Below are 57,671 nucleotides of genomic sequence, written 5' to 3' on the forward strand. Positions count from 1 at the left end.
AGTTGCTGTGGGATCAGGTCGAAAGAATCGGAAACTACTCAGACCTGAGCGCATCGCGGACAGACTGGATCCGAAGCTCGCGGAAGTCTCAAGCAGCGGCCGCCGCATGTCTCGACACCAGACGACCGACGCCCGATATTGACGACGCTCGTCCCATTTTCCGAGTCTCTCGTGCCGTCGGAAATGGCGCGCGGAGGTGGTGTGCCGGATTCCGTCGACTTGAGCCGACTCGCCGACGGCGAAGTGACGCCTTTGGCATAACGACGCGCGGCGGTATTTGTCGTCAACCACCCGGACTTGCGGCATTCCGACCCGCCTATTCCGCCGTCAGAAACTGTCAAGTTACCCGGGCATATCCCAATATAAGAGAACACAGCAATTGCGCGATTGTGGCATCGAGCATCGCCGGCCCATCGTGATTTTCTGCAAACATCGGAACGGCCGCATTGAGGGTAAAGCGGGACACATCCCTGTTTCCCTCTTTCAGAATAACGCTGCCATCCAGCTTAAGTATCGCGGTGAACTCGCGCGACCCGACCTTCTGCGAGATCTGCATACCGGTGTTGTCCTCCGACCAATACCCATCCTTGCCATAGTGTTGATGAAGCATCACTTCATGCGCGCGGTCCGGCGGAATGGATTCGTCTCGTGGAGGGCTATTTTTGATTTCTGCACGGGTGAGTGTTGTAGAAACGGCGGATCCAATCCAATCGACGAGTTCAATCCATTTCGTCGCTAACAGCACTTCCTTGCCACCAGGCCACCAACTCCGGGTATCGACAGTCAGGTAGCGGATAACCCACACTGCATCGTCGAAGATGAAGCCCGAGACGTGACCGATGTTGCCGTCGACAGCCTCAATGTGATACCCCGTCACTGCTTTCGTGCTGCGTAGATGAACGTCGGCGGGTGGATCATAGCCTTCCCAATCGAGTCGCGCGCGTGCTTCCGCTGCAACGGCAGTTTCAGAGTCTCTGACGCCGAAGTCCGGACGCCCGTCCGCCCCCCACAGAGATGCCCCCGCCCAATATCTCGGATACCCGTAGTAGTTCAGATATTGACTTTCGTGCTGCCGTGACACAGGGATGTTCGTGTCGATATCCGGACTGTCCTTGATCTGCTGACGGGTGAGATCAACGTGCACGACGCCCGAACCTGGTTCCCAGTGCTTGATCGAATACGGCGAAATCAGTACCTTTCGTTCATTGATCCAGCTTCCCGTCCCGACCACGAGATAACGTACACCCCACGCCTCGTCGTCGAAATATGCCTGCTCGACTGTTCCGATATCGCCATCAAGCGCAGCAACCGTACATCCATAGATACTCTCAATACTTCTCAACATTTTCGGTGCTCCTTATTGGGAGGGCGAATGACCGTTTGGGGGGGGTGAAAATATCCTCTGAATACCGCAGGTTAATCCGGGGACATGATCCAGATCGAACAGCGGAAGATCACCATTTCATCCTTGCCATTTCCAGTTGCATATCTCCGGCATGTCCAGTCCGTGTCTATCGATGTAATGCTTATGCTCGATAAGCTTGTCTTGCATCTGCTGTTTCAGGTACGCACCTTTCGACCCCAGACCAGACACGCGATCGATCACATCCTGCACCAGATGAAATCGGTCCAGGTCATTCTGCACGCGCATGTCGAAGGCCGTCGTGATGGTGCCCTCCTCCTTGTATCCGCGGACGTGCAGGTTGCGGTTGGTCCTGCGATATGTCAGCCGGTGCACCAGCCAGGGGTACCCATGAAAGCCAAATATGATGTGCCTGTCTTTCGTAAACAGCGAGTCGTAGTCCTGATCGCTCAAACCGTGCGGGTGCTCAGTACAAGACTGAAGCTTCATCAGATCGACCACGTTGACAACGCGAATCTTGAGCTCGGGCAGATGCTCACGAAGTATGGAAACGGCGGCGAGAATTTCCAGCGTAGGTGTGTCGCCGCAGCAGGCCATTACAACATCTGGCTCGACGTCCTGATCGTTGCTCGCCCATTGCCAGATGCCCACGCCTTCCGTGCAATGCACGACGGCCGCCTCCATCGTGAGCCATTGAGGCAGCGCATGTTTGCCGGCCACCACCACATTGACATAGTTGCGACTGCGCAGACAGTGATCGACCACAGACAACAGGCAGTTCGCGTCAGGCGGCAGATAAACGCGAACGATGTCAGCCTTCTTGTTGATTACATGATCGATAAACCCGGGGTCCTGGTGCGTGAAACCATTGTGGTCCTGCTGCCAGACATGCGAGGCGAGTAGATAGTTTAGCGAGGCGATCGGGCGACGCCATGGCAGTTCCCGGGTGACTTTCAACCATTTAGCGTGCTGGCTGAACATCGAGTCGATAATACGGATGAACGCTTCATAGCTGTTGAATAGTCCATGTCTTCCGGTTAGCAGGTAGCCTTCCAGCCATCCTTCGCATTGATGCTCGCTGAGCATCGAGTCCAGCACGCCACCGGAAGGCGCGAGAAATTCGTCACTGCTCAGCTGACGCGCGTCCCACTGTCGTTTGGTTACCTCAAAGACAGAGCCAAGCAGGTTCGACAGTGTTTCATCGGGCCCCACCACGCGGAAGTTGCGTTGGTCCTCATTCAGACTTGCCACGTCACGCAGAAATTTTCCGAGCACTAGCGTATCTTGTGCGTTGACGGCACCGGGCGCAGGAATGCCGACGGCATGCACACGAAAATCCGGCATTCTTAAGTCACGTAATAGCAGGCCACCGTTGGCATGCGGGTTTGAACCCATTCGCCGGTCCCCTTTCGGCGCGAGTTCAGCCACTTCTGGTATGAGTCGGCCACCTTCGTCGAACAGTTCCTCGGGCTTATAGCTTTTCATCCAGCTTTCGAGCAACTCGACATGACCAGGATGCTCCGAATCCACCAGTAGCGGAACCTGGTGCGACCGGAAAGTGCCTTCGATCTGCAATCCGTCAATGACCTTGGGTCCGGTCCACCCCTTCGGGGACCTGAGAACGATCATCGGCCAGCTCGGACGTGCGACGTCGTTCGTTTCCCGCGCATGCCTCTGGATTGCCTCAATGTTACTGACGACCTTTTCCAGGGTCGTGGCCATGAGCTCGTGCATCTTCTCCGGCTCGTCTCCCTCAACGAAGTAAGGCGTCCATCCACAGCCACGAAAGAACTGGTCCAGTTCCTCATGTCCAATGCGAGCTAGCACGGTCGGATTGCTTATCTTGTAGCCATTGAGGTGCAAGATCGGCAGAACCACACCGTCGGTGATCGGATCGAGCAGTTTGTTGGATTGCCACGCCGTCGCTAGCGGTCCCGTCTCCGCCTCGCCGTCGCCGACTATACAAGCGGCAATCAGCCCGGGATTGTCGAACACGGCTCCAAATGCATGGCTTAACGAATAGCCAAGTTCGCCACCTTCGTGAATCGATCCTGGGGTCGTCGGCGCGACATGACTGGAAATGCCGCCGGGCCATGAAAATTGTGTGAACAGCTTCTTGAGGCCAGCCTCGTCCTGGGTGATCTCTGGATAAACTTCACTCCACGTTCCTTCAAGGTAGACATTGCCGACGAGTGCCGCACCTCCGTGCCCAGGCCCCGCGACGTAGAACATGTTCAGATCGTATTTCTTGATGATGCGATTCAGATGCACATAGATAAAGTTCTGGCCCGGAACGGTCCCCCAATGGCCAACCACCAGCGGCTTGACGTGCGACAGGTTGAGCGGTTCCCGAAGCAATGGATTGTCATAAAGATAGATCTGACCGACCGACAGATAATTGGCAGCGCGCCAGTAACAATCCAAGCCTCTGATCTGTTCAGGCGTCAACGTCTGTGCTTTCATGATTGCGGCTTCCGGTGTTGGTAGCGAGCGGCGATCGATCTCCGCCCTTGAAACTTTCAGCCCGAACCACGAAGCGTTGCAGCGGACGTTTTGGTCACGGCGAGCTCACGGTTTCTACTGCCTTATATCTTGGCCATCTCTGACTTCATTGCGTTGTATTCGGCCAGCTCTATGTCTCCGCGGGCGTACCTCTCATTGAGAATATCGAGGGCCTGCTTACGTGGCTGCTGCCCATAGTTTCTGTGAGCGCGATAGGTATAGCCCCAATTCCCGAAGCTTGAAAAAATCAGCATGAACACGGCGAACCACAAAAACCATCCCCAGCCAAAATACCAGTCGTTCCAGTAATAATGTGACATTTGTATCTCCTTCGTATTCAGCAAACTGCAAGGCAACGGTGTGAAGGGGAGTTCCCTGGTCACCGGGGCACAACATATGAGAAACTTCAATCGGCTCTGCTGCGCGAGGACTTTCCGCTCTCGTGCAAATGGCTGGCAGATCGACAGATCAAACCATGGTGGCAGAAACATCCACACTTGAATGATCCGCTTTTCCAAGGGCGAGTTCTGTCCACTACCGGACAGTCCGTGATGAAGGGAAACCCATAGCGACGAATTTCCTTCGGGAGAAGACAGGGTAGACGGACCTGGCGGAGAAACCGCTGTGATGCAGTATTCGACTCATGACAGGCACTTTCGCCCAGGCGCGAAAATCACTGGCAAGGCATCCAATCTGACGTAACTTCATAGCATTAATCGGCGATGCCACCTTCATGCAATGAGTCTGTGTACCGGGCTGCCGGATGTCACTGCACACTAACGTACAGACCAAACGCGCCTTACGTGAGACAGTATCCTCGTCCCGTTGGTTTGCCTCGACGCTATAAAAAGCGAACGTTTCGACAGACCGCCGCCTGCGATCCGAAAGACGACATACCGCCGGTCGGGTGTGTCTCCGCCTTGGTTCGGTTGACGCGATTCATGGAGGCGCTCCTTACGATACTTTTCTAACCGAAGCAAGGAGGTTTGCACCATGAACAGCATAAAAGAATCGGCACTCGCTCGCCGCCCGACACTGGCTATGTCAGTGACAGCTTGCGCGTGCGTGGTCTTCTCTGGTTCGCTACTCGCCGCACAGCTGTCAGATGCCAGCGCCGCACCAATCCAGAAAAGCGCAAGCACCTCGAGGCCGGACATGAAGCCGGCGCAAAAATGTTTGAACGATCTGCGCGCTTTCGACAGCCAGATGAGAAAGAACGGTTATTGGCTACGCGGGGGCGGTTACGGCTTCGGCTATGGCGATGGGTCACCGATGTACGGCTACGGCACCGGCGAACCGGACACGTTGCCACCAAGCCGCGGCAGCACTCCAAACGGTCTTCCGCCCGACGGTTCCTACCGGTCAGCTCGCCCCGCTTACGAAGTACGAACGCTGATGACATCGGCCAACATACTCGCCCGACGTGGCGAGCAACAGGATTGCGAGTCGTTACTGACGGCGAGCCGCGCGATCTACAAAGGTTACTCGGCAGATATGGGCCACGCTGATCGTTCGGCGGGTGGCACGCCGGATTGGAGGATTCGCCAGATCGCAAGTGCCCAACCCGTCGCAGGTGATGGCAACTCTTTCCGGTCCGCCGAATTGATTGGCACCAGCGTGGTCAACCTGCAGAGTGAGGATCTTGGAAGCATCAACGACATTGTCCTGAGTCCGCAGACAGGCAAGATTGCGTATCTTGTAGTAGGTCGAGGCGGTATGTTTGGAATTGACGAAAAAAATGTTCCCGTGCCATGGGCTGATTTCAAGGCAACCGAGGGGGTCACCATGCTGGTGCTCGATACGACCAAAGGCAAGATGGACGCGGCTCCCGAGGTCAAGAAAAACGTATTCGCAGCGCACGGGAATTTCCAGCAGCAGAGTCAGAAAATAGATAAATATTGGAGCGCCCAGTTATCCAATTGAAGCCTAAAGAATCGCGAATGTTAACGGGCGACCGTCTCAGGCACATCGGCTGGCGGATTCTGACGCGGTGCCTCGCGATCTTCCGGGTCAATTGAGATGCGGAGGGTTTCCGAAGAGTTGAGCCGAAACTCTCTATCGCTGACGACGAGTTTCATTGGCTGCCCCCCTTCCAGAGTGACCTCCAGACTTGCCATGGCCCGTGTAATCCCGAGGTGGAGACGTCGGCCGCGCCACTGCACCCTGAACACAAGCCTTTTCCAACCTGGCGGAAGTCTGGGGTCCAGACTGAGGTGATCGGCGTTAAACGATAGGCCGGCAAAACCGTATACGGCCATGAGCCATATCCCACCCAAACCCGCTATGTGCACGCCACCATCGATGGCAGCCTCGCTATCGTCAAGGTCGATTGCCGCCGTCCCACTGAAAAAATCCATTGCGACCTCGCTTTGTCCAAGCCGGGCGGCGACGATTCCATGCATGGCACGGCTCAACGAACTCCCGTGACCACAGCGTTTGGCATAGTAGTCGAAGTTCTTCGCGTCCGAGTCGCCGTTGAACTCGTCCGGAAGAAGCGCCAGCAGCGCCACGACGTCTGCCTGCTTGATCACTTGCGACTTTTGGGTGCGCTCGCGGCCGAGCACCACATCCATAGGGACTGAACGCCCCACATAGTTGCCGAGATCGATGTCTTCGAGCGCAAAAAAACCTGCAAATTGTTCGAAAAGTCCGGTCGATGAATCAAAGCCCGTCACCACCATGTCGGCAATGATGCGCCATTGCTTCAGCTCGCCCTCATCCAACCCGATACGACCCGAGAGATTTTCCCAAGTTTGGGGCCAGCGCTCGCGCAATAACGCGCTGGTGTCTAGCGCGCGTCGAATGTTCCAGCGTGCCATGACATTGGTAAATGCGTTATCGTCAATCGACTCATGATATTCGTCGGGACCGATCACACACCGGATATGCCAGTGACCGTCAGCGTCTGCCTTTGCGCGGCTTGACCAGAAACGCGCGGTCTCGAAGAGGATCTCCGCGCCGGCCTCGCGAAGAAAAATCTCGTCGCCAGTCGCCAGCCAGTACTGCCAGACCGCGTAGGCGACGTCTGCGCTGATGTGCTGCTCCTCCTTGCCACACCGCACGTCGACAACTTTACGATCCGGGCCGATAACCTTCGATGGGGATACCTCGGCGCCCGTGTCAGCGGATTCCCATGCGTAAAGCGCTCCTTTGCAACCCATTCCGGTGGCCTTTGACCGCGCGCCGTCAAGCGTGCGAAAGCGGTACATCAGCAGCGCCCGGGCCGCTTCCGGCCAGGTCAGAATGTAGAACGGAAGCAGATAGATCTCCGTGTCCCAGAACACGTGTCCCCGATAGTCGTCGCCGGTCAACGCGCGTGCGGCAATCGAGACACGCTCGTCGGCGGGGTTTGCCGCTCCGTTCAGGTGGTAGATCGCGAACCGCACCGCCTGCTGTGCGGCGGGATCTCCCTCTATCTCGACATCGCTGGCGTCCCAACGGGCCGCCCATGCCTCCTCATGAGCCGCCATGACACCAGACCAACCCAGCTTACGTGCGACGCCAAGCGCAGCTTGCGCTTCCTGGCTCGAGTCGACGCTTTCCATATCGCCCCGCGTGATGGAGACCAGACGCTCCAGCGAACCGATCTGTCCTCGTTGGGATTTCCAGGTCCAAGACCATGCGAACGGTGCAGAACAGGTAGCGGGAACATCCCGCCCCTCGAACTGCAGCGTCAACCCCGCAGCAATCGCAAGATGCTTGCCGGTAGAGATCGCGTGCCATATGCCCAACCCGGATTCGATCCGTTCAGACTTGAGCCCGATATTCAGGCTCTCGAAAGACGCGTTGAGTGTGACCTCGATCCCTGCCTGCTCGATCTCCAACTCGAGGAGTTGCAGGCCGATTGAGCGTTGGCCGAGCGAGACGATGTGCGCACTGCGCAGCCGCACGCCTACGCCTGCCGAGTTCGAAAGACGGTCCTCGGTAATTAGCGTACCCCGCCTCATGTCGAGAATTCGTCGCTGCGAATCCCCGTCGCCGGGTCGGTGCACGAGCGGCTCGCTATCCAGCAATATATGCACCTGAAGCCAGTCGGGGGTAGCGACAAGCCCTGGTATTGCCTGTTCGTCATCCGGCGTATCAAACAGCCCCGCAACCAGCGTACGCGACGTGTCTACCCAGCGACCGCCGCGATGAATTGCCCGCGCACCTCGCACGCCCAGAAAGCCGTTGCTGATGGCAAAACGCGCTCCCCGGCTCGTTTCGCGCAGTGGATCGTAGCCGCCCTCCTCCATGATCCAGTCGCGATTGCTGGTTGGCGTCAGTGTCTGGTCCATACTCTGCGGGGTTGTCATGGCGCTTTCCGGCGGAGCCGGCCCTTAGACGATTGATCGATAACGACTTCATCGCGAGTGGTCACGATAAGCGTGGCACCGACAGCGGATAGAAGACCAGCGTCAGCAAGGCGTGCCACGACAAGCGCCGCCATACCCCCAGCGCGGGCAGCTTCGATACCAGTTGGCGCGTCTTCCATCACGAAACAGCTCCTCGGCGTTTCCAACAGCTCTTTTGCTGCGAGCAGCAAAATTTCGGGGTTCGGCTCTCCCTGCGGCAAATCGCGACAGCAGACTTTAGCCCCGAACGCATCAAATAAAGAGTGCCCCACGTCTCGGCGAATCTTCCGCATCATGGCGTTGGCATCCTTCAACGAGGACGCCGCCGTAACAGGCCATCCGAGCGCCCTTCCCGCTACGACCAACCGGATCGCATCAGGGAAGGCGGTCATCGCGCCCGCTTCAATCACTTGCTCGGCGCGCCGCTGCTTTGCCTGCGCATGGACGGACGCGAAGTGTTCGGCATTGGGCACTCCCAATGCCCACAGGGCCGGCCAATGCGCCGCTCAAGCGCGGCCTACCCGCCACCTGCGATTGGTACATCCTGGTGTTAAAACGCGCCTTCTCGCGAGGGTCGTCAAGGGCTTCGCGCCATGCGCGCTCGTGAGACGAAGCCAGCAGCAGTCCGTCAACGTCGAAAATGACTGGGGAGAGCTCTCGTGTCACCTCTGCGTTAGGCGTTAGAGACTCGTTTATATGCATGATTGAGAACCTTTGTGGACGGAGGTCGAGGAAGCGAATTCTTCCAGCACGGATTCAATCGTCGTCCACAAGACGGACTTCACCATATAGGTAGGCAGACTACTGGCGCACAGACAGTAACGATAGGGTCGGAAACTACTCAGACCGAGGGCAGGCAATCAACGTTGATCGATTCATCGTAACGTTGGCGTAGAACCCGTTCGTTGCCCAGCATCCTCATCGGCGAAACACGCGTTCCATCGGAGCTTCATCTTGAATAGTACGGTCATCTGAGAAAAGACGGCGCTCTTCTCTTAAGGCGGAGCTTGCCCGCTAGCGTACAGACCGATTGTTTGCTATGTAGGACACTCAGGCGGAGTGAAAATAACCATCATTCAAGTCCGAAGGCCGACCAACACGGAGGACAGGCTATCTGCGCAACGTCCAGCATCGAGAATTGAATTCCGGCGAGCGGACGTGTCGCCATACATAGTGGGTTTGCCTGGAGAGTTATCGATGAGAATCGCACAAATAGCGCCACTGCACGAGGCAGTGCCTCCTCTGCTTTACGGCGGTACCGAACGCGTGGTTTCTTACCTCACCGATGCACTTGTTGACCTGGGGCATGAGGTGACGCTGTTCGCTACCGGAGACTCTCGCACGAAGGCCACCCTTGAGGCAGTCTGGCCACGAGCATTGCGCCTCGACTCGACGATACTCGACGCAATGGCGCCGCATGTGGTTCTGTTGGAAAGGGTAAGGCAGGTCGCCGACGAGTTCGATGTACTCCACAGCCACCTCGGCTATCTGCCGTTCTCGCTGTTTTCCGAGATCGACGTCCCATTCCTGACGACGCTTCATGGACGCCTCGATCTCCCGGAACTACAACCCGTATTCAAGGCATTCCCGGCAGCGCCAGTCATCTCCATCTCCGACTCCCAACGCCTGCCCCTACCGCAGGCGAACTGGCTCAACACGATCTATCACGGCCTGCCGGAGGATTTGCTGAGGCCGACCAACTTGACAAAGCCTGCATACCTCGCCTTTCTGGGACGTGTCTCCCCCGAAAAGGGCATCGATGCAGCCATCACAATCGCGGTAGAGAGCAGGATGCCGTTAAAGATTGCAGCCAAGGTGGACAAGGTTGACTACGACTACTTCAAGGCAAAAATCGAACCGTTCCTTTCCCTACCCGATATCGAATTCATCGGTGAAATCGCCGAGGATCAGAAAGCAGAGTTTCTGTCCGGTGCCAAAGCACTGCTGTTTCCAATCGACTGGCCCGAACCGTTCGGCCTGGTGATGATTGAGGCGATGGCGTGCGGCACACCGGTGATTGCATTTAATCGTGGCTCCGTGTCAGAAGTCATCGATCATGGCCTGACTGGTTACATCTGCGAAGATATCAACGGTGCGATTTGCGCACTGAAGCGCCTCGACGAACTGTCGCGCGCTGAAATCCGCGCGCAGTTCGAATGCCGATTCAGCGCCAAGGTGATGGCGCAGCACTATGTTGAGGCCTACGCAGCCCTGTCTCAGCGTTCCATGGCCCCCGCCGTACGACGTGCCGCGGCTACCGGTTGAGTTCATGAATCGCGTAAGCTCACCGCTACGATACGGCCCTGGAACCGAGACTTCCTCCGCTCAATCAGTCCACATCTCAGCCCTCCGAATCGGCAACTGTCTATGTGCGCCAGACCGCCCTCGTCCGGTCCAGCTGCTGCGCTGAATGTAGAGGATCGTGGTCCAATGAGGCTTAATGTCCCAAACCAGGCAGCCTGAAAGCACAGACCCTTCGAGCGAAGCAACAGCACAACGAGTTCCTCTCACGTGCGCTACGCGCCGTTGAAATGATTTTTCCCCATGCTGAACACGCAGACCAAGGTTGTTTGGACAGAATCGCAGTCCGGCCACACAATGACCCGGCGACGCCGAAAAATTTGCCTCGATCCTGACAGATTGACCTCTCGACCCAACTCCACTCATCTGGCCTCGGCGCTGCGGGTTGCGTGTCAGCGCTTCACGGCGCGTGGGAAGTCCACAATGTCGGTGCTTGGCGCTGCCATGCGTAAGCTCGTACATGTGTCCTTCGGCGCCTTGAAAACTCGACAGCGTTACCAGGCGAACTACCTCGCGAGCGCTTCAGCGCGAATACAACATCTCTACGAGATCCGGGGTGGTTCGGAGGTTCCAGATCCATTCACGCATCGCCTCATGATCGAAGTTCTATGCGGCGGTCTTTAACGGCGTAACTAATGGTGCTGACGGAAGTTCATGCCCGGAGATCGCCAGCGCGAGGGCAGGATTGAGACTATCCACCATGGAGCTTGGCAGGAGGATCGTCGCACCGCGCTCTTTGGTTGTCTCGTAAATAATGTTCATTGCGCGCAGTTGCAACGCTCCCGGCTGACTTTCATATACTCGCGCAGCTTCGACGAAATTTGAAGCGATGGCGGCTTCCGCCGAGCCGAGGATCACACGAGCCTGCTTTTCGCGCTCGGCCTGCGCCTGGCGCGACATCGCGTCCTGTAAAGCTTCCGGGATAGCGACGTCACGAATCTCGACTGAGCCGACTGCGATGCCCCACTCCGCCGTCTACCCGCCGATCTCGTCACGCAGGTGTGCATCCGCCGCAGTCCGATCCGAAAGTAAAGTCGAAAGCATCGATGATCCGATCAACTCGCGCAACGTCGTCTGCGCTACGCGATCAATCGCCTGGCGGTAGTCCGTAATGGAGAGCGCCGCTTTCTGCGCGTCGCATACGTGCCAGAAGATTATCGCGTCGACATTGACCGGCACTGTATCCTCCGTCAGCGCCTGTTCCGCGTTAAACGCAGTTGTTTGGATGCGTTCGTCTATAACTGCAACTACCGTGTCCAGAATGGGAATAATCATGAAGAATCCCGCCCCTTTTACGCTCTGCAGCTTACCGACACATAAGATCACGAATTTTTGCCAGACATTAGCAACTTTCACCGACATGGTGATGAAAATCGCGACTAGAAATGGAGAGATCGCCATATATACATTCATGAATGCCGCCGCTGCAATAGCCGCCACCATGAACAAAGTGGACAAAAGTAAGGTAATCGGATTCATGGCGAGTGTACCTCTGAAAAAGGAGGTCGTTGACGCGGAAAATCCGGTTTGATCGTCTCGTGCACGGCTATTATTTAGACTTGGAAAAGGGGAGCTTCCGAGTCAAAGACTAGTGTGCACGCAGCGGCGTTGAAGGTCGGTATGCTGCCGTACTGGCGCCACAGCACAACCACTTCGGGGTCCCATTACGGAGGGAAACGTCTCAATCACGTTCAGCTAAGGGGCAACCTCGCCGAGGTGAGCTAGCAGCGCTTCAGTATCATCCTCTGACCAATACTTATCCTTTCCGTAAAATCCGTGCAGCGCTTTTTCATAGCTTCGGGCGAGCGGAGCCGCCTCGTCATAAGCGGGACTGCTCCTTATCGCTTCGCACGTGAGTTCTGTTGTGACAGTGGAGTCGAACCAGTTGGTCTGGCGAATCCATTGGGTTGAAAGTAAAACCTTACTGCCACCCGGCCACCAGTTCCGCGTATCAACGCTGAGGTACCGGATTACCCACGCAGTATCGTCAAAAATGAAACCGCAAACATGACCAATATTGCCGTCCACGGCCCTGACACGACAACCGCTCACTGCAGCAGTACTGCGCAGGTGAATATCGGCCGGTCGATCTGGATCTGACCTCCCGTCCGCACGCCCCTCCGGGTCAAAGCGCGGCGCGTCGGTCGACCCCGGGAACGCGGGATAGGCACCAGGCCCCCACAAGTTCGCACTGCCCCAGTACCTCGGATAGCCGTAGTAAAGGAGGTGGCTTGTTTCATACTGACGAGACACCGGCTTATCTGTATCGATATCCGGGCTGTCCCTCACCTGTTGCCGTGTAAGATCAACGTTCACGGCACCCGAGTCCAGGTCCGACTTTTTGATCGAATACGGTGAAATCAGCACCTTTCGTTCGCCGATCCAGTTTCCGACATCAACAACCAGATATCGTATCCCCCAAACCTCGTCATCAAAATACGCCTGTTCGACGGTTCCGATGTCTCCATCAAGTGCCGCGACCGCGTATCCGTGAAGACTGTCAATGCTTCGCAGCATTCGGTTGCTCCTATGAACAGGTTGAGTCCCCGTCGCCTTGTATGCCTGCGCGCCTAGGAAGGTATCGCGTCATTAGACCAGTATCCGTCTTTCCCATAATGCTTATAGAGGCTTGCTTCATAGCTACGATCCAGCGGAGAATCGCCATCGTAAGTTGGGCTACCTTTGATCGCCTCACACGTGAGTCTGGTAGAAACGGTAGAGCCGATCCAGTCGATCTGTTCAATCCATTGCGCTGCGAGCAGCACCTGCTTGCTACCGGGCCACCAGTTTTTCGTATCAACGATCAGATAACGAATCGCCCAGGCTACGTCGTCGAAGATGAAGCCGCAGACATGGCCGATGCGGCCGTCACCGGCCTCGATGTGATAGCCCATGACGGCCTTCGAGCTTCGAAGATGAACGTCTGCAGATGCGCTGTCAGCTTCCTGCTCGTGCCGGATACGCACCGCCGACTCCATCCCGATGCTCGATACCATCGACCCGTATCCGGGATAAGCCCCAACGCCCCAAAGATATGCGCCGCCCCAATAGGTCGGATATCCGTAGTAACCGAGGTATTCAGTCTCATGCTGACGCGATACCGGCTTATCCGTGTCGATATCGGGACTGTCCTTTATCTGTTGTCGTGTCAGGTCGACCGCGATCGCGCTCGAACCCGTTTCCGGATGCTTAAATGAATACGGCGAAATCAGTACCTTTCGCTTATTCATCCAGCCTCCGGTTTCCACCACAAGATAACGTACTCCCCATGCCTCGTCATCGAAATAGACCTGGTCGATGCTGCCAATCTCCCCGTCCCGGGCTGCAACGGGGTTTCCGTAGAGGCTTTCCAAAGTTCGCAACATCCTGACTTCTCCTTCATCCGTTCACGTGTCCCACTGCCGACCGTTGGCTTGCTAAAGTGACTTCAACCGGGTCACCTTCGTGTCGTCGAGTGACACGCCCGCCATCAGCCCGTCGTTCGTCAAGACAAATGCATCCGCCTGACTACTGGCGGTGCTCGTGTCGACTTCGCCATTTGCGCCAATCTTCAGTACTGCAACAGATGCGTCGCCTTCGGCAGACCAGCCCTGGCTATTCCGAAACCGGTTGAGAGCGTCATCTGTCATGAAAATGAAAACGATCGCCATCGATTGCGCACCGATCTGCCAGCCTATCGAAGCCGTTGCCGTACTGTAGTAGCCGACCGTGCGCCCACCCATGCGTAGTGCGCCCTCGCCGTACTGCCCGCCAACGCCTATGCCAGCGTCAATGACTGACGGGAACACAAGCACACCACGGGCCTCGGAGACCAGTTCGCGTGATCCGTTGGCGGAAGTGAAGAGGCGGGTCAACGTCGAGTCAACCCCAGCGTTGATCGTTTGACGACTGTCGGTCTGTCCGCCAGTCGTGTCGGACATGCCCGTCGTCGTGCACCCTGAAACCGCGAGTGCAATGGTCAGGATTGACCCGGACGTACTGAATATGAAATTCCGTCGTAGCATCACTGGCTCCTGAATAGGTCCACCGTACGTTAAAGCTACGCCATGACCTGAAGGGATGCGGTACGACAGCGTACAAACTTTCAATTCAATCGAAAGGTGTTCGTGCCGTTGCGCTCAGTGCTTCACTTTTCAAGCCGCTTTCGTATCGCTAGCAGTTCATGCCGTCGCTCCTCGCTGACTTCTGGATAAGACATCTTGAGTCCTTCGAACGTATTCAGAACGATCTGCGAGACTATCAGTCGAGCGTTTTCCTTATCATCCGCCGGCACGATATACCAAGGCGAGTCAGTCGTACTTGTTGCGCTGATGCATTCCTCAAACGCTGTCGTATAGCGCGACCAGAACTTCCGCTCTTCAATATCGGCGAGGCTGAATTTCCAGTTCTTGTCGGGGTCCTCAAGGCGCGCCAGAAAGCGCTTTCTCTGCTCCTCCTTCGAAAGATGGAGGAAGAACTTGACGATGCGGGTGCCGTTGCTATGGAAGTGTCGCTCCATATCGACGATCGAACGATAGCGACCCTGCCAAACCTTCTTCTCGTCAAGCAACGCGTCAGGCAGCCCTTCGCTACGAAGAATCTCCGGGTGAACGCGCACAATCAGCACTTCCTCGTAGTAGGACCGATTAAAGATACCAATCCTTCCCCGCTCCGGCATATCGCGAGTGGTACGCCAGAGAAAGTCGTGCTCCAGTTCGGTAGGAGTGGGATGCTTGAAGCTGAACACCTGGCAACCCTGCGGATTGACTCCTGACATAACATGCCGGATGGCACCATCTTTTCCCGCAGCATCCACTGCCTGAAAGATCAGCAGTAGTGCATAGCGATTTGAGGCGTAATGAAGTTGCTGCAACCCACTCAACTTCTCTACATGGTCATGCAGCATCTGCTTATAGTCTTTTTTCGACTTGTACACCGGGGCAACGGTCGTGGGAAATTTGGCAAGGTCGATGTGGCTCCCCTCCAGTGCGCAAAAATTCTGTGAGTTGATTTTCATCTTCATGCCTTTGGGAATAGTTAATTCTTTACTGGATAAACCGTTTCATGCTGGGGAGCAGCGTTTGCGACAAAAAAACCCAATAGTGATTGAGGTCATCCCTTTATGCGCCCGAAGTGGTCGACCCCCTGGATCCATAGTGTGGCGCGCGGTGTTCACGATCGGTTTGCATCGACTCATTCCTGAGGTTTTTCTTTCTGGAGCTTTCGCTCCGCTGCATCCCAGTCCTGAACAGCCTGAACGTCCTCCCTCCCTAGCTCCTCGTACAGTTGATGAACACGTTTGACGAGTTGCTGAGTCGGGTCGGACGGTGTTTCACCTTTACCTTCTGGTCCGGATGTAACGTTGCCCTCGGGCTGGGGCGTGGCCTCTGCTTCGGGATGGGCTGTGCCCTTTGCCACAGGCTGAGGCGCGGCCTTCGCTTCGGGCCGGGGTGTGGCCCCCGCTGCGGGCTGGGGTGTGGCCTTTGCTTCGGGCTCGGGTGTGGCCTTTGCCTCGGGATGGGCTGTGCCCTTTGCCTCAGTCTGAAGCGCGGCCTTCGCTTCGGGCTGCGGCGAGCCCGTGGCATCAGGCTGAGGTTTCGTATCCGTTTCAGATTGCGTTTCGGCTTTGATGCCACCCGTGTGCCCACCTTTGACGGAATCAAGTATGCGGTAGGCGAGCAACTTCAAGGGATCGGTCACGAGGAAACATGCAATAGCATAGCCCCAGACAAAAGCCGCCCACCGCCAGCCGATCGGCGTCATGAATAATCCGTAGACCGCAATCAGGGTCGCCACCAATTGGGTACCCAGGACAGCAAAGAGAAGGACTTTCGCGGGACGTATCGACCAGAACGGCCCACGCGTACGGGTCAGAAAAATCGTCAGGTGCCCCGCAACAGACAGCTTCAGGTACATCAACGTCTGGATATGCGGGCGATCGAGATGAAATACGCGTTCGCCAAGGTAAAACAGGCCGAATGCAGCGCCGACACCGAAGATCCCCAACACCGTGGCGATCCCCAGCACGAGCCGCATGTTCCATGCCTCAGGCTGGTCCTTGTAGTGAACGTTATCGTAGGCAATGGACAGAATGGCGCCGTCATTGAGCAATGCCAGCATCACGATCATCACTGCGGTCAACGGGTAAAAGTTAAAGACCAGAATTGAAAGCGTCATGAACATCAACACCCGCAGGGTTTCGGCGATGCGGTACATCGCGTAGCTGTTCATCCGCTGGAAGATCTTCCGGCTCTCCTTGATCGCGTCGATGATGACAGAGAGACCAGGCGTGGTCAGTACAATGGCGGCCGCAGCACGCGCCGCGTCCGTTGCGCCCGAAACGGCAATACCACAATCGGCTTTCTTCAGCGCCGGCGCGTCATTCACGCCGTCGCCAGTCATACCAACGATGTGGCCGCGTTTTTGGAGGGCATTGATAATCCGGAACTTGTGCTCAGGAAACACTTGAGCGAAACCATCGGCCTTCTCGATGGATTCCGACACTGCCGCCGTCTCCTGATCCTTCGCGTCGCCGAGGCTTCGCGCATCGAGGATATTCGCGCCCATACCGAGCTTCCTGGCAGTTTCCTGGGCAATGGCCAACGCGTCGCCGGTGACCATCTTGACCTTCACGCCCATCTGTTGCGCGGTCGCGATGGTTGACGCGGCATCGGGCCGTGGCGGATCGAACAGAGGCAATACACCGATGAATTGCCATTTCCCGTCTGCTTCGGCCCGCGCCACGCCTAATGCGCGAAAACCACGCGCTGCGAATTCGTTGACAGCCTTGTCAACGGCGGCCTTTACTTCTCCGGCATTGGCCGACAACGCAAGGATCACCTGCGACGCACCCTTGCTCACCTTGAACGTCTGCCCGTCCGGACCCGTGACGGCGGCCTCGGTGCGCTTATGGACCGGATCGAATGGCTGGAAGTGGTCGATCTGATAGCCCTTCAGGGCCTCTCTATCTTTCAGTCCGCCGAGTACAGCAAGGTCGATGGTGTCGTTATTGTCGGCGCGCGATGCCAGCGCGCCAGCAACGATGATCTGATCGGCAGGAATATTGTCGACACCGAACGGGTCACCCAAGGTCAACTTGTTCTGGGTCAGCGTGCCGGTCTTGTCGGCGCACAGCACGTCGACGCCCGCCAATTCCTCGATCGCCACCAGCCGGGTCACGATCGCCTTTTTCTTCGCGAGCAGGCGTGCGCCGACTGCCATGGTCACGGACAACACCGTCGGCATCGCCACCGGAATCGCGGCAACCGTCAGAACAAGGGCGAATTGCAAGGTGGTAAGGATCGGGTCGCCACGGAAGATAGCGACCGCGACAATCCCCGCCACCAATACCACTGCCAGGATGATCAGGTAATTGCCAATTTTCAGCACGGCACGTTGAAAGTGGCTGACCGTGTCTGCCCCCTGAACCAGCTCTGCCGTTTTACCGAAGTAGGTTTTCGCACCCGTGGCATAGACGAGCGCATCGATTTCACCTTGGCGAACGATCGAACCGGAAAACACCGCCTCGCCGGATTTACGCGTCGCGGGCAGCGACTCTCCCGTCAAGGCAGACTGATCGACCTCCACCGCGTCGCCGTCGAGCAGGCGCGCATCCGCCGGTACAATGTCCCCCATACGCACGCGAATGACATCGCCTGGCACCAGATCGCGCGCCGCCGGTGTAGTCCATTTTCCGTCGCGCTTCACCCGGGCCTTGATTGCCAGGGTGGCCTTTAGGGCTGCAATGGCGTTCCCCGCCTGGTGCTCTTCCCAGAACCCCACGACCGCGTTGGCCAGAAGCAGAACGAGAATGATGCCAAAGTCAGGCCAGTGCCGAGCTGCCGCGGAAAGAATCACCGCCACTTCGATCATCCACGGAATGGGCCCCCAGAAATAGCTGAGGAATTTGAGCAGAGGATTGGTCTTTTTTTGTTCAAGCTCGTTAGATCCGTATTGGGTCAGGCGTTTCTCGGCTTCGGTTTGACTGAGGCCATCCGGCGACCATCCCAATTTCTTCTCGACCTCCGGCATCGGAAGGGTCTGCAACGCGTCCACACGCGGTTTCATTCCCGGTTTTGCATCCGGAGACTTGGGCTTCCCGGCGAGGACTTCCATGGCGTGTACTCCCCTCTGTCCTTACGATGCCTCGTATGTCATGGTTAGCTGCTACCGCTGCGATTCTGTGATCCATTACCAAAACGAGCGCGAACTCTGCATGCTTTTGATGGTTATAGCGATGGTATGACAAGACACCCTTCACACCCGACGGAACTTCCGCTGCTCGGGTAGCAGATAGTGGGTCGCGCCGGACCAGCGAACTTCGGCCCGTGAAAAGAACGTGTCCCTGAGTCGCAAGCCGGATTGACGCATGTCAAATCGGCTGACAGTCGTTACTCGAATCATAGAGTCGCCCACCCGGATGCAACAGGTTCGGAAACTACTCAGCCCGGTCTTCGCGCGACAACCGGGAGTATTGCGACAGGCATCTTTCGATTTGCCAACTCAAAGCGGGTCATGCTATGCAACCGTCATAGAAGCGCGATCGCTATGGCTAGAGCCATCAGATCCTGTGCTTCTTCGATAATGCTTCGCCGCGATGGCTTACCTCTGGAGGTGTTCGAAGCCGGACATGGGACCGGATATTTCACTTCGCATCTTTCCAAGCACGGTTTGTAGCATGTGCTGTTGCGCCGGGCAGTTCGCTTCCCTAACTTTTCTCATTTAAATGCGTGGGATATCAGATCGTCTAGTGTTCCGAATATCTGACAGTCCACCCGGTACGAGGCTTGTTGCATCGTGTTCAGTCTTTCCGCCGCTGTGTGTCGCACCGGTATCGGTGATATCCAAGACGAACGACGCAAGTCCCCCCAATCACGACACCCGCGAGGGCGAGCCACAGCAGGCACAAGTAGCCTACCAGTTGGCGAAACTCACTGATTCGATCCTGCATGACGGACGCCATATAGGAAGGTAGATCATCGGCAGCGTCCGGGAACGTGGTTCGGTAAAGATAAAAGGACCGGCAGACTTCGTTTTCAGGCTGCCTGCTGAGAAGTAGCGCGCCAGCTCGCATCGCGCGAACTTCGGCGCACTCCGGTGCCGCCATGCCGGCCATGATTGATCCCTCAATAGGATGATCATAGGTCGAACCAGCCCATGTCATGCCGATTGCAATCAATATGCTCAGAACTGCTGCCTGAACTAACGTGACCCACCATCGGTGTGGATTTCGTCCTCTCGCGGAGTGCATCTCTGCCGCTCCTTTCCCTTATCGTGAAGCAGTCGCCCGGTATCGGGAAAGATTCGACATGCCGGCGCGCAGTCGCGTCACGTCAACGCTTCGTTAAAAATGCTGCCGTGCACAGGCCCGGATGCGCTCCATATGCTGCGCCGCCACAGCCTCCGTCAAGAACGGAACAATCTCGTCGAAATGTAGATGCTCGATCAATTCGAAGCCGGCTGAGCGGAAGATATGAGTTTCCTGCAACACCTCCATGGCGTTCCAGTTGCCGCTCTTCACTAGCAGCGGTAGTGGCGCACCGGAGCAGGTGACCATCAGCGCCTTTTTCCCCCCGAGCAGGCCGCGCACGATACCTTGACTGGATTCGTAAGCAAAACCGCGAGCAAAGACCCGGTCGACATAACCCTTCATCATCGCCGGCATCGACATCCACCAGAGCAGATAGAACATGGTCAGGACATCCGCGGCACGAATCTCGTCCTGCGCCTTTGCCACATCGGCACCGACCGGGTGCCCTGCGCTAACCGGCATCCACTCATGTGCAATCAATACAGGGTTAAATCGCATTCGATACAGATCACATGTCCGTTGCGTATGTCCGAGTTTTTCCAGCTCATCCGTGTAGGCGCGGGCGAGTCTCATCGTAAAGCTGTTTTCTACGGGGTGAGCCACAATGACGAGTTGTTCCACAAATTCTCCTCGCGATTTAACGTACGCAATCCTGATTGATATCCCAGTACGACATCACTGTCCTCGCATGTCGGTTTGGCGCACAAAATAGCTGCTGTCGTACACTCAGTTGTGCAACATGCTCCGCGGGAAGCTTTTTATAGTCGTGTTTCGGCACGTAGACGGGCGCCACCGTCGTTGGCCATTAGGGAGTTTGATCTGGTCGCCCTGATGCACCCGAAAGTCCTCCGATCTGGCTTTCATTCTGGTCCTCTTCATGCTCAGCGCTGCATAAGCGCACTTAGGTAATCCCGAGTCTCGCGAATACCGAAATCTTCAACGCATCCAATAGCACTGTAAGCCGCTTTCTGCGCGGCGCACACTTTCCCGATCGCTTCGTCGATGCGCTGCGCGCTCGGTCCGATACTTCCTTCTCCGATAGTCTGCGCGTCGTCGCCACTTTCGATCGGATGGATCGACCAGTCATGCGCAGTTCGATGACCCAGATGCGCACACACTCAGTTTGGCGCGCCAGTCAAAGAAATTCGGTACGGCAGCGGTCAGTCTCGACCAACCAATGATCGGCCGACGAAATCTTCTGGTCGCTATCTGAGGCCCCAGGCGTGTGCGGCTCGTCGCCCGCCGGCATCGTCGGATATAGAGCCGTATCCGCCATTTGTACGGTGTCGTACCGCATCTCCAATCGCACTCACGTATCGTAATGACAGCACCGTCTGACAGGTTGGAAGGGACGCGCAGCACCGGACCAGGCAGGTCGATGCGCTCGTACTGACCCGCAGCGGGTTGATGGCCGGCGCGTCTTTCGATTGCATCAAGGTCAGTTGGCTTGATCCCCTATCGTCTAGCAGGTCGGTGAAATACCTCACATACCGGTCATCCGGAACACAGGCGTAAACGTTGAACTGATGTCATCAATGAAAGCGAGATGGAACGAATGCGCGGACCAGACGGTTTTACCGAGTCGATGTTCACAGTGTTGAAGCTGGATGACTTCGTGCCGAAGGACCATCCGTTGCGTCCGATTCGCAGCTGGCTTAATGACACACTCAAGCGCATGGACGATGTGTTCGCGCGGATGTACGAGGCTGACGCCATGTTGTAGGAAATCTGTTCCACCATCATGCGCTCGCTACGAATTGAGTACAGAACCTGCAGCAAAAGAGCTCTCACCAGTTTCTCCGGCGCGATGCTCGGCCGACCGCCTTTCGCTAGACAGCTGTATAGCGCGTGACGTTTCCCCGCTCGCCCGCTTCTATGTTGGAGGAAATCATGTTGCGGAGCATAAAGGATCTACATGGCTGCACGGTCAGCGCGATCGACGGCGATATTGGAACGGTCGATCAGGTCTACTTTGATGACGAGGCGTGGGCCGTGCGATATCTGGTGGTCAAGACCGGTCATTGGCTCAACGAGCGCCGTGTCCTGATATCCCCCTATTCGATCAAGCACACAGACCCGGGGTCCAACGTCGTTCATCTGAACCTCACCCAGCGAGCAGTGAGAGACAGTCCAGGCATCGACACGCACAAGCCCGTTTCGCGTCAAAATGAGGTTGAATGTTTGCGTCACTACAACTACCCCGCTTATTGGGGCGGCCCGAACCTGTGGGGAATGGGTCCCTATCCCAGGTTCGATCCGGCTGACGTTGTCCCCGATCTCGCGCCGGTCCCTCCCCAGAGTGAACCGCAAGCGGTACGCTCACCTGACGACGTGCATTTGCGCAGCACGGGCGAGGTGATGGGCTATCGGCTTGACGCCGTTGATGGCGGCATTGGCCATGTTTCCGGGTTTATCTATGACGATGAAGCCTGGGCGATTCGATACCTTTGCATCGATACACGCCGCTTGTGGCAGGGCGGGAAAGAGATATTACTCGCGGCACACTGGATTGCGGGAGTCGACTGGCTGGCAAAGGCCGTCACCACAGAACTTACCCGAGACTCCATCCGTCGCAGCCCCGTCTACGACGACTCAGTTCCGATTCATCGGAGCTACGAGGTTGCGCTTCACGAATTTTATGGAAAGCAGGGGTACTGGTCGGAAGCTGGACCGGCATCGTTGAGCGAATATGTCCAGAGTACAGCCACTTAAGGTAATGCGCATGTTGCCTTTTAGGGAAACGGCGGACGCTGCGACTGTGACGTTAGACGGTCGTTAATAGGCGGATAGCGGCAGCTCGGGGCGGGAGTCTGAATCGATATGTTCGGTTTTCTGGAAATTAGCCTCCTTTCGATCGCAGGCGTGCTTCTGCTGCTTCGTGTGCTTCCGTACGGTCGACTGTACCGTCCATTTTTCGCCGGCGGCGGTGTCCTCTTGCTGATAACCGCGCTCTTTCCGCGGACGGATAACCCGATCGGCCAATTTCTCTTCGGGACAACTGGGAGTGGCCTTCGCCTGCCACGCGAGATGTTCGGGATCGTGTGGTGGATTCTGGGTGCTTGGCTGTGCAAAAGCCTGCTTGATCTGGTGCTCACCCGGACGTTTTTCCCCGATAACGACGAACCTCACGCGCGGCGCCTGTTCGCCGATCTGGCATCGGGGCTCATCTATGTTCTTGCATTCGTCGGCATCATCGGCGTCGTGTTCAAAGAACCGCTCTCAACCTTTCTGGCGACCTCTGGGGTCGCGGCAATTGTGCTCGGTCTTGCGCTCCAAAACACCTTGGGCGATGTACTCTCCGGTCTCGCGATCAACATCGAACGCCCATTTGGAGCGGGTGACTGGATTACCCTGACCGATCACACCTCTGGCCAGGTCATGCAGGTCAATTGGCGCGCTACCCGGATCAGGACATGGGCCCATGACATTGTCGTCATTCCGAATAGCGTCATTTCGAAGTCGATCATAACGAACCACAGTCGCCCGAAAGGCCCCCATCGCTGCATTATTCGTCTAAGAGTCGATATCGCAGTGGCACCGTCGCGCGTGATCGAAGCGTTGAAAGCCGCGGCCGCCGGCAGCCCGGACGTCGCTCATGGCACCATTCCCCAGGCCTACGCATGCGCATTCTCGGACTCCCTCGTGTGGTACGAGTTAGCTTTTGCGCTCGACAGTTTTGCACTGACACCCGAGGCGAAATCGGGAATGCTAGGACGCATAGCAGACACATTCCGGAATCTCGGCATCCACATCGGCACGCCGGCGACAGATGTCCGGATCATTCAACGGCGCGATCTTGCCGTCACAACTCGTGCGCCACACATCGCAACCCTGCCGAGACCGAACGAAAACAGATGAAGGCAATTGCCGAACATAAGGGAATCGGGAAACGGAGTCGCCATCGAACGGGCAAAAGTGGCTGGCTGCGCGCCGCGGTCCTGGGGGCCAATGACGGCATCCTGTCGACGTCGAGCCTGGTTCTCGGTGTAGCGGCCGCGCATGGTAGTCATCGCAGCGTATTGATCGCCGGAGTTGCGAGTGTTGTCGCCGGTGCGATGTCGATGGCTGCGGGGGAGTATGTGTCGGTGCACTCGCAGAAGGATAGCGAGCAGGCGGACCTGGCAATTGAACGGACGGAGCTTAGAACGGACAATTCAGGCGAGCACGCTGAACTCGCGGCGATCTATGTCGGGCGCGGACTTGATCTGCCGCTCGCCAAACAGGTCGCGGACAAATTGATGGCCCACGACGCTCTTGGCGCGCACGCCCGGGACGAACTCGGCCTAACGTCGGCTCTGAAAGCTCGCCCGATCCAGGCAGCGCTTGCCTCGGCAGGCAGCTTCGCCGTCGGGGCCGCCATGCCCCTGCTAGTCACCGCCCTGGCACCAGAACCTCGGATAGCAGGTTTTGTCTCTGGGGCGTCTCTGTTTTTCCTGGCGTTTTTGGGTGGCCTTGCGGCGCGAGTCGGCGGTGCCGGCGTGATTGCCGGCGCCATCCGGGTCACGTTCTGGGGCGCGTTAGCAATGGCGATCACGGCGGGCGTCGGCAACCTGTTTGGACGACTGATGTGAGCCGCGCGGCCATCACGTTAGCCTACCGGGGGCCTGAGTCTTTCAAGATGCAGCAGGCGCGGGGTGGTTCGTTGCGACCGCAGGGCTTACCGCTTGATGCATGTCCAGACGAGTCGCATCCGAACTCTGGAGTACGGCGCGCGCTCGAGCCATTTCATCTGCGGGTCCATGACCCACGACGAGAAAGCCGTCGGCTTTCACCGCTGCTTCGTATTTGATAACGCTATCCTTCGGAATGCCATAGTCAAATAAGGCTGCGCCAAGTGCAGAGAGCCCGCCAACAACAACTGCGCCTTCCACGACACCCTCGATCGCAGCAATGACCAGCGCGGCGAGATGCCCTACTACGACCACTGGCCCAATTACCGGAATCGCGAAAAAAACACCGCCAAAAAGGAGACCACAGAGCGCCCCCCAGAACGCTCCGTATTTTCCCCACATCTTCATGCGATCGCCGATATTGTAGAAACCAATGATTTTTTCTTCCGTGTGGTAGCCCTTGCCGATCACACTAAAGTTCTTCATGTTGAATCCACCGTCGATAAGCTTGCTTACGGCGACATTAGCCTTCTGGTGATCATCGAAGGTCGCGATTACAACATCGTATGAGTTCATGGTGGTTCCCTTCATTGGTGAGTGAGAAAAAGGTGCCGGCGTCTGCTCTAAGGTCGGTCGTGAGACTCATCCGGCATGACAAGCACGGCAGCCCCCGAAAGGCGCCCTGCCCGCAGGTCATCGAGCGCCCTGTTTGCATCCTTCATTGGATAGCGTGTCACCTCGATCTCGAGCTTGATCTCGCTGGCGAGGCGCATAAATGCCGCTCCATCTTCTCTCGTGAGATTGGCGACTGAGCAAATCCGGCGCTCGTCCCACAGGAGGTCGTAAGAGAAAGCCGGGATCTCGCTCATATGTATTCCGCCGCAAACGACAATTCCGCCTTTGACGAGCGCTTTAAGCGCAATCGGAACCAGAGCGCCCACCGGGGCGAAGATTAGCGCGGCGTCAAGCTCTTCTGGCGGTGCTTCATCGCTACTCCCGGCCCACCGTGCGCCAGATCGAAGCGCAAGCCGTTGTGCCGCGATATCGCCGGGCCGAGTGAAAGCGTAGATCGCGCGCCCCTGATGGCGAGCCACCTGCGCGACGATGTGCGCGGCCGCGCCAAACCCGTAGATACCGATACGCCTGGCGTCGCCGGCCAATTCCAGCGTACGGTAGCCGATGACGCCGGCACACAGAAGCGGCGCCGCCTCTGCATCCGCATACGCAGGGGGTAAATGCAAACAATAGCGGCTATCGGCGACGGTCCGTTCTGCATAACCGCCGTTGATCGTATAGCCCGTGAAACCAGGGTTATCGCACAGGTTTTCCCGATGTGCGAGGCAGTAGTAGCAATGGCCGCACGTATGTCCAAGCCATGGGACGCCAACCCTATCTCCCGGCTTGAAATCGCGCACCTCAGAGCCTATCGCGGCCACTACGCCTACTATTTCATGGCCCGGAATCAGAGGGAGTTTCGGTGAAGTCAAATCGCGATCCACCACGTGCAAATCGGTGCGGCACACGCCGCAGGCGTGAATGTCAATCAGCAAGTCGTCATCGCCCACAACAGGCTCGGCAACCTGCGTTTCACGCAAGACCGGTGATATACCGTCAAACATCATTGCGAGCATCTCACCTCCGCCTCTAACGTCTGCACAGGTTTGCCATCGAAAGTGACTGGGTTGTACCGATGCGGCAACAAGCGCCCTTGCAGCGTCGCGGGAGCGCGCAGTAACGGCACATTCGCCACTTGTCTCACTGGTCCACGTCGTCCCCCGCACCGCCTTCATTCACCCACATTTCGATACGATCACGCTGATCTGAAGCAACGCCGTACTCATCCGCCAACGCAGAATCTGGGTCGCCGAGCGTTACCGCGTAAGCGGAAGACGCATCTTGCCGTCGCGAGGCGCGCATAGGCTGAGTCTGCCAGGTCGTATTCATTTTGGGTGGATGTCGGATTCAACAACCGTGAGTTGCCGATCGCTCTCCCGCGAAGTGTGTGTAGGCATGTAGGCGGTATCAGCTTCACGAAAATTCGTCACGCTTCCGACGATGTGGTGTATCGACCGGCCGAACTTGGCCAACGTACCGGATACGGCAAATGCATGCTCGCTCAACGCTTTAACACACTGCGCGCGGATGCTCTCGGTCAGGGCTTTTCGAGTGGGATACATCAACGACTCTCCGAGTTTCGAGAAATAGAACTGCAGATTCTGGCGCCAGCGTCGCAACTGACGGCGGGAAGACCTGGATATGCCGTTCCGAGAAAGCACCGGCTCCTTACGTCTAGGCTAGTCCTTCTGGCTCGCCTGGGACAGGTTCGGAAACTACTCAAGGGTCGGAGCCGCAACACTGAGCCAACTGAACCCGCTGAGATTGCCGTTATGGGAACCCGTCGCACCTCGAAAAAAAATTTGCCGGATGTCCGTCGCCGTACCGACTGCACAGTAATTGCAAGCCATGCTGACCCAATGAGATAAGTGCACCACACCCCACCGAAGTCTTACGAAGACCATGTATCGATGGGTTTCAAGACATTGGCCTTTTAAAACGCATAGCGCCCTTAGGCTTGGCGAACTGAGAAAAGCCTAAGTGCGTGATGACGTCATGCCGCCAACCTAGTGAGGTACACCATGAAACAATTCAAATACCCCCTGAGCGCCGCCCTCCTGGCAATGGCCATCATGAGTGGGTCGCTTTGGGCTCAGGGCGCGCCACAGACGATAAGTGTCAAGCGAGTGGACGTGGTTCAACTTGCGACCGGATATCGTGCCTCGAAAATCAGCGGTTCTTCCGTGTATAACGGCAACAAAGACATAATCGGGACCATCGACGATCTGATCATCGGTCCAACGGATCCCTTACCCTATCTTGTGCTGTCGGTCGGGGGCTTTTTGGGCATGGGAACCCATCTGGTCGCCGTGCCGTTCAGTAGCATTCAGATTGTCGACAAACAGATACGCCTGCCCGGCGCAACTAGAGATTCACTGAAGGCATTGCCCGAATTCAAGTACACGCCGGACTAGTGAAGAAATCGCAGCTGCGTTCGAGGTATGAGCGAGAGCCTCGGAAACTCCCCCGACATTGTTTCTGCAGCTAACACGAGCGGCCCTTGAATATGGCCAAATTGGCTCCGTTGAGCGTATCAGGTTCAAATGAAGTCCGGGGCAATCATGTTGTCTGCATTTAGGCCAGTATGGAATACGCCAGGAACCTGATCGCGTGCCGCAATTGCGACATGTTGATCCGCAAACGAAGGTTGATCGGCCGCGGCGAAATTGCATTCTGTCCGCGGTGTAGTTCGACGCTCTACAGCAACATGTCGCGGCGGATCAACCTGGCAAGCGCGGTAGCGCTGGCCGCTCTGATCACCTTCCTGATTGCCCAGGCCTATCCGATCCTCGAACTAGTGGCCGATGGCACCACGTCGCAGACCACCCTGATCGGCGCGATCGTGGTCTTATGGCGCGAGAACATGCAGTTCGTCGCGGCATTGGTGTTTTGCTCGACCGTTCTGTTTCCGCTGACCGAGCTTCTCGCTTTGCTCTATGTTCTGATACCCGTCAGCACTGGCTATATCCCCCCGGGATTCAACAAGGTGCTGAGGTTGATCCAGTTGGTGCGGCCGTGGGAAATGATTGAAGTCTTCATGCTCGCAGTGCTGGTTACGATGGTGAAGATGCAGAGTCTCGCACGTGTGATTCCGGAAACCGCTTTGTTTGCATTCGTCGCGCTGACGCTGATGCTCGCGGCTCTCGTGAAGCTGGATTTGTTCGCCTTATGGGATTTTGCGGACGGTCTGCCCGCAGGCAAACCCGCGAAGTACCCCGCAGGTGACTCCGGGGAAGCAACGCAACCCGTGCCAGCAATGGCGGCGGCCTCACGATCGCCCAAGGCCAGCCCTACACTTACCTATGTCACCGCGCTACAGATGGGTCTGATTGCATGCAATGCGTGCGGACGGGTTGAGCCGCGCGACCTGTCCATCAAGCGCCAGCGCTGCCCGCGATGCGACTCCGTGCTGCACCGGCGTCATCCCGATAGCCTGAGACGCGCCTGGGCGCTGCTGGTCGCCGCAGCGCTCCTATATATTCCCGCCAATCTGCTACCCGTCATGCATACAGCTTCATTGCTGGACACGCAAGACAACACCATCATCAGCGGCGTAGTCTACTTCTGGACATCGGGTGACTGGCCGCTCGCTGTTGTCGTATTCGTCGCGAGCATTATCGTGCCGATGCTGAAAATCTCCGCGCTGGTGCTTCTCCTGGTCACTGCGCAGCGTCATTCACGTTGGTATCCGCGCGAACGCACCACGCTATACCGGTTCCTGGAACGCATTGGGCGCTGGTCGATGCTCGACGTATTTGTCGTCACACTGACCGTCGCGCTGGTGCGCTTCCAGTCGTTCGCTGAGGTCACTGCCGGCCTCGGGGTTATCGCATTCGGCTCGGTGGTGATTCTCACCTTGCTGGCCTCGATGCAATTCGATCCACGGCTCACCTGGGACGGCGCGGGGGAAAGTCCCGAAGTCGTTCACGACTCTAACGACGACGGGCACAAAAGCACTCACGTCCGTTCCCCATCCGTAAAGTAAGGGCCTAAAACGAACATCAACACATACTGGTCGCTCACTTCGCGCCAGCAACCGTTCGAAGTCGTCGACAATGGCGAAGGGCCGCATACGTCATCCGATGAAAAGGCAACACAAGTCTGGAATCACCGAGAAGACCTTGAACGCAATCTATTCCGGCTGAGCCTACCCGAGAACGAGCTCGTTACCCTTTAACCAAACTGCGGCGAACTCCACTTGAACTGCGAGAGACGTCAGGCTGTGTCCGCTCCACTAGATCCGTGCTGTTCGTAGTCTTAGCGCGTTCGCAATGACCGAAACGGAACTAACCGCCATCGCAGCACTCGCGATAACCGGGCTCAGCAGGACGCCAAGCCAGGGGTACAGAACACCCGCCGCAACCGGTATCCCAATAGCGTTGTAGGCGAACGCGAAAAAAAGATTCTGACGGATATTTTTCATCGTCGCGACGCTGAGCACACGCGCCGTCGCAATGCCCCGCAGGTCGCCTTTAACAAGCACGACGCGCGCGCTGTTCATTGCGACGTCGGTACCGGTGCCCATCGCAATGCCGACGTTAGCCTGCGCAAGAGCCGGCGCATCGTTCACCCCGTCACCAGCCATCGCCACAATGTGTCCTTGCTGTTGCAACTCCTGCACGTATTTGTGTTTATCCTCCGGCAGCACGCCCGCCTTTACGCCGTCGAGGGCTAATGCTTTGGCGACCACATTCGCGGTTACCGGATTGTCGCCTGTGAGCATAAATATTTTGACGCCGGAGTCGCGAAGGAGCCGGACCGCCTCTGGCGTCGTACTTTTCACCGGATCAGACACTCCGACGTAGCCAGCCAGCTTGCCGTCCAGAGAGAGATACATCACGGTCTGTGCGCCTGCCCGCAGACTGTCCACCTGCCAGGTTGCGGAAGAGACGTCCACGTGGGCGTCTTCCAGCAGCCGCGCGTTACCAAGCAGAACGGCGTGCCCGTCAATTGTTCCAGCCACACCTTTGCCGGTCAGAGATTTGAATGACGAAACGGGTAATAAAACTGCATCGTTATCGTGCGCATGGCTGACGATCGCCTGGGCAAGCGGATGCTCACTCATGGCTTCCAGGCTCGCTGCGTAAGAGAGGACGAGGCCTTGCGCCACGTCATTCAGCGCGATCACTGCCTGGACGCGAGGCTTTCCCTCCGTAAGCGTACCCGTCTTGTCGACAACCAGTGTGTCCACCTTCTCCATCAACTCGAGCGCCTCCGCATCTTTGATGAGCACGCCCTGTTTCGCGCCGCGACCGATGCCCACGATAATCGACACCGGCGTCGCGAGACCAAGCGCGCAAGGGCAAGCAATAATCAGCACGCTAATGGCAACGACCAGTGCGTTGCCGACTGCCGGCGCGGGTCCCCAAATGGCCCATCCGGCGAAAGCAACGATCGCGATGACGATAACGATAGGTACGAACCACCCAGATACTGTGTCAGCCAGCTTTTGGATGGGCGCCCGAGAACGGCCTGCTTCTGCGACAAGCTGGATGATTCGCGCGAGCAGTGTTTCGGAGCCAACTTTCTCGGCCCTCATGAGAAACGAGCCGGTTTGATTGACGGTCGCACCGGTCACCTTGCTCCCCGAAACTTTTTCGGCCGGAATCGGTTCGCCGGTGATCATCGACTCGTCCACGGTCGATTGTCCTTTGGTGAGAACGCCATCAACCGGAACCTTTGAGCCGGGCTTAACCCGCAAGATATCGCCGGCAACGACCGCCTCAAGCGGCACAACCTCGTCGGCGCCGTCCGCCCGCAAACGGATTGCCGTATCCGGCGCAAGTTTCAGGAGGCCTTTTATCGCGCTTGAGGTCCGTGAGCGGGCACGAAGCTCAAGCACCTGGCCCAGCAGGATCAGAGCCACGATGACGGAGGCCGCCTCGAAATATAAAGGCAATTCATGTCCGCGCCGGAACGTCTCCGGGACACCGGCAGGAAAGAATAACGCGTACAGACTGAAGAGGTACGCCGTGACAACGCCGAGGCCAACAAGGCTGAACATGTTCAGTCGCCAGGTAACGAAGGATTTCCATCCCCGTTCGAGAAACGGCCATCCCGCCCATAGAACTACGGGCGTCGCCAACAATGCCTGTACGTATTCGGACCATGAGACGCCTGTCAGATGCGGCAATCCCCACTTAGCCGCCGCGCGGTCAACCGCTGTGTTGAGGTCAGGGATAGGCAACATATGTCCCATTGTCAGCCACAGCAAGGGCAACGATAGCGCCGCCGCGCCCCAGAAGCGCCGCGTCATGTCCTTGAGTTCACTAAGCGATTCGTCCGCCGTGCCGGGCGTGACCAACTCGAGCGTCATGCCACATATAGGACACGGTCCAGACTCCGGCAACCTGACTTGAGGATGCATCGGACATGTGTACACCGCATTCTTTTCCGTCGGGGGCGTGCGAGCCTCTGCAATTGGCAGATTCAAGGATTTCATGTTGTTCGTCCGCAGGATCGAGTTGACGCTAGCCTCTGCCTGTTTGCACGGCAGAAGCTTTTTTACCCTGCTCGCAATCGAGGTAGAAGTCAGTACGGTGTCGTACCTCGAAGCCGGCCGACTTCTACTCCTATAAAAGGTATGAATGTCTCTTCATGGTCAAACACCGGGCCGTCTCCGACGGCGTGCGAGCGACATGAACGGGGTCGACAAAGAGGCGATCGTGTCTGTCCGCCAGCGGCCCTTCACCAACCCGGCGATGAGTTCATGGGCGCCGAGATCGCGGTTACCGCTGCGCATGCTGACCGCGCCGTTACGCGCCTATTCCGTTAGGATTGGAGAAAAAGTGTCATCGCCATGGCGAGCCGACCCGCCACCTTCGGGAGCAGGCGATTGCGCTCTTATTTGCCCTTTGCCAGAAGCGCTCACGAAAACAGCGGCAAAGATTTCGACGGTGGTCTGGCGCCGACGGCGCGGAGGCCTGCATCGACCGGTTTGTGCGGGACCTTTTTCACCGGCCGAGCAGACGTGCTTCGGACAAACGCCGTCTGATGGCGTCACCACAAATCCTCATGATCCAGTGACCTCTGTTCCTTCGCCTTGGTGTTAGCCGGTGCGCCGGATAAATCTCCCCTCCGCAACGTCAGTCTTGGCACGTCGAGATCGAAAACCCCTTCGCCACAGATCCGGCCAAAGCCATCATCCGGCTGGCCCAGACCGAGTCCATTTTCAGGTCAGGATCACTGCCCTACCCCTTCCGCACTGTCCTGTTCTCGCAGGGTCCGCCAGCATCGAGTGCCGGCAGTCCGCCGCAGCGCACCGACACGCGTACTGCGCACGAACGTCTTCATCCAGCGGATCGTCAGTGGCGAGCAAATATGCAATGAACAGTTCTTCACCGGCCTCGATCGGCCGGAGCGTGTGGATAAAAACGCGGGCATCGTGTTCGATGGTCTCGCAGTTTGGCGCGCACGCGTGATTGAGCCAGCGCGCGCTATGCCGCCGCGGCTGCCATCGATCACACGCCCATCCGACAGCCCGAAAAAAAACGTATGTCCTTCCACGCCTTCACGCTGGTGACGACGCACCGCATTTCGCCACGAGGTGATTTCACCTTTGTACTCGAGCACGCGTTCGCCGGCTGCGAGCGGTCTCACTGCGAACACGCCTTTGCCGTGAACCGACGATCGCCGGATCGATCACACACCTCATACTATTACCTCAACGGATATGCGAGCCAGCATAGAAGAGGCATAAATCCGCATCCACACCAACGTGATCCGTTACTTGTGTGAGTCCACGCGCTTCCGCGACAGCGCGTCCAGTAGCGCAACAGCGCACCGATGGGTGGACACAAGGCTTCCCCTCTGTTTCGCGATCGTTTCTTTTCCATCCGGCTATCGATAGAGACATGCCGCGAATCGCAGCGGGCCGCGGCACATCGCGGCATCTTGCACCGATGCTACCAAGCCGACTGGTCGACGTCCAGGCCTTGCCCAATCGCTCCGTGCCCCTGCTGCCGCCAGCACCTGCAGGCGATCCGGCCGACGGCTTGCGTCCGGTCTCAGGCGCCGTTCACCGCATCCTTGAATGCACCGGTCGCCGGGTTGCGGCCGACCCGCGCGGCGCGCGCGCCCGTCGAAAACGACCCAAAGCCAATCAGTTGCACGGTGTCGCCTTTCACGACAGCCGCCGTCACTGCTCCGATAAAAGCATCGATCGTCTCGCAGGCCGCCGCCTTGCTTGCACCGGTCTTCGCGGTGACCGCATCCACCAGTTCCTGCTTGTTCATTGCTTTTCCCTTGTTGTTGTTGTGAATGTCCCGACCCTACGCGATCGACGCGCCTTTGCGCAATCGGCCGCACGGCCGGACTGGATCCACAACACAGACAAGGCACGCACGTCGGCGAATGACCGCTACGTGACGCCGCCATGAGGGCGGCCTGCACACCGGGCCGCATCCTTGTTCTGTCGATCGCCCGTATCGGGGGTGGACCGAGCTGAGCGTGAATTTCGATCATAAGCGCCACGGGTATATAGATGCACAGAGCCATTCGGAAATATCGGAGTCGATGTCAATGATCAGATATTGAATGACCCTGACGCAGTGACGACGAGCAGCGAGAAGGGAACTGCCGCGCTATTTGTACCTTGATGGGGGATGAACAAGGTAAGCGCGAATTCCTATCATAAGCGTCCAGGTTATATAAACCGCGAAGATCATGCCGTTCAGGGCGGGTCAGCCGGAACCCTATCTGTCCGCGAAGGCGTTCCGGATCTGCTGGGCACGCTTGACTTCGTCGCTGTGCAGGTAGATCGATGTCGTCGCGATCGATGCATGGCGGAGGTTATCCCGTACCGTGGTCAGCTCGGCGCCGCGTGCCAGCGCATGAGTGGCATGAGTGTGGCGAGTCCAGTGCGGACTCGCGCGACGCAGCTTTTCCGCGAGCACCGGGTTGTCCGTCTCGATGACTTCGGCCGCTTTCGCAAAAAACCGCCGTGTGACCTCCCATAGCCGGACACCGCTGATGCCTGCCACACTGTCCTGATCGAGGCTGCCGATGAGAGGCGTGTCGGGATGCCAGCGGGTCGGCGTGACCGGCAGCCTTCGCTCCACCAGGTAGCGGTCCAGCGCGGCACGGGCCAGTGGTGGCAGCGCGACCTTGCCCGCCTTTCGCCCTTTCCCGATGATGCTCAGCCAGTGATCGCCCCGGGCGTCGGTTTCGACGTTGCCGAGACAGGCGCCGACCAGTTCGCTGACGCGCAAGCCGGTCGCATACGCGAAGTCCAGCACGAAGCGCAGGCGTTGCCCAGCCGGCGCTTCCCAGCCATACGACCACTCAAGTCCGTCAGCAATGGCGCGCACGAGCATCGACTCGCCCTCGGTAAAGGCGTGGGACGTGTCGAGCACGGTTGAGCGGCTGGTGCCGCGCACCTTGACGCCGGCGAACGGATTGGCCAGGAGATAGCGCTGCTCGATCAGCCAGCGGAACATCGCGCCGAGTACGGACAGCGCGTAGGCGGTTGAGCGGGCTGACAGCCACCGGAGAAAGGTCGCCACTCCGGCGACGTGCGCGGGCGCATGGGTCCCACCCAGCGCTCGCGCGGCGTCGGCCGACGCAGAAAACTTCTGTACGCAATCGCATCCTCCGTCGTCAGCGACGACAGGGCCCGGTCACGGTCGACTATCGCCCAGAGGATCAGGCGTTCGGCTTCCTTGCGGTAGGCCCGCTGCGTGGCGGGTGATTCGTGCAGCGACAGCCATGCCTGCACGGCTGCGTAATCGTTGTCCGCATCGAGCGTACAGGTGGCCCGCGGCGCGCGAAAGGCACCCGACGAGCCATCGACCTCGTGCGGCAGTCGGAGCGACTCCCACGGGACGACTGCGCCAGGACCGCAGACTGCGATCAGGGCGCGCGCCCGCTCGGACAGTGCGGGATGCGCGGCGAAGAACGCTTCGATCCGCCGCGCACTCGCCGGGCCGAGCCCAAGGACCGCTTTCCACCACTCACGCCGGCGTGGAATCCGCACGATGAGGTCTGCCAGCGTCGCAATGTCGTGTGCACGCAGCACAGAAACGGCCAGCGCCGGCAGCCAGAGCCCGATGTCGTCGCTGATCTGCGGAACCGGCAGGCGGGCATGCCGCAGGATCTCGGTCGCGTCAGCAACCGTTTTCGCCTCCCGTAAGCGCTCACCGTCAGGGTGTCCAAAGACTGCGGCAAGATCCGGCCGGCCGACCTGTCGCGCGGCATTCGCCAGTCGTCGGCGAATGCCGCCGAGGACGCCCCGTGCCGACCGCCCGGCCACGACGCGCTGCGGCAGGTAGCGCTCCACGGCTTTGCGAACCGGCGTGCCGGCGTACCAGGCGCGCAGCATAGCGAGTTCGTCGGCATCGGGGAAATCGACGAGGCGAGGTTCAGACGAAGGTGTCGAGGTCAGGCGCGTTTTCATGACATGGAGTTTAGTCCAGAAATGTTGCCACAGAGATAAGAAGAGTTATCTTAATAGTGCGGTCAGCAATCGCATTTGTAGCCAAAACCTCTCCTTCCAATAGCGCGTCTCACGGTTTGTGAGCAGCCGTTATCGGCAATCGCGAATGCCTCTTGTCGACCCATCGCGGCCTGTCAGATACTTACTTGGAGTGTCAAAGCCTCGGCCAATTGAGGACGCTCATAGTCGCGTGTCCGCAGTATTTGTGCAGACTGATTTGCCGCATCCGGTTTTCCGCGTGCGTCGCGCACTCGTTCAATTTCCACGAAATCGGCTGCGGGCGAGCCAGCGTTTACCTATTGCTATAGCGCGCGCGATTTCCCTGGCATCGCGCCAAATAACCGGATCAAGGCTTCATAGTCGACCGGCTTGGTCAGATGATGGTCGAACCCGGCCTCAGCCGATCTGAGGTGATCCGACGGCAGTCCATATCCGGTGACCGCCACCAGGATCACGTTCCGGTTGGACCCGGATTCGCGTAACCTTCTCGATACCTCGTAACCATCCATGTCCGGGAGGCCGATATCGAGAAGTACGACGTCGGGGCTGAAAGTTGCCGCCGCACTGATTCCCGAAACACCATCCAGGCAGGTCTCGACCTCGTGGCCTTCATTCGCCAGAAGCATTGCGAGGGCCTCACTCGCGTCGGCGTTGTCGTCAATGATAAGAATCCGCTTCGGTCGCACGGCAACCGGTTCTGGCTGCGAATTGACCTGCTCCCCGAAGACGGCTCCCGGAACGAGCGGCAGATTGACGACGAACTCACTGCCGGTCCTGCCATCGCTAATGGCCCGGACCGAGCCGCCGTGTAACTCAACGAGCCTGCGCACCACGGACAGGCCGACACCCAGGCCACTCTGGCGCTGGCTATCGGATACGGGGCCCTGGACAAACATCTCGAAAAGACTCCCGAGCATCGTGGACGGAATGCCTCTCCCGTTGTCCTTGATGCTGAGCGAAATCCGATTGGCCGTTCTTGTCGCCCGCAATTGTACGGCCCCGCCAGGCGCGGTGTATTTCGCCGCATTGATCAAGATATTCTCGATGACCTGCGACAGGCGCGTCGGGTCCGCGTTTAGCCAAATGGATTCTTCCGGCAGCGAGACGGACAGCGTATGACGGCGCTCGTCGAAGATTGGCTGGCAAACTTCAATGGCGCTCTGGACAATTGTTTTCAGCAAAACCGTCTGTCGATTCAACTCGATATTGCCACTCGTTATCCGGCTGATATCGAGCATGTCGTTCACGAGGTGCATCATTGCGCGACCTTGCCGCTGGATGACACCGGCAGCCCAGTCCTTCTGTGTGACTGCGACCGTTTCCGACGCGAGCAGATTTCCGGCTGAGACCAGCGCAGCAAGCGGATTGCGCAGTTCATGGCCGAGCGTCGCCAGAAATTCGTTTTTCCGTCGGTCGGCGACCGCCAGCTGTTCGGCACGCTCGCGAAGGTGAGCATTGCTCACGCTGCGGTTGACGAGATCGCGCTCGGTCGATGCCACGGCAATCGCATTGCCCCCGCTGTCCGACAGAATCGACAGCGTAAGCCATATGTCGACCACGCGGCCGCCCTTCGTTACTCGCTGTGTCTCGTAGGAGTGCAGTGCCTCGTTATGCTCAGCATGGTGGACGAAGTCGAGGTGATCTTGCCTGGCACCCCGTGGCACCAGATCGGAAACAGTCATGCGCAGCGCTTCGGTCTCGCTGAAGCCGTACATCGCGCTCGCAGCCTTGTTCCAGGCGAGAAAGCGGCCTTTGAGGTCGAATACCGTCACCGCGTCGTTTGAATCCTGAACCACTGCGGCAAGGCGTCGGGCGCGTTCGTCGGACAGCTTGACGTGCGTAATGTCGGTCCACGTCACCACGACGCCTGCAGGTGGTGCTTCGCGAATCGCGATATACGGCGTGATGCGGCGAACATACCATTCTGCAGTCGCGGTTTCTATCTCCTTCTCGACCTGCAGGTCCCCGCCCGTGAGTATCCGATCGACCTCTGCCGGCAACGCGTCGCCGAGCGGGTTGCCGAGGACCTCTACGATCTTGCGTCCGATGTCAGGCGGCGCCAGTCCTAAGATCCTCGCCGCGCTCGGGGTAAACCGTTTAATCAGCCCCTGCCTGTCGAGAAGCAGTGTCGCGATTTCCGTGCTGGCAAGCAGATTTGTGACGTCCTCATTGAGGACCTCCATTTGATGAACCTTCTGCTCAAGTTGAGAATTGACGACATTCAACTGCTCATTGAGCGCCTGCAGTTCCTCTTTGGACGTTTCGAGCTCTTCGTTTGCAGAGCGCAGCTCCTCATTCATCGAAAGGATTTCTTCGTTCGATACCCTCAGTTCGCTATTGCTCTCTTCCAGTTCCTCGATCGTGCTGCCGAGCTCCACCTGCGTGGTGCGAAGCTCGCTCTCGAGGTGCCACAGATCGGAATCCGCGCCGGAGGGCACCGTCGACGTAGGCCGGTCGGCCGTCGGCAACCTGGCAAAGATGACAAGCAATGCCCTGCCGGCATGCGTCGTGTCGAACGGTCGCGTCACCGTGATTTTTACCGCAGGTGCACCACCGTCAGCGACGATTTCGCTGACCGGCGAGTCAGCATGATCCTGGATTGCCCGGCGCAATACGATCCGCAGTTTGAGGCGCAGTCCATCGCGCGCCATGTCGAGAATGTTGCCCGTCGGCTCACCTGCCGGCTGCGTCAGGTATTCGTCAGTCGAGCCGCTCACGTAGAGCACCTGGTGAGCAGAATTGATCAGCACCGAGGCAGCATGGTGCTCTTCCAGCAGCGTGGCGTTGACCAGTTCCGCGTAACCCTTGCTGCGGACACCGACACGGCTCGCCGGCGGGAATTCTTCATGGCGCGCTGTTCTTGCGGAAAACCGATAGGCAGTGGGTGCCGCCGCCAGGATCGGACTGCGCTGGTAGATACGCCAGGCTCTCGAGACTTCCTGAAACTGGGTGGAATCGGGATCGGTACTTTCCGAGCGCCCCAGAAACAGATAGCGCTTCGGATTGAGTGCGAAGTGGAACAACTCGAACACCCGCTGCTGTGCTTCCGGTTCGAGGTAGATCAGCAGGTTCCGGCAACTGATCAGATCGACCCGCGAAAACGGCGGGTCAGCAATCAGGTTCTGCGGAGTAAATAGAACCGTTTCGCGAAGTTCCTGCCGGATCTGGAATCCGTCGTTGTGAGGTTGAAAGAACCGATCGAGCCGCGCCTCACCCACTGGTGACGCGACGCTGGCTGAATAGATGCCCTGACGTGCGCGTCCCAGCGCAACGCGGTTCACGTCAGAGGCAAGGATCATGAACGGTCGCGTCGCCCGGCGCTTCTCGATCTCCTCGGTCAGCAGCATGGCCATCGAATAGGCTTCTTCGCCTGTTGCGCATCCCGGCACCCATACACGAATCGGCTGCTCGCTCTGCGGCTCCTCCAGCAGTACGCTCAGCACGCGTTCGGACAGCGCGGTCCATGCATCGGGGTCGCGGAAGAACTCCGTCACACCAATCATCATGTCCAGGCTAAGCGCCTGAGCCTCCTCGACTGAGGCTTTCAGGACGTCGCAATACGCGCGCAGGCTGTCGACCCGGTTGACCGCCATGCGACGGGCAATGCGACGTTGAAGCGTCCCCCGTTTGTAGCCCCTGAAATCTGATCCGGCAGCCGCAAGCGCCCTGAGCACCGGTTCAAGATCAACCGGCTGCGGTGGATCAATGGCTGCTTGAGGCATCCCGCCCGTGGAACGTCTGATGTATTCAAACAGCGCAGCCGGCATGTCTTCGACCGGGAGTACATAGTCCACCAGACCCGTTGAAATTGCGTGGCTGGGCATTGTGCTGTGTTCGGCCGTTTCCGGCATTTGCGCCATCACCATACCGCCTTCGGCCTTGATCGCTCTAAGACCTGCTGAGCCGTCCGCGTTCGCGCCGGTAAGCACAATCCCGATGGCGCGGTCGTGCTGGTCGGCGGCCAGCGATGTAAATAATGCGTCAATCGGCATGGGGATTGCTGGGCGATCGACGGCGGCCCGCAACCGGAACGTGCCTTGCTCGATGACAACGGACACTTTCGGCGGGATGACATAGACGTGCCCCGCGCGCAGCATTGCGCCATCCTCGATGGCTGACACAGGCAAATGCGTGTCCTTGGCCAGCAACCCCGGGAGGTGACTCTCGGAACCCGGAGCCAGGTGCACCACGATCACGAAGGCAACGTCGTCCGGAATTTCGGACGCCGCCCTGAAAAACAGGCTTAACGCATGGAGGCCGCCGGCCGACGCGCCGATCGCGACTATTCGGGGAGCGACGACCAGCCTTGGCGCTGTAGAGGTCTTATTGGAATCATTCATGGCACACCGCTCAAGACTGCTGGAGCGCCAGTGTAGCGCCTATTACATCGCCACTGATCGAACTCCCGGTGCGGAGGCGTTTCACGCCCGGTGGCGGACGTTGGATACGGAGCACGCGAAAACGTGTTGGCATGAAAGGAGACTTACGACGATATGCTTGACGTACCATGCAGCACGGCTGCAGATATCCGTATCGATGTGTCACGCACTGCACTGGAACAGGTTGGTGAAGGCATACGGTTTCCCGACCGTCCGCGAGGGATGTGGTAAATGTTGAAGGAAGATCATCGAAACGGTAATTATCTGCTCGCGGTGCTGGACGAGGCGGAGTGGGCTCGTGTCGCGCCGCATCTGGTGCCAGTGGACCTGTCATTGGGACACGTCATCTACGAGGCTGGCGACCGTCTCGATCATGTCTATTTCCCATCGACATCCATCGTGTCGCTGCTCTACGTGTTAGAGAGCGGCGCATCCGCTGAAATTGCCATCGTGGGAAACGAAGGGATTATCGGTATCGCGCTCTTCATGGGCGGTGAAACCATGCCGAACCGGGCGGTTGTCCAAAGCGCCGGACGCGCGTATCGACTGGATGCCGGCGTCCTGAAAGAGGAATTCCGTCGTGCGGGTGCGGTGCAACGCCTGTTGCTGCGCTATACCCAGGCATTGATCACGCAGATGGCGCAGACCGCCGTGTGCAACCGGCACCACTCGATCGACCAGCAACTCTGTCGGTGGCTGCTGTTGAAGATCGCTAATTCTGCTAGCGGTGCCCATAAGGGCGCTAATGGCGTCCGTTAACTCTGCTAGCGTGGCTTTTCCATCGGAACATGAACGCACTGCCCGGAACGACTAACTAGGCGCAGCACGACACTTCGGTTGTCGACGTTCAGTCACACACTTGATAAAGACTCCGACATAAAGCACAAGTCCCGACCTGTATGGCGTTTTCGTTCACCTCAAAGGTTGGCACCGCCCGAATATCGAAATAAATGACCTTCGTCAATATTGCTTGCCGCCGCCTGTGGCTCGCGGACCTGTCGCGCCGATCGGCAGCCACATTAGCCGAATTAGAGAACACGCCGAACGCGCTAGCAGAATTAACGAACATCCTCCTGCTCGCCCGTTGCCGGAACGCAACGGATGACACAACTGGCAATCTTGCCTCGTCGCCATGCCTGGCGGGCCCTGCGGCTCATCTCCCATTAGCAAATGCGGTGGACATCGCTAGCAGAATTAACGGACACCAACAATTGTCTCGCCTTGAGCGCGAGCTTCGTCAGGGGCTGGATGCGTGATGGCGTCGTCACAGCGTGTCTACAGTCATGCACTCCCGGCGCCGCCGCGACACTTGGTCGCCTTGTATCAGTTTCGGAGACGGCGACCGCACCGAAGCGGAGGATGAAGTTGCCGTATGCACCAGCCACTCAGGCAGCGTATCGCAAGCGGCGCTGAACGGAATTCGACATCCAGGCTTTGGACAAATTGTTCGCTGCGGTGTGAACTACTCGACAGAGGTCCTTGCAAAGTGGGGGGCTTCACATATCTGAAGGCGGTTCGTTTCCACTTCAGATGAAAGGGGCAGCTCAAGTTAATCGGGCGAAGATTTTCGAACCACCGCAGTCGGCCACGAAGAGACGCCCGCCTAAAGACATCGAACGACCGAAACGCATTCGGCAAACAGCCGTTCCAAAAATCCGCTGATAAGGTGGTTTTGCCGCGCAGCTGGCCCGACGCCGGGCTTTCATGATATTTCGACAAGCTTTCGATCGCACGTCTAGCCGCCGAGTTTTCAAGTCGCCCTTCGTGAAATTTGTATTGAATCGTGTATAAATATGGTGACCGCAATGCGACATAACAACCATTTCATTTGCGCGCACGACGATGGGCAAACAGAAAGACGATATCCCTCTCGCAGAACGTAGGGCTCTTGCCGCCAAGCTGCTGTTAAATGGTGAGGGTATTAGCGAAGTGTCCAGGAAGGCTCGACTGAGTCTTCGGACCGTGAGCAAGTACAAGGACCTGGTTGAAAGGAGCGGAGCTGATGCTGTTGCGCGCCTTCGTATCCACGGAGGGCCCTCGCGACTGGATGATGCGTCGCAAAGCTGGCTCGTTAGCGCAATCAAGCACTCGCCGGGGCTTCACGGCTATCCAGGGCCGACCTGGACCATAAGCCAACTGCGCGAACTGATCTTTCGGCGTTTCGGCGTCCAGTTTTCACCTTCGCATGTTGGCTACCTCGTTCGGGGTTACGGCCTCGCCTATCGACTCACCTATTCGACTTCAGAAAAGGCGTCGTCTGCTACCGCTCATAAACCACAGAGCGACGTCTATGCCGCGCGCCGGAAGATTGCTGCGAAAATGCTGCTGGATGGGGACAGCGTCGAGCACGTCTCGAAAGCGCTCAACATCAGCGTGCGCACCATTGCAAAATACAGATCAATGGTAGTTGCTAATGGCGTTGAGGCTGTTGAGCATCTCAAGGCATCCGGGCGCAGTGCCACACTTGGCCCCGAGGCCCTTAAGTGGTTACGGGCGACATTGGAGGGCAGCCCCATGGCCCACGGCTATGAAACCGAACTCTGGAGAAACGGCGATGTTCAAAAGCTGATCAAGGAGCAATTCGGGATCTACCACTCTGCCGGGCATGTCAGGACCCTCGTCGGGAAGCTAGGCTTGGACCACAGGATGCGACCGCCGAAGCTGCGCACGGAGAAGAAGCGCCTGACGATCAATGATGAAACGCTGGCGTGGGTTGCCGCAACGGTCAAGGAGTCGCCGAGAATACACGGCATAGACGCTGATCACTGGACGAACGGCCGATTGCGCACCGTACTTCATCGGCGGGTGGGTGTCGATTATTCTCGAGGATATATCTGGGAAATTGCCACGCGTGCCGGCGTGGCGGACCTGCTTACAAAACTCCGTAGCTGATCAATTCATTCTGGCCCTGGCCGCCTCGTCATGTGTGGCCGTAGCGACAGCGTGGCGGCGCTCCCAACGGAGTGTCTCTGATTCGTGATGTTCTCAAGGTAATGCCCCTTGTGCCGCCGCACTCGTCAGATAACGTCTTTCCAGGCTTCACCTTTTTTGATTGCATAGATGGTCACGACATGCACTCCGAATGCATGCGCCAGCGAAGCAACTGATTCTCCGGCCGCCAATCGCTGGCGTATCGATAACACCTTGGTTTCGTTCAGTTTGGCTGTGCCGTTGCGAAAACGAACGGGCAGATCGGGATTGGTAAGTCTTTTTTCTTCGTATCTGCGGCGGGTGCGCTCCCTTTTTGCCGCATTGAATTTCTCCTTGTTCTCCCTGGCGTAGCGCCGTTTCGCATCCGGGTTTTTCTCATAACTACGCCGCGCGGTCATATTGGTCCGCTCGCGGTTCCCGGCTCGCCATTCAGCCTGGCATAAAGTTACACAGGGCCGGCAATAAGATGCGTAGCCAAGCCCCTTCCGATGGAAATCCAGTTCCGCGATTTTCGTCTGGCCGCATCTGGGACAGCGACGTGGGGTTTGAATTGCGATCATGACTTGCCCCCTTTCTCAACAGTTCTGACTTCCTCTCCCGTGCAGTCGACGGAAAATATCGGACTTGGATGTTGAACAAGCGAATGGCAGAACTGCAAGTCTTCGTGCGAAAACATTTTTCAAAAGTGTCAGGATGGAGGATGTTGACGCAATCAGTTTCGCATGCCCGCCAAAAAGGCGAACGGGAGGGCTGGTGGATGCTCTTGCGTCGCGTCCAGGCAGTGCGCCTGATTGTGATAGGCGTGCAGCCGGACTGGCACCTGAGATGCATCAACGCTGCAAATGGCACGAGTTGCTGGAAGGTGGATGGCCGTTTGCTGGACGAAATCGGACGGACATCTTACGTACTTGAGCGGCTGTTGAGGGTCGACAAGAGGCGGTCGTGCCTGCCTGACAGCGGCCGTTCACGAACCCGGCGATGAGGTCATGGGAGCCGAGATCGTGGTTACAAGTGCGCATGCTGACCGCGCCGTTACGCGCCCAATCCGCTAGAAATCCACATAAAAATTTCATCGCGACGGCGAGCCGACCTGCCGCCTTCTGGAGCAGGCGGTTACGCGTTTTTTTTGACCTTTGCCAGAAGCGCTCACGAAAACAGTGGCAAAGATTCGACGGCGGTTTGGTGCCGACGTCGCGGGGACTGGGATCGACCGGGCCGTGCAACAGTCTTCCCGCTAGCCGAACCTAGCCGCCGGTTCAGATCCGACAGCGCCCGACAGACGGTCGTGCGCGCGGGCGTCCCCGCCAATGCCAGTTCAAGCTGGTCCAGCAGTTCCGGAAGACTCACTCCCCCTGTTCTCTTTCGCGCGAACTTCCGCTTCTGCATAAGGCCCCCCTCATCGCTGTCGACATGCGCGCTGGCACCGACGTCACCACCAATCGTCAAGCTCCAGCGACATCTGTTTCCTCGTGCTTGCGCCAGGCGCACCGTCGGACACATTTCCCTTTGGCATCGGTGGCTTCAGCACATCGGGATGGAAAACCACATCCATGCCGAGCCGGACAAATCCATCATTCTCCCGCTTCGAGCCCTCGGCGCTTTTCGGGATCGTGATGCTGCCAACGGGCTCTCCCGCACCGCTGTTCACGCCACGTCAGCCAGCATCGAGTGACGACAGTCCGCCGTGGCGCACCGGCATGCGTACTGCGCCCGAACCTCTTCATCCAGCGAATCGTCGGCGGCCAGCAGATACTCAATAAACAGTTCTTCACCGGCCCCGATCGGCCGGAGCGTGTGGATGAAGATGCGCCCGGCGTCCTCGATGGTCTCGCAGTTGGGCGCGCACGCGTGATTGAGCCAGCGCGCACTATTGCCACCGCGGCTCCCGTCGATCACCCGCCCATCCGACAGTCCGAACAGAAACGTATGTCCTTCGACGCCTTCACGCCGGTGACGGCGCACCGCACTTCGCCACGAGGTGATTTCACCTTTGTACTCAAGCACGCGCTCGCCCGCCGCGAGCGCATGCATGGCGAACACGCCTTTGCCGTGAACTGAAGACCGCCGAACAATCACGCGCCGCATACTCTTTCCTTCCCGATGTCAGCGCCAGTATAAGAGCAGCAAATTTCCGCATCCAGTGGGATGAGCACGATGGGGCACGTCGAAGCTGGAGAGTCGAGGTATTTGATCCGCAGGCATCCCGGAATGACCGACCAACCACCCACGAAGAGAGCCAGCTTCAGAAAAGCTGATTGCCCAGCTCGCACAGGCTGACCCACTTCACCGTGCTCACGAAGGTCCTGCCTGCGGTGTCGAGCGATTCGATCATCGCGCGCTGCCCACGCGCTTCCGCGACAACGCGCACGATGCGCGTCCGATAGCGCAACAGCGCACCGATGGGTGGACACAAGGCTTCCCGCCTCATCCGCGATCGTTTCTTTTCCATACGGCTATCTATCTAGACATGCAGCGAATCGCAGGGGCCGCAGTACGTCGCGGCATCTCGCCCTGATGCTACCAGGCCGACTGGCCGAGGTCCAGGCCTCGCCCGATCACGCCGTGCCGCTGCTGCCGCCGGCACCTGTAGCGACTACCCTGCCGGCCGCCGCGCCGTCGGCAGAAATCCGGCCGACGGCTTGCGTCCGGTCTCAGGCGCCGTTCACGGCGTCCTTGAACGCCTTGCCCGCCGTGAACTTCACCGTCTTCGCAGCCGGGATCTGGATCTCGGCGCCGGTTGCCGGATTGCGACCGACCCGCGCGGCGCGCGCGCCCGTCGAAAACGACCCGAACCCGACCAGTTGCACCGTGCCGCCCTTCGTCACTTCGCCGGTGATCGCCGCGATCACAGTGTCGAGTGCCTCGCCGGTTGCCGCCTTGCTGTCGCCCGTCTTCGCGGCGACCGCGTCCACCAGTTCCTGCTTGTTCATCGCTATTTCCTCTCCGTGGTTGTGAATGTCGCCACCCTACCCGATCCCCGCATCTTTGCGCAATTGGCCGGCGGCCGGACTGATCGGCGATTACAGGCACTGAACGCAGGTCACAGGCGTGAGCGGTGCATGACGCCGCCGTTAAACCGGGCATGCACACCGGGTCGCATCCTAGTGCTGTCGATCGTCCGGGTCAGCGGCATGGGCTTGATGAAGAGGTAGGCGCAGCCCACTCCGGCGACGCATCGGCGGGGAAATGTGGTCGCCCCCGGCGCGCCCGCGCGCACCGTCGGGTACGTCTCATGAACCGCCCGCTGCTGGTCCGCGCCTTCTGCGTGTGCGCCCTGCATGCTGTCCGGCGTCCAGGTCGCGCATCGCATTGATCCGGTTGCGCGCACGCCGGCTACCCGTCGGGGCACAGCGTCATCACACCAGGGGCCATCCGGCGACGTCGTCCAGCCGATACAAGGGCCAGTGTCCGCAAATGAAGGGGGAGATAGCTCTGACTTTCATACCCTCCCCCATTGACCGGAACTGCCATTCGAGTGGTTTGAGCACGGTGCCGCTTTGCGAAGGGCGTCCATCCAGGATACGGGTCAGGTCCCATGCCTCGATGATCGGCGCGCTTTCGCGCAAACATGGATTGGGCGCCGCGAGCCCGCAGGCTCGCTCAAAGCGAAGCAAAGCAAACAGGTCGCATCGTTTTCAATGCTGATAAGTCGTAGTATCAGCATTGCGTTTAATGCTGTATCTGAGCGGCGATAACCCGCGTTATCATCGCGATCCGGCAGCTTCTAGAGGTCGCTGGTGTCGCATGTCGAGCTGTTTTCTGCCCTTTGACGAAGCCCCCCGAAATGCGGAAGCGGGGGGACCGTCGGAGACGCGGAATTGGCAGGAAGACCCGAGCGCACCCAAATGCCCGCGCCCCTTAATGAGCATATCGGGTGTCATCAGGGCCACCGGTACCTGCGGGCCATCACATAAACTCCGACAACCGTCGAGGCACCGTAGGTGGATCGTGCCGAACGCATCACTGATGGCCGGTACCGGATACCCAGCACCTCATCACCTGTAGCTGTGAGTGCGCATCGGATCCTCAAAACCTGCACAGATATGCGAACAATCTGTAAGCACGTCGCCGCAAGAAGTAGACGTGCCGAAAAGAAGCGGGGCGTGAAAGCCCCGCGCAATCAATCGTTCTCCTTTCTTCTGCTACCCTCGACCAACACCCGCCAGGGTGTAGGCCGCGTAGGACCGGTCTCGACCCGAACGACATAATCGGCTTCCTCCTCAATTACCGGCGTCGTCCCGGACAGGTTCGCTACAACCGCACCTTCGCACGTCGTCACGGTCCATACCGACACAAACTTTTGAGGACGGTCAATCAGCACGATTTTCGGGAATACCCGGGAAAGAACGGCTCTCACCTGTTCAACTGCCGCATCTGGTCCAAACAGTGCCGGAATGATGTCGAGCGGCTCGACGGCCAACTGGCGCTCCAGATTCCCGACATCGAGCGAAGCAGCATAGGTCTGAAGCCTTGCGAGTTCCTCAGCCAACCGCTTCTTCTCATCCCGCTGTTCGCGATACGCCTGCTCAAGGAAATCATCCCCATCCGCCTCCAGCCTGCGCATGCGCTGTGCCAGACTTTCAAGTTGCCGGTCTGCGCGTGCCACCTCAAGTTTCAGCTCAGTAATGCGAGCCTCCTGCCCCCCGTCGAGTCGCGCCTTCAGACGGTCGCGGAATTCCCTGATCCGCTTATCGTCAAACATGCATCGCAGAAGGTGTGTCAGCGCATGTTCGAGTGCCCTCACCGAAACATAGTCCACCCGCTCCGGAGCATTTTCAACGGCAACTCGACGTCTCTGCGCACACGCCGCGCAGTAAAGTTGAGGCGCAGAACCTCCCCCAGCGATACTCATCCTCCCCAGACAGGCGCCGCAGGTCACGAGCCCGGCGAATGGCCGCCGCCCGCCTCCCCGGAATGGCTGAGACGATGAACTGTCATTACAGGCGTACCAGACATGGTCGTCCACGAGCCGCAACTCCGGACGGGCATACTCAATCTCAGTAACGTCCTGCTTCTCCTTTTTTGCCTTTGCCTTCGTAAAGCTACTGCCTCCATATACGAAAACGCCGCGATAAATGGTGTTGGCAAGAATCTGCTTTACCGTCGCCGGCCGCCAGTACCCCGCGCCGCCATCTTTCGACGGACGGGGGCAGGCAACGCTTTCACGGTTCAGGTGTTCTGCGATGGCATTAAGCGAGCTACCCTTGTACCGCATGGCGAACATCTGCCTCACCCGGTCTGCCGCCGGCTCGTCAATTTCCCAGACTGTTCCTCCTTCGTTTTCGCGCTCACCCTGCCTGACTGCCCGATATCCGTACGCCGCTTTCGCAATCATGAATCCGCGTATCAGTTGCCCCTGCATGCCCCGCTTGACCCGGTGGCTGGTCTCGCGCACAAAATGGGCCGCGATCAGCCCCGAGATGCCAAACTGCAACTGCCACCCAGGTATCGAGCTGTCGGTGCCGTCGCAACTGACGACACGCACCCGAGTCCGTTCGATACGCTGCTCGAGATGAGCAAACTCGAGCGTCGAGCGTGCGAGCCGTGATATCTCATCGACCACGATGGCCTCGAACTCCCCGGCCTCCCACGCACTGATAAATCGCGCGTAAGCAACGCGCTTCGCCAAGCCCTTCTGTTGTCCGGTCACCGCCGCATCGACAAAAACGTGCTCGTCGCTGACGGTAAATCCTAACTGCGCCGCTGTTTGCCGCGCCCTTCTAACCTGGTCGTCGATTGACGTCGACCGGCTTTCATCGTCCGAATATCTTGCATAGATTCCTGCTGGCCGCATACGTCTCCCTTTTGCTGGTAGGTTGCTGCGGCGAGCTCGACCAACAGGTCGAGTAGTTCTGAAACTGGTCCTGGTATTGCCATAAGAGTGTCCTCGCTATGCCTCAGCAAAACGTATAGCGAACGCGTGAGCGGGACTGATCCGGACGGTTGCTATACGTATTGAGCGACCCGCTCACGGCCGGATCCGGCCGAAACGTTCGAGGACAACAACAATGGAAATGACACACGAAGAAGTGCGTACCGGGCGCAGTGCACGCCGGCAAAAACTCACGCTCGACACCGAGCAGTTGCAAAGGCCTGGTTCAAGACTGCTTGCGGCGTTGTTCCAGCAAGCGAACTATCGGGACCATTCACTGGCTGCACTGGCAAATGAGCTTGGATGTACACCGGGCTATCTCTCGCAGTTGAGAAACGACACACGATGCGCGAGCAACGTATCGCAGAAGTTTGTCGATGCCGCTGCCCGGTACCTCGGGGTCCTGCCCGTCATCGTCAAAATCCTGGCAGAGCAGGTCCGGGCGGAGGATTTCGTCATGCCGTCCAGTTCTCTCGAGAGCCGGCTTGACCAGGTGATGCAGTTCATCCGGGATGATGGGGCTTTCGGTGCCTCGGTGCCGGGCGATATCCTCTCGGCCAGTCGTGAGATGAAAATCTTCGTTATCGAGTGCTATCGCGAGGCAACAGGTCTTGACCTGACACCAGGCATTTCGCTTACCCGCCGGCTCCGCGACACGATGGAAGCCGCGCTGGTTTTCGATAACGAAGTCAAGCCGCACCAACGAGCCGCCCAGCAGCCCTCGGCAACGGGAATCGCTCCCACAGTACTGGAGGTTCAATGAATTCGGCCCTGCTTAGGGAGCATGGACTGCACCCGGGCTACATCATTCCTTCGGCTCACTGGTCCTCAATCGAGCGTGTATGCGGGGAAGAACCGTCTGAAAGAAGCGCGCTCCTAGTCGAGGTTCCTGAGGAAATGCAGCGCGCATTCGAGGCCACCCACGCATTAGGACAGTCGCGACTGAGTACGCTGCGTTCCGGCGGTGGAATGTTTCTTCTGGCTATCACCCTGCAGATTGAAACCTGCCAGACCAGAGTGGTGTTGAACCTGTCGGAACCGCACGTAAGGCAATACCTTCAGGAAGCGACCGCGAGTGGCGAATTGCTGGTGGGATTACATACGCGGGATGACAGCTGGGTACACTCGACCCTGCTCGCTATCGAACCCGACGCATGCAGCCGGCTACTGGAAACGTCTGCCGGAGCTGTCGCGTTCTCCACTGAGGATGCCTGGAACGAGAAGGCGTCGGCCTGCTCCAGGTTATTGCAGGACACGAAGTTTTTCGTGTTCGACGACAAGCCCGCGAGCTGCGTAAGCGTGGTTTTTGTCAAGGACACTTCGCAGTTTCTGAAGCCTGGCGATTTCGAGGCCACTCTGTGATTCACGGCGCGAGCGATGCTCGCGCCTTTTCTTTTTACAGAGCCTGCAGATGGTCGATCCTGGAGAGGACTTACGGTTGCACATCCCGCGTCCGTCGCGCGAGATCGTGCACCGCGCACATGGTCTTCGCGCAATTGCCCCACCCGGGGCAGACAGTCAGCCGTCTTCCCTGATAGCCACTTAAGGCGCAGCCTTGGCCAGGGAAAAGGCGGAGCGTCACAAAAACTCTTCCTCTTGAGAAGCCTCCGCCAGGTTAGCGGTTAAAAGGTTATTGGTTACGTATAACTTATCGCCTCAGAAGGCCCGTCCGGCGGGCTTCCGGTTACGTGGCCGGTGGGCTGATCGCGCGATTGAGGTGAGTTAATTACGCGATTCCAGTGGCGCAACTGCGCGGTTCCGGTGGGGTAATTGCGCGCCGGCAACTGACCGATCCGTCTTCAATCGAGAACGACTCCAGGAACTGAACGTCGACGAGCTGCTGCAGCGCGAGGGTGGCTTTGCGCCTGAACTCCTTGCGTGGCGTCACGTCCCCGCAAAGGCTCTGCAATCTGTCGAGCGGGAATGCGATGGGTTCGCGGTGTGACGCATAAAATCCGAGTAGCCATGACGCGAGATACGAACGCCTGGTAAGCCGGTCCTCGTAGACGCGCAGTATGCGCGTGTAGTGCTGGTCCCTGAACAGCTCCGCAATCTCCCGGTCAAAGTACACCCGGATCTCTTTCGAGTCCGGTACGAACTCCCAGCGGGCAATCAGGGATACGGCCACCCCCGCGCGCGCAATGCGCGGGACGAACATCAACAGGCTTGTTGCCTTGAGCCGTGTGAGCGTCTCGATGAGTTTTTCATAAGCCGCGTTCGACGTGCCCCAGCCGATGTCCTCGCAGAATCGCCGTGGCCTGAATGTGGCAGCGCCTGGCGTATCTCCTTCCCGGTGGAGGGCATGCATGAACACCCTCCGGTCGTCCTGCCGTAGCTCTTCCCCCGAGTATTCGATATACCCGTTTCGCGAAGCCTGAACCGGTAGCCGGTGCCGCGAGAACGACCGGCGCGGCGACGCCGGATCGGCAACCCGAAACAGCGCGCAGCGCACCAGCTCGTTCGGAATGATGGACGCGTTCTCCGGATGGTATGGCACAAGTGGGTACGGTAGTTGCCAGAGCTGTGGTGCTGGCGCTGCCGGCTTTCCGCAGTCGCGGTCACGTTCAGCGACAAGCGCGTCGAGGAGAATATCGCTCATTGCCCCTCCCCGCCCGCGACTCCGTCATCGAGCGGCAGCATCGCTAGTTCGAGGCCGCGTTCATGTGCGCGGCCGAGGAATTCGAATCCCTCGAACCCCGAAAATCGCCTGGCCTTCGACGGGTCCAGCGTCCAGGGCGAGCCATCCGGCCCAGGCCCGGCCAGCAGGTAGCGCATTGGCTGCGTCGCATTGGCCTCGACGATTGCGTAAATTTTCCTGTGTCCTGCCTTGCGGCCGCCGCAGCGCGTCATTCGCGACCTCCGCTGAGTCTCGCACACGCGTTCATACGAACCGGTGCGACGCCTGCGCGTTCGAACGCCAGCTTCGACCTCGGACTGGTAATGGGTGCCCAAGCCGGGCGCTTGGCTATCTGCATCCGTGACTCCTGTTGTTGTGAATAACAGGTGCAGCGACCGCATTTAGCCGACCGTCGTGATGTGATGTGCGACGGGTTGCCGGAGGCGCAAAGTCCGGACGCCGCCTCATCGGGCTGGCGTCTGATCCGGTCATCTTTCCGCCGCAGATCGGGTAGCGAAAAAATCCGCTGGCCGGATAAAACAGGGGCCTACACGAGACTCACCCACTCTGGAGTCCGTGAAAATGACCCACTCGCAATACACCGCCAACGCCCTTCAATCGTCGCTGTCCAACATCGACGACGATGCCGGAGCGTCCACCCGGTCACTCGAATGCGTTGAGCTCTTTGCCGGATGCGGCTCGATGGCCCTAGGCCTGCAACAGGCAGGCATCATTCACCCGGTGATGGTCGACATCGACCCATACGCGTGCCGGACGCTATCCGCAAATCGGACCGCGTTCGGCAAGTCGGACCGCCTGTTAATTTCGCAGGCCGATGTGCGTCATGTCGACTGGCACGCGTACGCCGGCATCGACCTCATCGCGGGCGGCCCTCCCTCCCAGTCGTTTTCCGGTGGTGGCCTGGGCGCCGGTCAGGATGACGAGCGGGACCTGTGGCCGGAGGCTGTTCGCGCCGTGGCGGAGGCGCTGCCGCGAGCGTTTCTGTTCGAGAGCACACCGGGCCTGCTGCGCCCCGCGTTCGGCTATTACCTTAACGGCCTGGTCACACGCTTGGAGCGACCGTCTAGCGACGGAGAGGATGCGCGGTACGCCGTCACCGTCGTGCCGCTGAACGCGGCAGACTACGGCGTCTCCCAGAACCTCCGGCGCATACTCATCGCCGGCGTACGGCAAGATTGCGGCAGCCTACTGGAATTTCCGGCCGCAACGCACAGTCACGAACGACTGGTGTGGGACAGGTGGGTTTCCGGCGAGTACTGGAAGCGGCATGGCTTACTGCGACCTGATGCCTCGCTGGTACCCAAAGAGGAGAGGTCTATCCTCAAGCGGCTCCTCACGGGAAAGACTTACCCCGGCGAAGCGGCGTGGCGCACCTGCCGCGACGCCTTGGCTGGCAACCGGACGGCGGCACTGACTGACCACCTTGAGGATTCTGCAGGTCGCCGGACTGCGCGTCAGTATCCTGGTCATACGGGCAGCCAACTGGATTTGCCATCGAAGGCCCTCAAAGCTGGCGTCCACGGCGTTCCCGGTGGCGAGAACATGTTCGTTGATGACAATGGCGCTTGCTGGCAATTCACCGTGCGGGACGCTGCGCGACTACAAGGCCTACCGGACAATTTCGTCGTGGAAGGTTCGTGGTCGCAGGGAATGCGCCAACTCGGTAACGCATTGCCTGTGCCCGTCGCCAAGGTGGCGGGACGCTGGCTCACCGATTGCCTCAATCACGCATCCTAGAAATAAAGATGGTCCGCGCAGGCGGACCATCTTAATCAACGTTACTGGACGCGCTGCGCGCCGCGTACCGGGAGCGCAGGTGGAATGTCCTGGAGCTAGTGGAGTGTCCCTTCGTCACGCAAACTCGTCTCGACGCATTCGAGCATGTGTGTCGGCAGCATCACCGACACGCTCAAGTCCCTGACGGGTGGTTGCCCGAGCAGCGCCGGCACCGTGGCAATGGCGCACACTTTGCTGATAATGCCCGACACACCCAGGATGACCTCCTCGCGGTCAACGTCGGAAACGGACTGAACCAGCCTCTCGACCGGTGCAATCATCTCCCACGGGAGGTGTGCGGCAGAAACGGCCGCCTCCTCCTCTCCCGCGTCGCCCATCGCCACCTGCATGGGTGCCATGCGCAAAGAGGCGAGGAACTCAGGAACCGGTGGTTCGAACAGCGGAAGCAGAAACCGGTGCTGGAACATGCCAAGCTGCTGGGTGAACACCACGTAGTTGCCGGCCTTATCGCCCGTAAAAGCGGCCACGTTAAGGTCCCGCGCAGCTGACTCCTTGAGCATGGCGGCAAACATGGGCGCGGAAACGTCTCCGCACAAAAACCATCCTTCGAGCCCCGCACCCTTCCGCTGCCGCCCAGCCATAGCTTCCGTAACGTCCTCCGGCCGCATCACGCGCGCGGGTGTCAGCAGCGCATCACCACATCTTGTCGGTTTCTCAATCATTGTTCGTGTCCTATGTAGACGCGCCGGAATGGCGCATTACGTATAGGCACCGCAATGACAGAATACGATTCGCACGCGCGCGACCACCAAAGACAGACGACCCGCGCGCACATAAGCGCTAACCGAGGTCAGTGCATGGCGCGGATCGCACGCTCCGCATTACCGTATGAAGCAGACACCTCCGTTTTGCGTGCATGGAAGAAAGTTATCCCCGACTCGCTCGAAGGGTATGCAATCTCGTACCCCAGCTGCTTCAGCGCGCGGTCGACCCTACGCGTATGGAGCACGCATGAATTCCTGTGAGTCGCCGGCGGTGCGTATGGATGGTCGTAACCGTCGAGCATTCCCTGCTTGCAGACCTCAATCGCCTGCGTCACGAACATATCTGTCGCTGGCTGATTGCTAAGGCGCCGGAGCTGGTTGACGGGACCACCGAGTTTTTCCAGCAGTGGAATGACGAACGTGTGCGTGTCCTCACGACTCAGCGCCACCGGGACGGCGCCTTGGCGGTTCCAGGTGTCAATCGCCTGCCACACCTCGGGCTCCGTTGGGTCTGCCAGCCAGTTCAGCAACGCATCCTCAATGCAGAGCGCAAACAGAAGCATCGGCATCTGCGGACCGCCAATGACGAACGCATCGAATGTCGCGCGACGGGCATTCGCATACTGGCTTGGGTCGAATTCGACCATCTGTTCAAGGACGGGCCCCTTGAGTCGCGGGCTGGTCCCGCTATATTCGCTCGCGGAGGCAATAAGACCCAATCGGATAGAAGAGTCCTGAGCCGGTTGATAAATATTTGCGCCGTTTTCCATATTAAAAATCTCCTTTTTGATTAACCCCATACCGGGGACAAAAAGAAGATTAATGCTGAATATCGTATAAATCAACGTATAAATTGAATATCTCGACTTCTATTTTTATACGTTTAAATGTTTATCCAAATTTAAAATAACATCAGCCCAGATAACCACGCATCGGTACTCCTCCGGGCGGCCCCGTGCCGCAATCACGAATACCTCACGGACAACTGACCTGAGCCTCATGGACGTATCGCATCTCCATTAATCCAAATCACGGCGACGACATCTTTAATCTAAATAATTAAATCTCAAGAAAATCCTAAAAACCGGATAAAACGCGTTTCTCCACTTGTTTCCTGCAACCACCAATGGAAACAAAATGGAGCAACAAAACAGCACCCTCAACGTCATCGAACTTTTCGCGGGCGTAGGCGGATTCCGTCTCGGCCTCGAATCCGTCCCCGGGCAGCCTTTCCGCGTCACCCTCAGCAACCAGTTCGAACCGTCAAAGAAGATTCAGCACGCCAGTCTCGTCTATCACGCACACTGGCCGGACGGCGTACATCTGAACCAAGACATCAACGAGGTACTGGTCTCGCCAGCCGGTCAACAGGCGATACGCGATGCCGCGCCTGATGTGCTCGTCGGCGGGTTTCCATGCCAGGACTATTCGGTTGCCAAACCGTTGTCACAGTCGAGGGGCATCGAAGGCAGGAAGGGGGTGTTGTGGTGGTCCATCGCCGAACTCCTGCGGCAACGCATCGCCGACGACGCTCCCGTCAAATATCTGATTCTCGAAAACGTCGACCGCCTGCTGTCGTCGCCAGCATCGGCGAAAGGCAGGGATTTCGCTATCGTGCTGGCCACGTTGAACCAACTGGGATACGCGGTTGAGTGGCGCGTGATCAACGCCGCCGACTACGGGTTTCCGCAGAAACGCAAGCGGGTGTTCATCGTCGCGTATCACAACACGACAAGCCTTTACACATCCAACATCGTAAGTGAGTTCGTGGCCCCCGGTGGCTGGCTCTCATCTGGCGTGCTGGGTAACGCCCTTCCCGCCGTGCCTCGCGACCCGGCGCAGGCATCGCGGGAGTGCCTCAAAATACCAGCAGACCCGTTCGCAGCGCAGTCTACGTTCCAGCCGCTGCCAAACGGCAAATCACCATTCGCAAACGCGGGTTTCATGTTCGACGGATACGCGTACAGCGCATCCGTGGATGCCGCAATATTCAGCGACTACACACCGTTCACCGGAACCGCTCATGCCCTGACGCTGGGAGATGTTGTCGGTCTAACGACCGATGTGTCCAACAACTTTTATATCAGCTGCGATGCCGAAGAAGCCTGGCGAATGGCCAAGGGGGCAAAGTGCCTTCCCCGTCAGAAAGATGGATTCAAATACAACTACACCGAAGGGGCGATGGCATTTCCTGACCCGCTCGACAAACCGGCGCGCACCATCATTACTTCGGAAGGCGGAGCATCTGCATCCCGTACCCGACATGCTGTTCGTGCCACGGATGGACGACTACGCCGACTGGTTCCCGAAGAACTCGAAGGGCTAAATGGGTTTCCGCGTGGATTCACCCAACACCCGCAGGTCTCGGACTCGATGCGAGCGTTTCTGATGGGCAACGCGCTGGTCACCGGCCTCGTTACGCGCATTGCGACCGCACTACACGATTCTCACCGGTGGGAGATTGGCTCACTTGCGGAGTGCATGGCTGGCGACACCTTTCACGCACTCATGGATGAATACATCTGAGAGTCCGGAATACAGCATCCGGTGCCTGCGTCGAATGCGCTAACTTCTACGCCCAGTTAGATAGCACGATCACCATTGATGTTGATTTGCACTGAATCCGGACCCAGGATTTGCATCGAATACTGACCCACCCTTTGATCCAGTTTTGGGGTTCAGGTTGGGTGTTTCGGGGTTCGTTTTCTCTCCTTTTCAGGCTGTGTCGTGCTGTTCCTGAAACGATAGCTATCGTTGCCGGTTTCTACAATGTGGCAGTGGTGTGTGAGCCGGTCGAGCAGCGCCGTGGTCATCTTCGCGTCGCCGAAGACGTTGGCCCACTCAGAGAAGCTCAGATTGGTTGTGATGACGACGCTCGTGCGCTCGTAGAGTTTGCTCAGTAGATGGAAGAGCAAGGCGCCCCCGGTCTGGCTGAACGGCAGATAACCCAGTTCGTCGAGGATGACGAGGTCGGCGTACATTAGACGCACAGCCAGTTGCCCAGGCTTTCCAGTCAGCTTCTCCTGCTCAAGCGCATTGACGAGTTCAATGGTGGAGAAGAAACGCACGCGGCTTCGATCATGTTCGATCGCCTGCACGCCAATCGCCGTCGCCAGATGCGTTTTGCCCGTGCCCGGTCCGCCGACCAGCACGACGTTGTGTGCCGATGTCATGAACTCACACCGATGCAACTGACGCACGGTTGCTTCGTTGACATCGCTGCAACCGAAGTCAAAGCCGTTGAGATCCCGATACGCCGGGAAGCGGGCGACCTTCATCTGATAGGCCAGTGAACGTACCTCACGGGCCGCCATCTCCGCCTTGAGCAGACCTGCCAGAACTAGCGATGCCGACTTGTACGCGGGGGAATCCTGCGCGGCCAGCTCGCCAAGCGCCTGGGCCATGCCGTGCAGCTTCAGTGACTTGAGCATTTCCATCATGGCGTCAGGCTGCATGATGATCCTCCCGGCCTCTCAGGTCGTCATAACGGCCGACGTTGGCTTGCGGCTCGACGCGCAGGGCGAAGGCCTGGGGCGTCTGCAGCGGAGGCACGGGAGCCCCGTCAAGCAGCCGGCTCAGGACGTTCATCACCGTTTGCTTTGAGGGCGCACCGGCCTCAAGTGCCAGCTCGACGGCGGTGAGTACGGCCTGTTCGTCGTGCAGCAGCACCAGCGCCAGTATCTCGACCATCTCCCGGTCGCCACCGGCGTGCTTCAGCAGGATTGTCTGCAGCCGCTTGAAGGCGGCAGGAAACTCTGCGAACGGCGCGCCGTTGCGCAATGCTCCAGGCTTGCGCTGCAGGACTGCGAGGTAATGACGCCAGTCGTAGATGGTTTCTCCGCGATCATGGCTGCGGTTGATACGCCGGACGTGCTCCGCGATGACCTGCCCTTCGGCGACGAAG

At 58.3% G+C, this 57,671-nt stretch carries 41 protein-coding genes and 6 pseudogenes (1 of these 47 cut by a window edge); 15 read left to right on the plus strand and 32 right to left on the minus strand.

Features of this window, described 5'->3' with window-relative positions:
- Positions 1 to 337: 337 nt before the first annotated feature.
- From FA94_RS16665 to FA94_RS16675, 3 genes are all read right to left on the minus strand, one after another.
- Positions 338 to 1,345 (minus strand): PRC-barrel domain-containing protein, encoded by a 1,008-nt coding sequence (locus FA94_RS16665; protein ID WP_063771784.1) that lies wholly within the window; start codon positions 1,343 to 1,345, stop codon positions 338 to 340.
- 117 nt (positions 1,346 to 1,462) lie between these two features.
- A complete protein-coding gene (locus FA94_RS16670; protein WP_035553111.1) occupies positions 1,463 to 3,826 on the minus strand; it encodes a phosphoketolase family protein in 2,364 nt (787 codons plus the stop codon).
- 122 nt (positions 3,827 to 3,948) lie between these two features.
- Positions 3,949 to 4,185 (minus strand): SHOCT domain-containing protein, encoded by a 237-nt coding sequence (locus FA94_RS16675; protein ID WP_035553114.1) that lies wholly within the window; start codon positions 4,183 to 4,185, stop codon positions 3,949 to 3,951.
- A 673-nt stretch (positions 4,186 to 4,858) separates the two neighbouring features.
- On the opposite strand from FA94_RS16675, the gene FA94_RS37330 reads away from it, so the two are divergent.
- Positions 4,859 to 5,788, plus strand: coding sequence for a PRC-barrel domain-containing protein (locus FA94_RS37330; protein ID WP_081935966.1), 930 nt, complete (start codon positions 4,859 to 4,861; stop codon positions 5,786 to 5,788).
- Between the two features lie 20 nt (positions 5,789 to 5,808).
- Here FA94_RS37330 and FA94_RS16685 read toward each other — a convergent pair whose 3' ends face one another.
- Together FA94_RS16685 and FA94_RS16690 are read right to left on the minus strand one after the other, a co-directional pair.
- On the minus strand, positions 5,809 to 8,160 hold the full coding sequence (locus FA94_RS16685) for a glycoside hydrolase family 65 protein (protein WP_063771785.1): 2,352 nt from the start codon (positions 8,158 to 8,160) through the stop codon (positions 5,809 to 5,811).
- Complete coding sequence (locus FA94_RS16690) at positions 8,157 to 8,672, minus strand: HAD-IA family hydrolase (RefSeq protein WP_197070215.1); 516 nt, start codon at positions 8,670 to 8,672, stop codon at positions 8,157 to 8,159. The genes FA94_RS16685 and FA94_RS16690 overlap by 4 nt, the downstream gene beginning before the upstream one ends.
- Positions 8,673 to 9,396: 724 nt before the next feature.
- On the opposite strand from FA94_RS16690, the gene FA94_RS16695 reads away from it, so the two are divergent.
- Positions 9,397 to 10,464, plus strand: coding sequence for a glycosyltransferase family 4 protein (locus FA94_RS16695; RefSeq protein ID WP_035553117.1), 1,068 nt, complete (start codon positions 9,397 to 9,399; stop codon positions 10,462 to 10,464).
- A 642-nt stretch (positions 10,465 to 11,106) separates the two neighbouring features.
- Here the strand turns inward: FA94_RS16695 and FA94_RS16700 are convergent.
- From FA94_RS16700 to FA94_RS16735, 7 genes and pseudogenes are all read right to left on the minus strand, one after another.
- Positions 11,107 to 11,979 (minus strand): annotated as a pseudogene (locus FA94_RS16700) (slipin family protein).
- Between the two features lie 216 nt (positions 11,980 to 12,195).
- Complete coding sequence (locus tag FA94_RS16705) at positions 12,196 to 13,017, minus strand: PRC-barrel domain-containing protein (RefSeq protein WP_035553119.1); 822 nt, start codon at positions 13,015 to 13,017, stop codon at positions 12,196 to 12,198.
- Between the two features lie 53 nt (positions 13,018 to 13,070).
- Positions 13,071 to 13,865, minus strand: coding sequence for a PRC-barrel domain-containing protein (locus FA94_RS16710; protein WP_035553122.1), 795 nt, complete (start codon positions 13,863 to 13,865; stop codon positions 13,071 to 13,073).
- Positions 13,866 to 13,916: 51 nt separating this feature from the next.
- A complete protein-coding gene (locus FA94_RS16715; protein ID WP_035553124.1) occupies positions 13,917 to 14,504 on the minus strand; it encodes a BPSL1445 family SYLF domain-containing lipoprotein in 588 nt (195 codons plus the stop codon).
- Between the two features lie 122 nt (positions 14,505 to 14,626).
- Entirely contained in the window at positions 14,627 to 15,496 is an 870-nt protein-coding gene (locus FA94_RS16720; RefSeq protein ID WP_035553126.1) for an ADP-polyphosphate phosphotransferase, read from the minus strand.
- 176 nt (positions 15,497 to 15,672) lie between these two features.
- Positions 15,673 to 18,594: a plasma-membrane proton-efflux P-type ATPase gene (locus tag FA94_RS16725; protein WP_081935968.1), complete on the minus strand. Its 2,922-nt coding sequence runs from the start codon at positions 18,592 to 18,594 to the stop codon at positions 15,673 to 15,675.
- 1,228 nt (positions 18,595 to 19,822) lie between these two features.
- The gene (locus FA94_RS16735) at positions 19,823 to 20,410 is read right to left on the minus strand and encodes an NAD(P)H-dependent oxidoreductase (protein ID WP_035553128.1); all 588 of its coding nucleotides are present in this window, start codon (positions 20,408 to 20,410) and stop codon (positions 19,823 to 19,825) included.
- Between the two features lie 934 nt (positions 20,411 to 21,344).
- Between FA94_RS16735 and FA94_RS38670 the strand changes: the two are divergent.
- Positions 21,345 to 21,500 (plus strand): annotated as a pseudogene (locus tag FA94_RS38670) (IS5/IS1182 family transposase); the annotation flags it as partial.
- A 2-nt stretch (positions 21,501 to 21,502) separates the two neighbouring features.
- Here the strand turns inward: FA94_RS38670 and FA94_RS38040 are convergent.
- Positions 21,503 to 21,634, minus strand: a pseudogene (locus tag FA94_RS38040) (transposase); the annotation flags it as partial.
- Between the two features lie 45 nt (positions 21,635 to 21,679).
- On the opposite strand from FA94_RS38040, the gene FA94_RS16740 reads away from it, so the two are divergent.
- From FA94_RS16740 to FA94_RS16750, 3 genes are all read left to right on the plus strand, one after another.
- Entirely contained in the window at positions 21,680 to 22,501 is an 822-nt protein-coding gene (locus FA94_RS16740; RefSeq protein ID WP_035562348.1) for a PRC-barrel domain-containing protein, read from the plus strand.
- A gap of 108 nt (positions 22,502 to 22,609) precedes the next feature.
- Positions 22,610 to 23,647 carry a mechanosensitive ion channel family protein gene (locus FA94_RS37335; protein WP_051980621.1) on the plus strand — a complete coding sequence of 346 codons (1,038 nt, stop codon included), beginning with the start codon at positions 22,610 to 22,612 and terminating at the stop codon, positions 23,645 to 23,647.
- On the plus strand, positions 23,644 to 24,360 hold the full coding sequence (locus FA94_RS16750) for a VIT1/CCC1 transporter family protein (protein ID WP_051980622.1): 717 nt from the start codon (positions 23,644 to 23,646) through the stop codon (positions 24,358 to 24,360). The genes FA94_RS37335 and FA94_RS16750 overlap by 4 nt, the downstream gene beginning before the upstream one ends.
- A gap of 42 nt (positions 24,361 to 24,402) precedes the next feature.
- On the opposite strand, the gene FA94_RS16755 is transcribed toward FA94_RS16750, so the two are convergent.
- The gene (locus FA94_RS16755) at positions 24,403 to 24,975 is read right to left on the minus strand and encodes a general stress protein (protein WP_035553131.1); all 573 of its coding nucleotides are present in this window, start codon (positions 24,973 to 24,975) and stop codon (positions 24,403 to 24,405) included.
- A 47-nt stretch (positions 24,976 to 25,022) separates the two neighbouring features.
- Positions 25,023 to 26,030, minus strand: a complete 1,008-nt coding sequence (locus tag FA94_RS16760; protein WP_035553133.1) for a zinc-dependent alcohol dehydrogenase family protein — start codon at positions 26,028 to 26,030, stop codon at positions 25,023 to 25,025.
- 1,005 nt (positions 26,031 to 27,035) lie between these two features.
- Here FA94_RS16760 and FA94_RS16765 point away from each other — a divergent pair.
- Both FA94_RS16765 and FA94_RS16770 read left to right on the plus strand, forming a co-directional pair.
- Entirely contained in the window at positions 27,036 to 27,428 is a 393-nt protein-coding gene (locus FA94_RS16765) for a PRC-barrel domain-containing protein (RefSeq protein WP_035553136.1), read from the plus strand.
- Between the two features lie 170 nt (positions 27,429 to 27,598).
- Positions 27,599 to 28,999, plus strand: a complete 1,401-nt coding sequence (locus FA94_RS16770) for a paraquat-inducible protein A (protein ID WP_051980623.1) — start codon at positions 27,599 to 27,601, stop codon at positions 28,997 to 28,999.
- 249 nt (positions 29,000 to 29,248) lie between these two features.
- Here FA94_RS16770 and FA94_RS16775 read toward each other — a convergent pair whose 3' ends face one another.
- The 5 genes and pseudogenes from FA94_RS16775 to FA94_RS16790 all read right to left on the minus strand — a co-directional run bounded on the left by FA94_RS16775 (position 29,249) and on the right by FA94_RS16790 (position 39,786).
- Entirely contained in the window at positions 29,249 to 31,456 is a 2,208-nt protein-coding gene (locus FA94_RS16775; protein WP_051980624.1) for a copper-transporting P-type ATPase, read from the minus strand.
- Positions 31,457 to 32,185: 729 nt separating this feature from the next.
- A pseudogene (locus tag FA94_RS38045) lies at positions 32,186 to 32,652 on the minus strand (SET domain-containing protein).
- A 368-nt stretch (positions 32,653 to 33,020) separates the two neighbouring features.
- Positions 33,021 to 33,248 (minus strand): HU family DNA-binding protein, encoded by a 228-nt coding sequence (locus tag FA94_RS16780; protein WP_051980625.1) that lies wholly within the window; start codon positions 33,246 to 33,248, stop codon positions 33,021 to 33,023.
- Positions 33,249 to 33,707: 459 nt separating this feature from the next.
- Positions 33,708 to 35,407, minus strand: a pseudogene (locus FA94_RS16785) (site-specific integrase).
- A 341-nt stretch (positions 35,408 to 35,748) separates the two neighbouring features.
- Entirely contained in the window at positions 35,749 to 39,786 is a 4,038-nt protein-coding gene (locus FA94_RS16790; protein ID WP_035553141.1) for a CheR family methyltransferase, read from the minus strand.
- Between the two features lie 270 nt (positions 39,787 to 40,056).
- Here FA94_RS16790 and FA94_RS16795 point away from each other — a divergent pair.
- The 3 genes and pseudogenes from FA94_RS16795 to FA94_RS16800 all read left to right on the plus strand — a co-directional run.
- Positions 40,057 to 40,536, plus strand: a pseudogene (locus FA94_RS16795) (Crp/Fnr family transcriptional regulator); the annotation flags it as partial.
- A 239-nt stretch (positions 40,537 to 40,775) separates the two neighbouring features.
- Positions 40,776 to 41,081 carry a hypothetical protein gene (locus FA94_RS38675; protein WP_156126655.1) on the plus strand — a complete coding sequence of 102 codons (306 nt, stop codon included), beginning with the start codon at positions 40,776 to 40,778 and terminating at the stop codon, positions 41,079 to 41,081.
- 706 nt (positions 41,082 to 41,787) lie between these two features.
- Positions 41,788 to 42,717: a winged helix-turn-helix domain-containing protein gene (locus FA94_RS16800; protein WP_176060154.1), complete on the plus strand. Its 930-nt coding sequence runs from the start codon at positions 41,788 to 41,790 to the stop codon at positions 42,715 to 42,717.
- 125 nt (positions 42,718 to 42,842) lie between these two features.
- On the opposite strand, the gene FA94_RS16805 is transcribed toward FA94_RS16800, so the two are convergent.
- The 6 genes from FA94_RS16805 to FA94_RS16830 form a co-directional block, all read right to left on the minus strand.
- Positions 42,843 to 43,316 carry a helix-turn-helix domain-containing protein gene (locus FA94_RS16805; protein ID WP_156126656.1) on the minus strand — a complete coding sequence of 158 codons (474 nt, stop codon included), beginning with the start codon at positions 43,314 to 43,316 and terminating at the stop codon, positions 42,843 to 42,845.
- 869 nt (positions 43,317 to 44,185) lie between these two features.
- Entirely contained in the window at positions 44,186 to 44,404 is a 219-nt protein-coding gene (locus tag FA94_RS16810) for a hypothetical protein (protein ID WP_035553150.1), read from the minus strand.
- Positions 44,401 to 44,841: an SET domain-containing protein gene (locus FA94_RS16815; protein WP_035553152.1), complete on the minus strand. Its 441-nt coding sequence runs from the start codon at positions 44,839 to 44,841 to the stop codon at positions 44,401 to 44,403. Before FA94_RS16815 ends, FA94_RS16810 begins: the two co-directional genes overlap by 4 nt.
- A gap of 157 nt (positions 44,842 to 44,998) precedes the next feature.
- A complete protein-coding gene (locus FA94_RS38050; protein ID WP_231584978.1) occupies positions 44,999 to 45,169 on the minus strand; it encodes a hypothetical protein in 171 nt (56 codons plus the stop codon).
- A gap of 238 nt (positions 45,170 to 45,407) precedes the next feature.
- A complete protein-coding gene (locus tag FA94_RS16820; RefSeq protein WP_035553155.1) occupies positions 45,408 to 45,686 on the minus strand; it encodes an HU family DNA-binding protein in 279 nt (92 codons plus the stop codon).
- Positions 45,687 to 46,876: 1,190 nt separating this feature from the next.
- Entirely contained in the window at positions 46,877 to 48,550 is a 1,674-nt protein-coding gene (locus FA94_RS16830; protein WP_035553161.1) for a recombinase family protein, read from the minus strand.
- 214 nt (positions 48,551 to 48,764) lie between these two features.
- On the opposite strand from FA94_RS16830, the gene FA94_RS16835 reads away from it, so the two are divergent.
- Positions 48,765 to 49,391 (plus strand): helix-turn-helix domain-containing protein, encoded by a 627-nt coding sequence (locus FA94_RS16835; protein WP_035553164.1) that lies wholly within the window; start codon positions 48,765 to 48,767, stop codon positions 49,389 to 49,391.
- Positions 49,388 to 49,990 carry a hypothetical protein gene (locus tag FA94_RS16840; protein ID WP_035553166.1) on the plus strand — a complete coding sequence of 201 codons (603 nt, stop codon included), beginning with the start codon at positions 49,388 to 49,390 and terminating at the stop codon, positions 49,988 to 49,990. The genes FA94_RS16835 and FA94_RS16840 overlap by 4 nt, the downstream gene beginning before the upstream one ends.
- Positions 49,991 to 50,354: 364 nt before the next feature.
- Here FA94_RS16840 and trfA read toward each other — a convergent pair whose 3' ends face one another.
- Both trfA and FA94_RS16850 read right to left on the minus strand, forming a co-directional pair.
- Positions 50,355 to 51,227, minus strand: a complete 873-nt coding sequence (gene trfA, locus FA94_RS16845; RefSeq protein WP_035553168.1) for a plasmid replication initiator TrfA — start codon at positions 51,225 to 51,227, stop codon at positions 50,355 to 50,357.
- On the minus strand, positions 51,224 to 51,478 hold the full coding sequence (locus tag FA94_RS16850) for a hypothetical protein (protein WP_035553171.1): 255 nt from the start codon (positions 51,476 to 51,478) through the stop codon (positions 51,224 to 51,226). Before FA94_RS16850 ends, trfA begins: the two co-directional genes overlap by 4 nt.
- A gap of 349 nt (positions 51,479 to 51,827) precedes the next feature.
- Here FA94_RS16850 and FA94_RS16855 point away from each other — a divergent pair, with 349 nt between their 5' ends.
- On the plus strand, positions 51,828 to 53,003 hold the full coding sequence (locus FA94_RS16855) for a DNA cytosine methyltransferase (RefSeq protein WP_081935972.1): 1,176 nt from the start codon (positions 51,828 to 51,830) through the stop codon (positions 53,001 to 53,003).
- 95 nt (positions 53,004 to 53,098) lie between these two features.
- On the opposite strand, the gene FA94_RS16860 is transcribed toward FA94_RS16855, so the two are convergent.
- Complete coding sequence (locus tag FA94_RS16860) at positions 53,099 to 53,725, minus strand: hypothetical protein (RefSeq protein ID WP_035553174.1); 627 nt, start codon at positions 53,723 to 53,725, stop codon at positions 53,099 to 53,101.
- A 128-nt stretch (positions 53,726 to 53,853) separates the two neighbouring features.
- A complete protein-coding gene (locus FA94_RS16865; protein WP_156126657.1) occupies positions 53,854 to 54,537 on the minus strand; it encodes a hypothetical protein in 684 nt (227 codons plus the stop codon).
- Positions 54,538 to 54,904: 367 nt separating this feature from the next.
- On the opposite strand from FA94_RS16865, the gene dcm reads away from it, so the two are divergent.
- Positions 54,905 to 56,293 (plus strand): DNA (cytosine-5-)-methyltransferase, encoded by a 1,389-nt coding sequence (dcm, locus tag FA94_RS16870; protein WP_063771786.1) that lies wholly within the window; start codon positions 54,905 to 54,907, stop codon positions 56,291 to 56,293.
- Positions 56,294 to 56,445: 152 nt separating this feature from the next.
- Here the strand turns inward: dcm and istB are convergent, their stop codons facing one another.
- Together istB and istA are read right to left on the minus strand one after the other, a co-directional pair.
- A complete protein-coding gene (gene istB, locus FA94_RS16875) occupies positions 56,446 to 57,222 on the minus strand; it encodes an IS21-like element helper ATPase IstB (RefSeq protein ID WP_035546074.1) in 777 nt (258 codons plus the stop codon).
- Positions 57,212 to 57,671 carry the 3' end of an IS21 family transposase gene (gene istA / locus FA94_RS16880; protein ID WP_156126484.1) on the minus strand. Its footprint extends 1,058 nt past the window's final position, so only the last 460 of its 1,518 coding nucleotides appear in the window; its start codon lies beyond the right edge, outside the window — the gene reads right to left on this strand; the stop codon is at positions 57,212 to 57,214. Before istA ends, istB begins: the two co-directional genes overlap by 11 nt.

It is taken from the genome of Burkholderia sp. 9120 (genome assembly GCF_000745015.1).
Classification (GTDB): Bacteria; Pseudomonadota; Gammaproteobacteria; order Burkholderiales; family Burkholderiaceae; genus Paraburkholderia.

Bases quoted from the DNA above. Each gene is read 5' to 3' on its own strand.
- FA94_RS37330 (WP_081935966.1), top strand. From the start codon at position 4,859: ATGAACAGCATAAAAGAATCGGCACTCGCTCGCCGCCCGACACTGGCT.
- FA94_RS16740 (WP_035562348.1), top strand. From the start codon at position 21,680: ATGTTGCGGAGCATAAAGGATCTACATGGCTGCACGGTCAGCGCGATC.
- FA94_RS16860 (WP_035553174.1), bottom strand. From the start codon at position 53,725: ATGATTGAGAAACCGACAAGATGTGGTGATGCGCTGCTGACACCCGCG.
- FA94_RS16695 (WP_035553117.1), top strand. From the start codon at position 9,397: ATGAGAATCGCACAAATAGCGCCACTGCACGAGGCAGTGCCTCCTCTG.
- FA94_RS16805 (WP_156126656.1), bottom strand. From the start codon at position 43,316: ATGATCGCAATTCAAACCCCACGTCGCTGTCCCAGATGCGGCCAGACG.
- FA94_RS16760 (WP_035553133.1), bottom strand. From the start codon at position 26,030: ATGCTCGCAATGATGTTTGACGGTATATCACCGGTCTTGCGTGAAACG.
- FA94_RS16830 (WP_035553161.1), bottom strand. From the start codon at position 48,550: ATGCGGCCAGCAGGAATCTATGCAAGATATTCGGACGATGAAAGCCGG.
- FA94_RS37335 (WP_051980621.1), top strand. From the start codon at position 22,610: ATGTTCGGTTTTCTGGAAATTAGCCTCCTTTCGATCGCAGGCGTGCTT.
- FA94_RS38675 (WP_156126655.1), top strand. From the start codon at position 40,776: ATGACCTTCGTCAATATTGCTTGCCGCCGCCTGTGGCTCGCGGACCTG.
- trfA (WP_035553168.1), bottom strand. From the start codon at position 51,227: ATGAGCGATATTCTCCTCGACGCGCTTGTCGCTGAACGTGACCGCGAC.
- FA94_RS16770 (WP_051980623.1), top strand. From the start codon at position 27,599: ATGGAATACGCCAGGAACCTGATCGCGTGCCGCAATTGCGACATGTTG.
- FA94_RS16765 (WP_035553136.1), top strand. From the start codon at position 27,036: ATGAAACAATTCAAATACCCCCTGAGCGCCGCCCTCCTGGCAATGGCC.
- FA94_RS16665 (WP_063771784.1), bottom strand. From the start codon at position 1,345: ATGTTGAGAAGTATTGAGAGTATCTATGGATGTACGGTTGCTGCGCTT.
- FA94_RS16790 (WP_035553141.1), bottom strand. From the start codon at position 39,786: ATGAATGATTCCAATAAGACCTCTACAGCGCCAAGGCTGGTCGTCGCT.
- FA94_RS16670 (WP_035553111.1), bottom strand. From the start codon at position 3,826: ATGAAAGCACAGACGTTGACGCCTGAACAGATCAGAGGCTTGGATTGT.
- FA94_RS16755 (WP_035553131.1), bottom strand. From the start codon at position 24,975: ATGAACTCATACGATGTTGTAATCGCGACCTTCGATGATCACCAGAAG.
- FA94_RS16720 (WP_035553126.1), bottom strand. From the start codon at position 15,496: ATGAAAATCAACTCACAGAATTTTTGCGCACTGGAGGGGAGCCACATC.
- FA94_RS16815 (WP_035553152.1), bottom strand. From the start codon at position 44,841: ATGCGGCGCGTGATTGTTCGGCGGTCTTCAGTTCACGGCAAAGGCGTG.
- istB (WP_035546074.1), bottom strand. From the start codon at position 57,222: ATGCAGCCTGACGCCATGATGGAAATGCTCAAGTCACTGAAGCTGCAC.
- FA94_RS16685 (WP_063771785.1), bottom strand. From the start codon at position 8,160: ATGACAACCCCGCAGAGTATGGACCAGACACTGACGCCAACCAGCAAT.
- FA94_RS16820 (WP_035553155.1), bottom strand. From the start codon at position 45,686: ATGAACAAGCAGGAACTGGTGGACGCGGTCGCCGCGAAGACGGGCGAC.
- FA94_RS16705 (WP_035553119.1), bottom strand. From the start codon at position 13,017: ATGCTGCGAAGCATTGACAGTCTTCACGGATACGCGGTCGCGGCACTT.
- FA94_RS16775 (WP_051980624.1), bottom strand. From the start codon at position 31,456: ATGAAATCCTTGAATCTGCCAATTGCAGAGGCTCGCACGCCCCCGACG.
- FA94_RS16865 (WP_156126657.1), bottom strand. From the start codon at position 54,537: ATGGAAAACGGCGCAAATATTTATCAACCGGCTCAGGACTCTTCTATC.
- FA94_RS16855 (WP_081935972.1), top strand. From the start codon at position 51,828: ATGACCCACTCGCAATACACCGCCAACGCCCTTCAATCGTCGCTGTCC.
- dcm (WP_063771786.1), top strand. From the start codon at position 54,905: ATGGAGCAACAAAACAGCACCCTCAACGTCATCGAACTTTTCGCGGGC.
- FA94_RS16715 (WP_035553124.1), bottom strand. From the start codon at position 14,504: ATGCTACGACGGAATTTCATATTCAGTACGTCCGGGTCAATCCTGACC.
- FA94_RS16710 (WP_035553122.1), bottom strand. From the start codon at position 13,865: ATGTTGCGAACTTTGGAAAGCCTCTACGGAAACCCCGTTGCAGCCCGG.
- FA94_RS16835 (WP_035553164.1), top strand. From the start codon at position 48,765: ATGGAAATGACACACGAAGAAGTGCGTACCGGGCGCAGTGCACGCCGG.
- FA94_RS16725 (WP_081935968.1), bottom strand. From the start codon at position 18,594: ATGGAAGTCCTCGCCGGGAAGCCCAAGTCTCCGGATGCAAAACCGGGA.
- FA94_RS16780 (WP_051980625.1), bottom strand. From the start codon at position 33,248: ATGAACAAGCAGGAACTGGTGGATGCGGTCACCGCGAAGACCGGTGCA.
- FA94_RS16750 (WP_051980622.1), top strand. From the start codon at position 23,644: ATGAAGGCAATTGCCGAACATAAGGGAATCGGGAAACGGAGTCGCCAT.
- FA94_RS16675 (WP_035553114.1), bottom strand. From the start codon at position 4,185: ATGTCACATTATTACTGGAACGACTGGTATTTTGGCTGGGGATGGTTT.
- FA94_RS16850 (WP_035553171.1), bottom strand. From the start codon at position 51,478: ATGACGCGCTGCGGCGGCCGCAAGGCAGGACACAGGAAAATTTACGCA.
- FA94_RS16840 (WP_035553166.1), top strand. From the start codon at position 49,388: ATGAATTCGGCCCTGCTTAGGGAGCATGGACTGCACCCGGGCTACATC.